This is a genomic window from Sinimarinibacterium arenosum (genome assembly GCF_005047655.1).
GTDB lineage: Bacteria > Pseudomonadota > Gammaproteobacteria > Nevskiales > Nevskiaceae > Solimonas.
Genome location: NZ_SUKF01000005.1, coordinates 345,291 through 401,904 on the forward strand (window position 1 = coordinate 345,291; position 56,614 = coordinate 401,904).

48 protein-coding genes (1 of these 48 running past the window's edge) are annotated in these 56,614 nt (G+C 64.1%); 17 read left to right on the forward strand and 31 right to left on the reverse strand.

What is annotated here, in order from left to right; all coding sequences use genetic code 11:
• From metH to E4T66_RS12585, 3 genes are all read left to right on the forward strand, one after another.
• Positions 1–3,304: the 3' portion of a methionine synthase gene (metH, locus tag E4T66_RS12575; RefSeq protein ID WP_136849392.1), read on the forward strand. 494 nt of this gene lie to the left of the window's left edge; 3,304 of the gene's 3,798 nt are visible here — the last part of the coding sequence; the start codon falls outside the window, past its left edge; its stop codon occupies positions 3,302–3,304.
• Between the two features lie 135 nt (positions 3,305–3,439).
• Positions 3,440–5,404, forward strand: coding sequence for an alpha/beta hydrolase family protein (locus E4T66_RS12580; protein ID WP_136849393.1), 1,965 nt, complete (start codon positions 3,440–3,442; stop codon positions 5,402–5,404).
• A 98-nt stretch (positions 5,405–5,502) separates the two neighbouring features.
• Entirely contained in the window at positions 5,503–6,450 is a 948-nt protein-coding gene (locus E4T66_RS12585; RefSeq protein WP_136849394.1) for a hypothetical protein, read from the forward strand.
• Between the two features lie 11 nt (positions 6,451–6,461).
• On the opposite strand, the gene E4T66_RS12590 is transcribed toward E4T66_RS12585, so the two are convergent.
• Together E4T66_RS12590 and E4T66_RS12595 are read right to left on the reverse strand one after the other, a co-directional pair.
• The gene (locus tag E4T66_RS12590) at positions 6,462–7,289 is read right to left on the reverse strand and encodes a class I SAM-dependent methyltransferase (protein WP_136849395.1); all 828 of its coding nucleotides are present in this window, start codon (positions 7,287–7,289) and stop codon (positions 6,462–6,464) included.
• Between the two features lie 73 nt (positions 7,290–7,362).
• Positions 7,363–7,845, reverse strand: coding sequence for an FKBP-type peptidyl-prolyl cis-trans isomerase (locus E4T66_RS12595; protein ID WP_136849396.1), 483 nt, complete (start codon positions 7,843–7,845; stop codon positions 7,363–7,365).
• A gap of 391 nt (positions 7,846–8,236) precedes the next feature.
• Here E4T66_RS12595 and E4T66_RS12600 point away from each other — a divergent pair, with 391 nt between their 5' ends.
• The 8 genes from E4T66_RS12600 (at position 8,237) to E4T66_RS12635 (ending at position 20,040) form a co-directional block, all read left to right on the forward strand.
• Positions 8,237–9,340, forward strand: coding sequence for an efflux RND transporter periplasmic adaptor subunit (locus E4T66_RS12600; protein WP_169577604.1), 1,104 nt, complete (start codon positions 8,237–8,239; stop codon positions 9,338–9,340).
• Positions 9,341–9,439: 99 nt separating this feature from the next.
• Entirely contained in the window at positions 9,440–12,691 is a 3,252-nt protein-coding gene (locus tag E4T66_RS12605) for an efflux RND transporter permease subunit (protein ID WP_136849398.1), read from the forward strand.
• On the forward strand, positions 12,691–15,801 hold the full coding sequence (locus E4T66_RS12610; protein ID WP_136849399.1) for an efflux RND transporter permease subunit: 3,111 nt from the start codon (positions 12,691–12,693) through the stop codon (positions 15,799–15,801). The genes E4T66_RS12605 and E4T66_RS12610 overlap by 1 nt, the downstream gene beginning before the upstream one ends.
• Complete coding sequence (locus E4T66_RS12615) at positions 15,801–16,133, forward strand: hypothetical protein (RefSeq protein ID WP_136849400.1); 333 nt, start codon at positions 15,801–15,803, stop codon at positions 16,131–16,133. The genes E4T66_RS12610 and E4T66_RS12615 overlap by 1 nt, the downstream gene beginning before the upstream one ends.
• A 42-nt stretch (positions 16,134–16,175) precedes the next feature.
• Positions 16,176–17,645, forward strand: a complete 1,470-nt coding sequence (locus E4T66_RS12620; protein WP_136849401.1) for a M20 family peptidase — start codon at positions 16,176–16,178, stop codon at positions 17,643–17,645.
• The gene (locus E4T66_RS12625) at positions 17,642–17,914 is read left to right on the forward strand and encodes a DUF167 domain-containing protein (protein WP_136849402.1); all 273 of its coding nucleotides are present in this window, start codon (positions 17,642–17,644) and stop codon (positions 17,912–17,914) included. The genes E4T66_RS12620 and E4T66_RS12625 overlap by 4 nt, the downstream gene beginning before the upstream one ends.
• A 45-nt stretch (positions 17,915–17,959) precedes the next feature.
• Positions 17,960–19,558 carry a POT-type proton-dependent oligopeptide transporter gene (locus tag E4T66_RS12630; RefSeq protein ID WP_136849403.1) on the forward strand — a complete coding sequence of 533 codons (1,599 nt, stop codon included), beginning with the start codon at positions 17,960–17,962 and terminating at the stop codon, positions 19,556–19,558.
• A 23-nt stretch (positions 19,559–19,581) separates the two neighbouring features.
• A complete protein-coding gene (locus tag E4T66_RS12635; protein WP_136849404.1) occupies positions 19,582–20,040 on the forward strand; it encodes a DUF2834 domain-containing protein in 459 nt (152 codons plus the stop codon).
• Here E4T66_RS12635 and E4T66_RS12640 read toward each other — a convergent pair.
• Positions 20,037–20,939, reverse strand: coding sequence for an FAD:protein FMN transferase (locus E4T66_RS12640; protein WP_136849405.1), 903 nt, complete (start codon positions 20,937–20,939; stop codon positions 20,037–20,039). The genes E4T66_RS12635 and E4T66_RS12640 overlap by 4 nt on opposite strands.
• A gap of 112 nt (positions 20,940–21,051) precedes the next feature.
• Between E4T66_RS12640 and E4T66_RS12645 the strand changes: the two genes are divergently transcribed.
• The 4 genes from E4T66_RS12645 to E4T66_RS12660 all read left to right on the forward strand — a co-directional run bounded on the left by E4T66_RS12645 (position 21,052) and on the right by E4T66_RS12660 (position 24,507).
• A complete protein-coding gene (locus E4T66_RS12645) occupies positions 21,052–21,948 on the forward strand; it encodes a DNA ligase (RefSeq protein ID WP_248679667.1) in 897 nt (298 codons plus the stop codon).
• Positions 21,949–22,034: 86 nt separating this feature from the next.
• A complete protein-coding gene (gene ttcA / locus E4T66_RS12650; RefSeq protein WP_136849406.1) occupies positions 22,035–22,883 on the forward strand; it encodes a tRNA 2-thiocytidine(32) synthetase TtcA in 849 nt (282 codons plus the stop codon).
• Complete coding sequence (locus E4T66_RS12655; RefSeq protein ID WP_136849407.1) at positions 22,880–23,761, forward strand: TraB/GumN family protein; 882 nt, start codon at positions 22,880–22,882, stop codon at positions 23,759–23,761. Before ttcA ends, E4T66_RS12655 begins: the two co-directional genes overlap by 4 nt.
• The gene (locus tag E4T66_RS12660) at positions 23,758–24,507 is read left to right on the forward strand and encodes a glutathione S-transferase family protein (RefSeq protein WP_136849408.1); all 750 of its coding nucleotides are present in this window, start codon (positions 23,758–23,760) and stop codon (positions 24,505–24,507) included. The genes E4T66_RS12655 and E4T66_RS12660 overlap by 4 nt, the downstream gene beginning before the upstream one ends.
• Positions 24,508–24,525: 18 nt before the next feature.
• Here E4T66_RS12660 and E4T66_RS12665 read toward each other — a convergent pair whose 3' ends face one another.
• Positions 24,526–25,422 (reverse strand): glutathione S-transferase family protein, encoded by an 897-nt coding sequence (locus E4T66_RS12665; RefSeq protein WP_136849409.1) that lies wholly within the window; start codon positions 25,420–25,422, stop codon positions 24,526–24,528.
• 98 nt (positions 25,423–25,520) lie between these two features.
• Here E4T66_RS12665 and E4T66_RS12670 point away from each other — a divergent pair, with 98 nt between their 5' ends.
• Together E4T66_RS12670 and E4T66_RS12675 are read left to right on the forward strand one after the other, a co-directional pair.
• Positions 25,521–27,257, forward strand: a complete 1,737-nt coding sequence (locus tag E4T66_RS12670) for an autotransporter assembly complex protein TamA (protein ID WP_136849410.1) — start codon at positions 25,521–25,523, stop codon at positions 27,255–27,257.
• Positions 27,254–30,604 (forward strand): translocation/assembly module TamB domain-containing protein, encoded by a 3,351-nt coding sequence (locus E4T66_RS12675; RefSeq protein WP_136849411.1) that lies wholly within the window; start codon positions 27,254–27,256, stop codon positions 30,602–30,604. The genes E4T66_RS12670 and E4T66_RS12675 overlap by 4 nt, the downstream gene beginning before the upstream one ends.
• A gap of 27 nt (positions 30,605–30,631) precedes the next feature.
• Here E4T66_RS12675 and E4T66_RS12680 read toward each other — a convergent pair whose 3' ends face one another.
• The 27 genes from E4T66_RS12680 to E4T66_RS12810 form a co-directional block, all read right to left on the reverse strand.
• The gene (locus E4T66_RS12680; RefSeq protein ID WP_136849412.1) at positions 30,632–31,318 is read right to left on the reverse strand and encodes an alpha/beta hydrolase; all 687 of its coding nucleotides are present in this window, start codon (positions 31,316–31,318) and stop codon (positions 30,632–30,634) included.
• 97 nt (positions 31,319–31,415) lie between these two features.
• The gene (locus tag E4T66_RS12685; RefSeq protein ID WP_248679671.1) at positions 31,416–32,246 is read right to left on the reverse strand and encodes a HoxN/HupN/NixA family nickel/cobalt transporter; all 831 of its coding nucleotides are present in this window, start codon (positions 32,244–32,246) and stop codon (positions 31,416–31,418) included.
• Between the two features lie 119 nt (positions 32,247–32,365).
• Complete coding sequence (locus E4T66_RS12690) at positions 32,366–33,739, reverse strand: sensor histidine kinase (RefSeq protein WP_136849413.1); 1,374 nt, start codon at positions 33,737–33,739, stop codon at positions 32,366–32,368.
• A 9-nt stretch (positions 33,740–33,748) separates the two neighbouring features.
• Positions 33,749–35,185, reverse strand: coding sequence for a nickel-dependent hydrogenase large subunit (locus tag E4T66_RS12695; protein WP_136849414.1), 1,437 nt, complete (start codon positions 35,183–35,185; stop codon positions 33,749–33,751).
• 2 nt (positions 35,186–35,187) lie between these two features.
• Positions 35,188–36,183, reverse strand: coding sequence for an NADH-quinone oxidoreductase subunit B family protein (locus tag E4T66_RS12700; RefSeq protein ID WP_136849415.1), 996 nt, complete (start codon positions 36,181–36,183; stop codon positions 35,188–35,190).
• Entirely contained in the window at positions 36,180–37,625 is a 1,446-nt protein-coding gene (locus tag E4T66_RS12705) for a sigma-54-dependent transcriptional regulator (protein WP_136849416.1), read from the reverse strand. Before E4T66_RS12705 ends, E4T66_RS12700 begins: the two co-directional genes overlap by 4 nt.
• Positions 37,622–39,337 (reverse strand): hydrogenase maturation protein, encoded by a 1,716-nt coding sequence (locus E4T66_RS12710; protein WP_136849417.1) that lies wholly within the window; start codon positions 39,335–39,337, stop codon positions 37,622–37,624. Before E4T66_RS12710 ends, E4T66_RS12705 begins: the two co-directional genes overlap by 4 nt.
• Positions 39,337–40,428, reverse strand: coding sequence for a hydrogenase expression/formation protein HypE (gene hypE / locus E4T66_RS12715; protein ID WP_136849418.1), 1,092 nt, complete (start codon positions 40,426–40,428; stop codon positions 39,337–39,339). The genes E4T66_RS12710 and hypE overlap by 1 nt, the downstream gene beginning before the upstream one ends.
• Positions 40,425–41,555 carry a hydrogenase formation protein HypD gene (hypD, locus tag E4T66_RS12720; protein WP_136849419.1) on the reverse strand — a complete coding sequence of 377 codons (1,131 nt, stop codon included), beginning with the start codon at positions 41,553–41,555 and terminating at the stop codon, positions 40,425–40,427. The genes hypE and hypD overlap by 4 nt, the downstream gene beginning before the upstream one ends.
• Positions 41,552–41,785: a HypC/HybG/HupF family hydrogenase formation chaperone gene (locus E4T66_RS12725; protein ID WP_136849420.1), complete on the reverse strand. Its 234-nt coding sequence runs from the start codon at positions 41,783–41,785 to the stop codon at positions 41,552–41,554. The genes hypD and E4T66_RS12725 overlap by 4 nt, the downstream gene beginning before the upstream one ends.
• A 5-nt stretch (positions 41,786–41,790) precedes the next feature.
• A complete protein-coding gene (gene hypF / locus E4T66_RS12730; RefSeq protein ID WP_136849421.1) occupies positions 41,791–44,127 on the reverse strand; it encodes a carbamoyltransferase HypF in 2,337 nt (778 codons plus the stop codon).
• A gap of 26 nt (positions 44,128–44,153) precedes the next feature.
• Positions 44,154–45,116 (reverse strand): hydrogenase nickel incorporation protein HypB, encoded by a 963-nt coding sequence (gene hypB, locus E4T66_RS12735; RefSeq protein ID WP_136849422.1) that lies wholly within the window; start codon positions 45,114–45,116, stop codon positions 44,154–44,156.
• A gap of 50 nt (positions 45,117–45,166) precedes the next feature.
• Entirely contained in the window at positions 45,167–45,511 is a 345-nt protein-coding gene (gene hypA, locus E4T66_RS12740) for a hydrogenase maturation nickel metallochaperone HypA (protein ID WP_136849423.1), read from the reverse strand.
• Position 45,512: 1 nt separating this feature from the next.
• Entirely contained in the window at positions 45,513–46,037 is a 525-nt protein-coding gene (gene hybE / locus E4T66_RS12745) for a [NiFe]-hydrogenase assembly chaperone HybE (protein WP_169577605.1), read from the reverse strand.
• The gene (locus tag E4T66_RS12750) at positions 46,037–46,249 is read right to left on the reverse strand and encodes a rubredoxin (RefSeq protein ID WP_136849425.1); all 213 of its coding nucleotides are present in this window, start codon (positions 46,247–46,249) and stop codon (positions 46,037–46,039) included. Before E4T66_RS12750 ends, hybE begins: the two co-directional genes overlap by 1 nt.
• A gap of 118 nt (positions 46,250–46,367) precedes the next feature.
• A complete protein-coding gene (locus tag E4T66_RS12755) occupies positions 46,368–47,225 on the reverse strand; it encodes a hydrogenase expression/formation protein (RefSeq protein ID WP_169577606.1) in 858 nt (285 codons plus the stop codon).
• 13 nt (positions 47,226–47,238) lie between these two features.
• A complete protein-coding gene (locus E4T66_RS12760; RefSeq protein WP_169577607.1) occupies positions 47,239–47,757 on the reverse strand; it encodes a thioredoxin domain-containing protein in 519 nt (172 codons plus the stop codon).
• 36 nt (positions 47,758–47,793) lie between these two features.
• Positions 47,794–48,108, reverse strand: coding sequence for a HypC/HybG/HupF family hydrogenase formation chaperone (locus E4T66_RS12765; RefSeq protein ID WP_136849428.1), 315 nt, complete (start codon positions 48,106–48,108; stop codon positions 47,794–47,796).
• A gap of 4 nt (positions 48,109–48,112) precedes the next feature.
• Positions 48,113–48,715 carry a HyaD/HybD family hydrogenase maturation endopeptidase gene (locus E4T66_RS12770; RefSeq protein ID WP_136849429.1) on the reverse strand — a complete coding sequence of 201 codons (603 nt, stop codon included), beginning with the start codon at positions 48,713–48,715 and terminating at the stop codon, positions 48,113–48,115.
• Between the two features lie 156 nt (positions 48,716–48,871).
• Positions 48,872–49,159, reverse strand: a complete 288-nt coding sequence (locus tag E4T66_RS12775) for a HigA family addiction module antitoxin (RefSeq protein WP_211242895.1) — start codon at positions 49,157–49,159, stop codon at positions 48,872–48,874.
• An 84-nt stretch (positions 49,160–49,243) separates the two neighbouring features.
• Positions 49,244–49,918, reverse strand: a complete 675-nt coding sequence (gene cybH, locus E4T66_RS12780) for a Ni/Fe-hydrogenase, b-type cytochrome subunit (protein WP_211242905.1) — start codon at positions 49,916–49,918, stop codon at positions 49,244–49,246.
• 61 nt (positions 49,919–49,979) lie between these two features.
• Positions 49,980–51,767, reverse strand: a complete 1,788-nt coding sequence (locus E4T66_RS12785; protein WP_136849432.1) for a nickel-dependent hydrogenase large subunit — start codon at positions 51,765–51,767, stop codon at positions 49,980–49,982.
• Positions 51,768–51,769: 2 nt separating this feature from the next.
• Complete coding sequence (locus E4T66_RS12790; protein WP_136849451.1) at positions 51,770–52,855, reverse strand: hydrogenase small subunit; 1,086 nt, start codon at positions 52,853–52,855, stop codon at positions 51,770–51,772.
• Positions 52,856–53,052: 197 nt separating this feature from the next.
• Positions 53,053–53,904 (reverse strand): hypothetical protein, encoded by an 852-nt coding sequence (locus tag E4T66_RS12795; RefSeq protein WP_136849433.1) that lies wholly within the window; start codon positions 53,902–53,904, stop codon positions 53,053–53,055.
• Between the two features lie 322 nt (positions 53,905–54,226).
• Positions 54,227–55,651 (reverse strand): tetratricopeptide repeat protein, encoded by a 1,425-nt coding sequence (locus E4T66_RS12800; RefSeq protein WP_136849434.1) that lies wholly within the window; start codon positions 55,649–55,651, stop codon positions 54,227–54,229.
• A gap of 4 nt (positions 55,652–55,655) precedes the next feature.
• On the reverse strand, positions 55,656–56,312 hold the full coding sequence (locus E4T66_RS12805; RefSeq protein ID WP_211242897.1) for an energy transducer TonB: 657 nt from the start codon (positions 56,310–56,312) through the stop codon (positions 55,656–55,658).
• A gap of 2 nt (positions 56,313–56,314) precedes the next feature.
• On the reverse strand, positions 56,315–56,614 hold a 300-nt coding region (locus tag E4T66_RS12810), incomplete at its 5' end, for an ExbD/TolR family protein (RefSeq protein ID WP_136849435.1).

Here is a 56,614-nt window from a genome sequence, read left to right on the forward strand (position 1 = left end):
CGTCGAGCAGACCAACGGCCTGCTCGATGGCGGCGCCGACCTGCTGCTGATCGAAACCATCTTTGACACGCTCAACGCCAAGGCCGCAATTTTTGCCTGCGAAACCGTGTTCGAGCAGCGCGGACAACGCTGGCCGCTGATCCTGTCCGGCACGATCACCGACGCTTCCGGGCGCACGCTTTCAGGCCAGGTCACCGAAGCGTTCTGGAACTCGATCCGTCACGCGCAACCACTGGCGGTGGGACTGAACTGCGCGCTCGGCGGCAAAGACATGCGGCCCTACATTGCCGAGCTATCACGCATCGCCGACTGCTTCATCTCGTGTTACCCCAATGCCGGCCTGCCGAATGCTTTCGGCGAATACGACGAACGCCCACAGGACACCGGGGCAATCCTGCGGGAGTTCGCCGCATCGGGCCTGGTCAATATCGTTGGCGGCTGCTGCGGCACTACACCGCCTCACATTGCCGCGATTGCCGGAGCCGTGGCCGATCAGGCGCCGCGTACGCCGCCGCAGCTGGCACCGGTCTGCCGCCTGTCCGGGCTGGAACCGCTGAACCTGACGCCGGAGTTGAACTTCGTCAACGTCGGCGAGCGCACCAACGTCACCGGCTCGGCAAAGTTCCGCAATCTGATCAAGGACGGCGACTACGCCTCGGCACTCGCCATCGCGCGACAGCAGGTCGATTCCGGCGCGCAAATCATCGACGTCAACATGGACGAGGGCATGCTCGACGGCGTCGCCGCGATGACGCGCTTCCTCAACCTCATCGCGTCCGAGCCCGATATCAGCCGCGTACCACTGATGATCGACTCTTCAAAATGGGAAGTGATCGAAGCCGGCCTGAAGTGCGTGCAGGGCAAGCCGGTGGTGAATTCGATTTCGATGAAGGAAGGCATCGACAAGTTCGTCGAGCAGGCCCGGCTGTGCCGCCAGTACGGCGCCGCGGTCGTCGTCATGGCCTTCGACGAAGACGGCCAGGCCGACAACCTGCAGCGACGCAAGGACATCTGTGGACGCGCCTACAGAATCCTGACCGAGGACGTCGGCTTTCCGGCCGAAGACATCATCTTCGACCCGAACATCTTCGCCGTCGCCACCGGCATCGCCGAACACAACAACTATGGCGTGGACTTCATCGAGGCCACGCGCTGGATCAAGCAGAACCTTCCGGGCGCCAAAGTCTCCGGGGGCGTATCCAACGTCAGCTTCTCGTTCCGCGGCAACAACGCCGTGCGCGAGGCGATCCACTCGGTGTTTCTGTATCACGCGATCAAGGCCGGCATGGACATGGGCATCGTCAACGCCGGCGCGCTGGTGGTCTACGACGAACTCGATCCGGAACTGCGCGAACGTATTGAAGACGTGATTCTGAATCGCCGCGAAGACGGCACCGAGCGCCTGCTCGAAATCGCCGAGCGCTTCCGCGGCGACGGCCAGAAGCAAGCGGTCGAGGACGAAGCCTGGCGCGGGCTGCCGGTGCGCGAGCGCATCAAGCACGCACTGGTCAAAGGCCTCGACGCGCATGTCGAGGCGGACACCGAGGAGCTGCGCGCCGAGCTTTCAGCTGAAGGCAAGCGCCCGATTGAAGTCATCGAAGGTCCGCTGATGGACGGCATGAACGTCGTCGGCGACCTGTTCGGGGCCGGCAAGATGTTCCTGCCGCAGGTGGTCAAGTCCGCGCGCGTGATGAAGAAGGCCGTCGCCTACCTGATTCCGTTCATCGAGGCTGAGAAGAAGCCCGGTGACGTGCAGCAGGCCAAGGGCAAGATCGTCATGGCCACGGTCAAGGGCGACGTGCACGACATCGGCAAGAACATCGTCGGCGTCGTGCTCCAGTGCAACAACTACGATGTCGTCGACCTCGGCGTGATGGTGCCTGCGCAGAAGATCCTCGACACCGCCATCGCCGAGAAAGCCGACATCATCGGGCTGTCCGGCCTGATCACGCCGTCGCTGGACGAGATGGTGAATCTGGCCAAGGAAATGCAGCGCCAGGGATTCACGATTCCCCTGCTGATCGGCGGCGCAACGACTTCTCGCGCGCACACCGCGGTCAAGGTCGACCCGGCGTATGCGGGCCCGGTGGTCTGGGTCAAGGACGCCTCACGTTCGGTGCCGGTCGCCTCCGCGCTGCTGTCGGACGAACAACGCCCGAAGCTGATGGCCGATATCAAGGAAGAGTACGACGGCATTCGTGAGCGTCATGCGTCCAAGGATCGGCAGGAGAAATACCTGCCTATGGCCGCCGCGCGCGCCAACAAGACGCCGATCGACTGGAGCGGATACCGCCCTCCGCGCCCGCACATGCTGCTGCAGCAGACCCGGGATGTCTGCGAGGGTCCGAACTGCGACCATCAGCACCACCGGCAGGCGGTGCAGTATGTGCGCACATTCAAAGACTACCCACTGTCAGAACTGCGCGACTACATCGACTGGCAACCGTTCTTCATTGCGTGGGAGCTCAAGGGTCGTTATCCGGACCTGTTGAACAGTCCCACCACAGGCGAGGCCGCGCGCAAGCTGTTCGCTGACGCGCAGGCCATGCTGGATCGCATCATCGAGGAGAAGTGGCTCAGCGCCAATGGCGTGATCGGCCTGTTCCCCGCAGCGCAGGTCAACGATGACGACATCGAAATCTATGCCGACGAAACCCGCTCGCAGGTGCTGACACGCCTCCACGGCCTGCGGCAGCAAAGTGAGCACCGAGCCGGCGTGCCCAACCGCTGTTTGTCCGATTACATCGCCCCCAAGGGCAGCGGCGTTCCCGACTACATCGGCGCCTTTGCTGTGACCACCGGACTCGGTTGCGCCGAACGCGTCGCTGCTTTCAAGCAGGACAACGACGACTACAACGCGATCCTGCTGGAGTCACTCGCCGACCGCCTGGCCGAGGCCTTCGCCGAACGCCTGCACCAGCGGGTTCGCAAGGAATTCTGGGGCTATGCCCCGGACGAGCATCTCGACAATGACGCACTGATCGCCGAGCGCTATATCGCCGCTGGCGGCGGCATTCGTCCGGCCCCGGGCTATCCCGCCTGCCCCGAGCACAGCGAAAAAGCCACGCTGTGGCAGCTACTCGACGTTCAGAAAAATGCGGACATCCAGCTGACCGAGAGCTACGCGATGTGGCCCGGCGCCGCCGTCAGCGGCTGGTATTTCTCGCATCCGCAGTCACAGTATTTCGTCGTCGGCCGCATCAATCGCGAACAGGTTTCGGACTACGCCGAACGCAAGGGCTGGACCCAGGCAGAAGCCGAAAAATGGCTCGCCCCGAATCTGGGCTACGAACCCGAAGACTGAACCTCCTAATGCTTCCGGCACGCCGAAGGATGGAGTCCGCCGCTCGAGCGGCGAATCGTTGCGCTCGTAACTCGGGAGTTGGGCCCTGCGTGATCGGCTGGCACACTGCGGCTGTCTATCGCAATCAGCCTGCGCATGAAACTGGCCATCGCCTTCTGTGTAGCCGTCTGCCTCACCCCCTGTCTGGCCGCGCCGCCATCGGTGCGCGACTTTGCCCGTCACGCCGAGTTCGGCAAGGCCAAGCTCTCTCCTGACGGCACGCTGCTCGCTGCCACCGTGCCGCGCGGCGATGAAACCCATGTCGCGGTGATTCGCCTCGCCGACATGAAAATCATCGGCAGTCTGCGCGCGCCGGATCATGAGCATGCGGCCGATCTGTGGTGGGTCAGCGACGAACGTATCGTGATCGCCATTGGCTCCAGCGCCGGCCCGCTGGAACAACCGGGCCTGACCGGCGAACTGGTTGCCTCCAACGCTGACGGCTCAGCCAAACGTTATCTGTATGGCTATCGAGGACAATCGGCGACGGGCGCCGGCTCTGGTTCGATCGAGTACGGCTGGGGCTGGATGCTGCACCCTATGATCGATAACAAGGACGATATCTGGATCAAAACAGTCCGTTCAACCAACCCGTATCTGGGCGGCACACTGAGCTACGCCCACCGACTCAACGTCTACACCAGCCGCCGGGACAATGGCGTCGCCGCGCCACTTCCCGGATCGGCCGACTTTCTGGTCGACGACGCCGGCACCCTGAAATTCGCAGTGATCGGCGACGAGAAGACACTTTTTGACCGCACCTTCGCGTACGAGTCCGTGGAGCGCAAATGGCGGGAAATCGGCACCCCACGCAAGGGGCGTTCGCTGATCCCGATTGCAGCAGATTCCGTGACCGGCGCCGCCTACTTCAAGGCGCGTGATCGCAGCAACCGCTACTGCCTGGAGTCGATGAACTCGCAATCCGGAGAACTGTCCCCACTCTCCTGTGACAACGTCGCCGATCTCGACAGCGTTCTGCTTTCGGCCGATCGCAAGCAGCCCTTGGCGGCACGCTATGAACCCGGCAAGCCGGTAACTGACTGGATCAATCCTGAGCACGCCGACGCGGAACTGATCCGCGCGCTGGCGCAGAGCTTCCCTGACCAGGAGGTATCGCCAGTATCGTGGAGCCGCAACGCAGACCGGCTGTTGTTTCTGGTCGACAGCGACCGCAATCCGGGCGAGCTGTACCTCTACGACCGCAAGGTCAACAAGGCACAGTTCGTCTACGCATATCGAAGCTGGATCAATCCGTCGCAGATGGGCGAACGTCGACCCATTTCATTCAAGTCGCGGGACGGCGCCACAATCCACGGCTATCTGACGCTGCCGCCGGGGCGTACGGAAAAGCAGCTTCCGTTGGTGGTCAATCCGCACGGCGGACCTTTCGGCATTCGTGACGGATGGCAGTGGGAAAGTGACCCGCAATTCCTGGCCACTCAGGGCTATGCCGTGCTGCAGGTCAACTTTCGCGGATCGGCCGGCTACGGCAGCAAGCACTACGAAGATGGTCGCGGGCACTGGGGCACGACCATGATCGACGACATCACCGACGGCGTGCATTACCTGACCGAGTCCGGCGTAGTCGACGGGTCGCGTATCTGCATCTATGGCGGTAGCTACGGCGGTTACGCATCCCTGATGAGCGCGGTGCGCGAACCGGACCTCTACCGATGTGTCATCGGCTATGCCGGGGTTTACGATCTGCCAGCCCTAAAACGAAACTCGGATATTCGCCGATCGAAAATGGGGCGCAACTATATGAACCAGTACATCGGTGACGATCCCGATGAACTGGAGGCGCAATCTCCGATCAACCATCTGGAGGCGCTGAAGGCCCCGGTCTTCATCGTCCACGGTGAACTCGACGAGCGTGCACCATTCGATCAAGCCAAACTCCTGCGCAAGGCGATGGACAAGCGCAAGCTCCCGTACGAGTGGATGGTCAAATCCAACGAAGGACACGGCTTCTGGAACGAGGACCATCGCGAAGAGCTGTATACGAAGATGCTGGCCTTCCTGCGTGAACATATCGGCGCTGGCGCACCGATGTCCGATTGAATTGATGAGAACCGAAATAAAATCCTGCTATCCGTCGCAGGTTTCGCTACAGTTCGGAGCGCTGCGGATCCGCGGCAGGCTTCTGGAGAGTGTTTGAAATGGCGCAAGCGAAACGCGACTGGCTCGAGCCACCGGCGTGGTGGAAAAAATGGCGTCCACTGCGCTTGGTGCTGATGGGCACGCTGCTGATCTGCTTTGTCATCGTGATCCGCCCGCTGCTCGATCCGGACGCCCAGTACGTCCGCCAGGAGCGTGCGCCGAAACCAACCCCGGTTGCTGCTACTGACACGCACAATGAGCAGAAAGTGCCATCGGAAGCTACGGCGCCGCCCCCTGAACCAGTGGTGGCAGTGGCAGCCGAACACGAACCCGAGCCCACGGTGATGCCGACGCCCGCGAGCACAGCCCAGCCCACACCAGTGGCTGAGACCAAGGCAGCCCGCGCAGAAACGGAAACCGATTCCACCGAGTCACCCCCAGGGGTTCCGCTTCCGCCCGCGCAGCCGGCTTCTGCATCAGCCGCCGAGCCGACCCCGCCAGCGACGAAGTTCACTGCGCTGGCACCGCCGGTGGACCTTCTCTCACCCTTTCGCAGTTACATGCGCGTTGATGCGGTGATGAGCGATCTGCAACAGGGCGGTTATCTGCCGGCACTGGAATCGAGTCATCAACCGGTGAGCGATGACGTACCGCCTCACGATGTCGACATCATCACCGTGCGTGAATACAAGCATTGGGATCAGAGCGGCCGTCTGGAGATGACCTTCTTCAATGATCGCCTGTACCAGACCGAATTCGAACCCGAAGATGCCGCGTCATACCGGGCACAGCAGCGCAAGTACCTGCCCGAGTTGCCCCGTGAACGTTCAGGGCGCTCTGAAATGACTCGTGGACACCTGCGCATCGCCAGCAGTCTGGATCTGGCGGTCAGCGAGGTCGGGGCAAAACTGCGCAGTCGCGCGTTCCTGCTATGGCAGGACCTGCGGCTGGTACAGCAACGCGAGGAATGGGATCAGCGCTATGCGCTGGAAGCCGTCACCCGCTGAGCTTTCCCCCGCTACAGGGCCGGCTTGACGAACTTCAGGGTCATGCGATCGGACTCGCCAATCGCGGTGTACTTTTCGCGGTCCTTGTCGCCCAGGCGCAGACTCGGCGGCAAGGTCCAGACCCCTTCCGGATGGTTGGTGTCGTCCGCCGGGTTGGCATTGATCTCGCTGCTGTCGGCGCGCTTGAAGCCCGCGGCTTCCGCCAGCTGGATCACATACGCCTCGGTGACATAGCCGCTGCGCTTCATCGTGTCGAGATCCGTACCGGGCCGCGCCCGGTGCTCGACCACACCCAGCGTTCCGCCTGGCTTGAGTGCGTCATAAAACGCCTGGAACATGCGCGTGTCGTAGCCCGCCGCCAGCCAGTTATGCACATTGCGGAACGTCAGTACGAGATCGGCGGTGCCGGCGGGGGCAATCGCCCAGCGGTCCGGCTGTCCCGCAGCGGTGATCTCGACGCGGTCATAAATGCCGGGCAGCGCGGCAAACTTGTCCATCAAGCGCGCATGTGAGCGCTTGACGTAGTCCGAAGCCTTGTCGGTATCGACGACAAAATCGGCGACATACAGTTTTCCGGTCTGCCGCAAATACGGCGCCAGGATTTCGGTATACCACCCGCCGCCCGGCCAGACCTCGACCACCGTCATGTCGGGCCTGACGCCGAAGAAAGTCAGCGTCTCCGCCGGATGCCGCCAGACGTCGCGCGCGACATGCTTGGGATCGCGATGTTCTCCGGCCACCGCCAGCGTCAACGCGGTATCGGCTGGGGCCGACCAAACCGGAGCAGCCGCGGCCAGCCCAAGGGTTGCAACCAGAAGCAAACGAAACGGCAGGCGCATCGGCAGCTCCACTGTCAAATACCGGGGTCGACTTGCGACCCCGTCAGCAGTGCCGGGGTTCCCGGCACAGGCCTCAGTGGTGATGTCCACCCGGGCCGTGCACGTGACCGTGCTCCAGCTCTTCGGTGGTGGCTTCACGCACTTCGGTGATCTCGACGTCAAACGTCAGATGCTCGCCGGCCAGCGGGTGGTTGCCGTCAACCGTGACCAGCTCGTCCGTCACTGCGGTCACAACCACGCGCATCGGACCCTGGCTGCTCTGGGCATTGAACGCCATGCCCGGCTGGATTTCGTCGACGCCCTGAAATGCCTCGCGCGGCACTTCCTGGATCAGACGATCATCGCGCTCGCCATAGGCTTCTGCCGGCGCAACGCGGACATTCAGCTTGTCGCCCACAGCCTTACCGTCGAGCGCCTTTTCCAAGCCGCGGATGATGTTGCCCGCACCGAAAACGAATGCCAGCGGATCACCACCCTGCGAACTGTCGAGCACTTCGCCGCCGTCATTGGTGAGGGTGTAATGAATGTAGACCACGTGCCGATCGGCAACTTGCATGAGAAGCATCCTGATGGAAACAGCGTAAATTGAAGCCGCCGACCCGATTGACGTCGTCGGCGGCCGTTCATGCTAGCAGATGAGGTCAGACCCGCCCGATGCAACCTTTCGGCATGCAATCGCATCCAAATTCCAGTGTCGCCCAGGGGCGGGTCAGCTTATGTATCGCCAAATGAATTATTAGTCGATAAATAATAACGCTCCGAATGCTGATCGTATTCCGCCATAGAGTGGTTGAATCGACCAAAAATGCGCCGCCTCGGCTAACGCGGCCCATCCTTCGATTTGACTGACAGAATAAAGTTTATTTTTTTCAAAGCTTTACTCAATGATCAAAGGCTGGCACAAGTCTTGGTCTATTTGCACACAAATCAAGAATCGGGAGCGATGCATGAAGGCGCAAATCGCGTGGACGCTGGCAGCCATCAGTCTGGCCGGCGTCATATCGGGATGCAGTCAGGGCGAATCCAAGGACAAAGATGCCAAAGAAGAGGCATCGATCCCGGTCGAGATTGCGACGGCAACCCAGGGCGCCATCGAAGCCGCATATCGCGGCACGGCAACCCTGGAGGCGGAAGCCGAAGCGATCGTCAATTCAAAAACCAGCGGCGTGATCGAGTCGATCCAGGTCGAAGAGGGCCAGCGGGTCAGCGCCGGACAGGTGCTTGCGCGTCTGGAAACCGAGCGCCTGCGGCTTGAAGTCGCACGCTCCAAGGCAAGCCTTGACCAGCTGGAGCAGGACTTCAAGCGCAACGCCTCGGTGTACCAGCGCAATCTGGTGTCACGCGAAGCCTACGAACGCTCGAAGTTCGAGCTGGATGGCGCACGCGCCGCCTACGATCTGGCACGTCTGGCGCTGGATGAATCCGAGATCAAGTCGCCGTTTTCAGGCGTGGTGTCGCTGCGCTACATCAAGGTTGGCAACATGATTCAGGCCGGCAGCCCGGCATTTCGGGTGACCAAGATGGACAGCCTGCAGGCACAGATCTACGTACCCGAACGTGACATCTACAAACTCGCCGCTGGCCAGTCGACCACGCTGACCGTCGACGCTTGGCCACAGAAGACCTTCAAGGGCTCGATCCTGCGCGTCAATCCGGTGGTCGACGCCAGCACGGGCACGGTCAAGGTCACCGTGGCGATGGCACCCGAACAGCCCGAGCTCAAACCCGGCATGTTCGGCCGCGTCGAGATTCTGTACGACCGCCGTGAAAATGCCCTGCTGATTCCCAAGGACGCCGTGTTGACCGAGGACGCCCAGCAAAGCGTGTTCGTCGTAACCGAGGGGCGCGCCCACCGTCGCACCATCAAGGTCGGCTACAGCGATGCGGAGCACTACGAAGTCGTCGATGGACTCAAGGTGGGCGATCAGCTGGTGGTCACCGGACAGGCGAGCCTGAAGGACGACAGCAAGATTGAAATCGTCAACGCGCCCGAAGCGGTTCCGCCGGAGAAGGCGCCATCAGTGGCGGCAACCGCCGGCGACGCCGGCTAACGCCGTCCACGTAGCGCCTTCAGCCCGTTCACCGATCAGGCATCGCACAGGGGGAATGCCGCCATCCGCACGCAGTGACGCGCGGTGACGGCAGCGAATATGAAATTCATCGAATTCTGCACACGCCGTCCGGTTGCCATCAGCATGCTGACGTTTGCCGTGCTGCTGTTCGGCATGGTCGCGCAGTCGCGCCTGGAAGTGACCCTGCTGCCGGATCTGTCATATCCGACGCTGACCATCCGCACCGAGCTGCCCGGCGCGGCCCCGGAGGAAGTCGAGACGCTGCTGTCCAAGCCGCTCGAAGAAGCGGTCGGCGTGATCCGCAACGTGCGCCAGGTACGGTCCACATCGTTGGCCGAGCGCAGCGACGTCACCCTGGAGTTCAACTGGGGCACGCAGATGGACTTCGCGGTGCTCGACGTTCGCGAGAAGATCGACGCGCTGGATCTGCCGAAGGAAGCCGGCCGTCCGATCGTGCTGCGCTTCGATCCGACGCAGGATCCGATCATGCGCTATGCGCTGGCCTTGAAGCCGACCAAGGACGGCGCGCAGAGGCCGGCGGACGAAACCGCACTGAAACATCTGCGTCGCGTCGCCGAAGACGTGGTGCAGAAGCCGATGGAGGGCGTCGAAGGCGTCGCCGCGGTCAAGATCAGCGGCGGCCTCGAAGACGAAGTCCAGGTGCTGGTCGACGTCGGCAAGCTCGCACAGTTCAATCTGACGCTGGAGCAGGTCGCCAATCGCCTCAGCGCAGAGAACGCCAACATCTCCGGCGGCCGCGTCGAACAGGGTGCTGCGAGTTATCTGGTGCGCACGCTGAACCAGTTCAAGTCGCTGGATGAAATGCGGGACACGATTCTGCTGACCCGCAGCGATCGCTCGGTCTACCTGAAAGACGTCGCCGAAGTGCGTGCAGGCTTCAAGGAGCGCGAGGCGATCATCCGTATCGATGGCGCCGAAGCGGTCGAAATCTCCATGTACAAGGAAGGTGACGGCAATACCGTGTCGGTCGCCGAACGCATCCGCAGCCGCGTCGAGCAGCTGCAGAAACAGCTGCCGCCAGACATTGAATTGCGGCCTCTGTACGATCAGTCGGTCTTCATCAAGCAGGCGATCGACCAGGTCAAGAGCGCCGGACTGGAAGGTGGCCTGCTCGCAATCCTGGTGCTGTTCCTGTTCCTGCGCAACGCGTGGACCACCTCGATCGTTGCTATCGCGATTCCGATCTCCGTGATCGCCACCTTCAACGTGATGTACGCCAGCGGCATGTCGCTGAACATCATGTCCCTGGGCGGCATCGCCCTGGCAATCGGCATGCTGGTTGACGACGCCATCGTCGTGCTGGAAAACATCCACCGCCACCACGAACGCGGACTGGAACTGCACGAGGCCTCGGTGATCGGCGCGTCCGAAGTGGCCGGCGCGGTCACCGCTTCGACCCTGACAACTGTCGCGGTGTTCTTCCCGATGGTGTTCGTGCAAGGCATTGCCGGGCAGCTGTTCAGCGATCAGGCCTTGGTGGTCAGTGGCGCACTGGCGTTTTCGCTGATCGTGTCACTGACCCTGATTCCGACCATGGCATCGCGCGCAGCGCGTTCGAAGCCGGTCATTCCAGCGACACCGATCGTCGAGGGACGTGGACGCATCCGCACCGGCGTGTCGAAGCTTCGCTATGGGGCGCTGGAGGGATTTCCGGCCCTGCTGCTGTGGCCGTTCGTGCAAGTGTTCCGCCTGCTGGGCCTGATGCTCGGCCTGATCCTGCGCCCGATTGCAGCCGTATGGCAGCACCTGTTTGGCTGGCTGGAAATGCGTTACGTGCCCGTATTGCAATGGTCGCTGCAGCATCGTGTCGTCGTGCTCGGCGTCGCCGGCCTGCTGCTGGCGCTGACCCTGGCATTACTTCCCCGCATCGGCGTCGAGCTGATACCGCCGTTCAACCAGGGTGAATTCCGCGCAGAAATCCAGCTGCCGCCGGGAACCCCGCTGGATCGCACTGATGCGGTACTTCAGGGCGTGAATCGTTCGCTGGACAGCGTCGAGTCGATCAAACCGGTGATCAAGGCCGCGTACACCGTGGCCGGCACCGGCAACCGCCTGGACGCCAATCCCGAAACCGGCGGCGAAAACTCCGGCACCGTCAACATCGTGCTCGAGCCCTCAGCGTTCTCCCGCGAGGGCGAGGTGATCGACGCGCTGTCTCCGCGCATCGCCAAGGTGCCGGGAGCGAGTTTCAAATACACGCGCCCGACGCTGTTCACGCTGAAGACGCCGCTGGAAGTGGAACTTGCCGGCTACGATCTCGACGCCCTTCAGCGCTATTCCGAGGCACTGCGCAACCGCATGCTGGCATCCGACCGCTTCACCGAGGTCGATACCACGCTGATCCCCGGCCATCCGGAAATCCAGGTGCTGTTCGACCAGGAACGCGCAGCCAATCTCGGCCTCGATACTGCCGTGCTGGCCGACCGCGTCTCACGCGCGGTGCGCGGCAACATCGCCACGCGCTATCGCATCGGTGATCGCGAGATCGACGTGCTGGTTCGCGGCAGTGAAGACAGCCGTACCAGTCTGGATGCCGTGCGCAATCTGCTGGTGAACCCGGAAGCCGAACAGCCGGTGCGCCTGTCGTCGGTCGCCGAAGTGCGCCTGAAAAGCGGCCCCAGCGAAATCCGCCGCGTCGATCAGCAGCGCGTGATCATGGTGTCGGCCAATCTCGCATACGGCGATCTGGGTGACGGCGTCACAGAGCTGGAGCACATGATCGCGGACCTGCGCCTGCCAGAGACCATCAGCGCCGATGTCGCCGGTCAGAGCGAGGAGATGAACGTGTCGTTCCGCTCGCTGCAGATGGCATTGGCTCTGGCGGTGTTTCTGGTCTATCTGGTGATGGCCTCGCAGTTCGAATCGCTGGTGCATCCCTTCGTGATCCTGTTCACGATCCCGCTCGCCGCAATCGGTGCGATTCTGTCGCTGTACATCACCGGTTCGGTCATCAACGTTGTCGCGCTGATCGGCATGATCGTGCTGGCCGGGATCGTGGTGAAGAACGGCATCGTGCTGATCGATCTGGCAAATCGCCTGCGCCACGAAGGACACGACGCGCACACCGCGATCATCGAAGCCGGGCGCTCGCGCCTGCGGCCGATTCTGATGACCACCCTGACCACGGTGCTGGGCCTGCTGCCGATGGCAATCGGGGCCGGTGAAGGCGCTGAAGTGCGCCAGCCAATGGCGATCACGGTCATCGGCGGCCTGACCGTCTCGACCTTGCTCACGCTGGTGGTGATCCCGGTGATGTACACGCTGATGGAGCGTGGCAGCGCGCCGGAAAATCCGGAGAACCTCGCGTGATGAACCTGACACAGCTGTCACTGAAGCGGCCGGTCACGGTGGCGATGTTCTTCGTCTGCATGACGGTGATCGGCATGATCGCCGGACAACGGCTGCCGCTGGAGTTCCTGCCGGATATCGAGTTCCCCGGCCTGTTCGTCGAGGTGCCGTATCGCAACTCGACACCGGAGGAAGTCGAGCGCCGCATCACGCGACCGATCGAGGAAGCGTTGGCCACCCTGCCCGGCATCGAACGCATGCATTCGGAATCCACCGACAGCGGCGCCAACGTCTTTCTGCAGTTCGACTGGGGGCAGGACCTGGCAATCAAGGGCGTCGAGGCGCGCGACAAGATCGACTCGGTCCGCAACAGCCTGCCGCAGGAGCTGGAACGCATTCAGGTGCACAAGTTCGAGGCCGGCAGCATTCCGGTGCTGACCTTGCGCGTGTCGGCTGAACGCGACCTGTCGAATGCCTACGACATGCTCGAGCGCAATCTCAAGCGCCGGCTCGAACGCCTGCCCGGCATATCCAAGGTCGAGCTCTACGGGGTTGAGCCCAAGGAAGTCCGCATCGAACTGGCCGCCGACCGTGTCGCCGCACACGGCATTGATCTGCGCGAGCTGGGCAAAACCCTGCAAAAGGCCAATTTCGCGCTGACTGCCGGCGACTATGTCGAAGCCGGCAAGCGCTACTACGTCAAACCGGAAGGCCGTTTCGAGTCGCTGGACGCGATCCGCGCCGTCGTCATCGACCGTCGCGGCCTGCGCCTCGGTGACATCGCCGACGTCGAGTACACAGACCCGGTACGCACCTACGGCCGTCACCTCGATGGTCACTACGCAATCGGCCTGAATATCTTCAAGGAAACCGGCGCCAACATGGTTGAAGTCGCCGACCGTGCGATGGCCGAACTCGACGCCGTCCGCGCGCTGCCGGAGATGGCGGGAATTTCGCTGTACGTGATGGATAACACCGCCGACGCTGTGCGCAAGTCACTGGACGATCTGGTGCAGGCCGGCCTGATCGGCGCCCTGCTGTCGATCATCGTGCTGTACGCATTCCTGCGCGACTGGAAGATGACCGCGATCGTCACCAGTGCGGTGCCGCTGTCGCTGATGATCACCCTCGCAGCGATGTACTTCCTCGGCTTCTCGCTGAACATCCTGACCCTGATGGGTCTGATGCTGTCGGTCGGCATGCTGGTCGACAACTCCGTGGTGGTCACCGAGTCGATCTTTTCCGAACGCAGCCGCAATGCCGATCCAGTGTCGGCAACACTCAACGGCGTGCGCGGCGTCGCGCTGGCAGTCGCGCTCGGCACACTGACCACGGCCATCGTGTTCCTGCCCAACGTGTTCGGCGTGCAGAACGAGATCACGATTTATCTCTCGCACGTGGCGGTGACGATCTGCGTGTCGCTGGCGGCGTCGCTATTGATCGCGCTGACCTTGATCCCACAGCTGACCACGCGCTTTCGCAGCGAATCAAACAACAGCGGCGGGCGCTGGATCGAGCGTCTGGCTCACGCCTACGCACGCGTGCTCGGCTGGACTCTTCGACATCCGGCCTGGACGGGTCTGTTCATTGTGCTGACGCTGGCGAGCGTCGCAGTCCCGGCCGCGCTGGTGAAGCAGGACATGTTCCCCGAGGACTCCGGCAAGCGCCTGTTTCTGCGCTACAACGTCAACAGTGTCTACAGTCTGTCCAAAGTCGAAGAAGCGGTGAACACCGTTGAGGCCTATCTGTTCAAGAACAAGGAGCGCTTCGAGATCGAATCGGTCTATACCTATTTCGACCTGGGTCGCGCCGAGTCCAGCATCATCCTCAAAGACCCTGATCAACTGAGCCAGAAACCGAAGCAGATCCGCGACGAGATCCGCAAAGGACTGCCGAAGATTGCAATCGGCGATCCGAGCTTTGAAGAAAACCGGCAGGGCTCGGGAGAAAAACTCTCGGTACAGATTTTCGGCGAGTCCAGCGAATACCTGCGCGACGTCGCCCGCGAGGCCGAGCGCGTGATGCGCCAGATTCCGGGCCTCACCGACGTGCGCCTGAACACCACCGCCGAGGACTGGGAGGTCCGCGTCCGTGTCGATCGCGACAAGGCACGGCTGTACGAACTGTCGAGCCAGGACGTTGCCGAGGTGGTTGCCGGTGCAATGCGCGGCGTGCAGCTGCGTCCTTATCGCACACCGACCGGCGAAGTCGAGATGGTGCTGCAGTTCCGCCGTGAGGACCGCCTCAACCTCGACGCGCTGCGTGCACTGCCGGTGGTCACACCCAAGGGCGAGCGTGTGACCCTGTCAACCCTGGCCGAACTGTCGATCGGCGATGTGCCCGGCAAGATCGAGCGCGACGATCGCCACACCGCGCTGACCATCGACTTCGGCACAGCCGAAGGCACCACCGCGGAGGATGCGCGCAAGCATGTGCGCGAGACGCTAGACCAGATGCAGTTTCCGCCCGGGTATTCCTGGGGCTACGGTCGCGCCTTCGACGACGACCAGGAAAGCATGCAGACGATGGTGCAGAACATGTTGCTGGCGATCGCCTGCATCTACATCGTGATGGCTGCTCTGTTCGAATCGGTGCTGGCACCGACTGCGATCATCAGCAGCATCCTGTTTTCCTTCATCGGCGTGTTCTGGTTCTTCCTCGCCACCGGCACCGACTTCTCGTTCATGGCGATGATCGGCATGCTGGTGTTGATGGGCGTCGTGGTCAACAACGGCATCGTGCTGATCGACCACATCAACCAGCTGCGTGAACGCGGCATCGACCGCCGCGAAGCGGTGCTGCACGGCTCGCGCGACCGCCTGCGTCCGATCCTGATGACCGCCGCCACCACGGTGCTCGGCATGGTGCCGCTGGCGCTGAACGACACCACCCTGGGCGGCAACGGTCCGGCCTACTTCCCGATGGCGCGCGCGATCATCGGCGGCCTGGTGTTCGCAACCTTCATCTCGCTGCTGGTGCTGCCGACGATTTATCTGGCGTTGGAGGACATGGGTCACTGGGGGCGCCGCACGCTGCACCGCGCACGCCACTGGTGGCCGCGCCCGCCTGGCGCGGCAGCGGCGCGAACCCGCATGACTTCAACTCCACACGCCTCGACCGGAGACCTCTAATGGAAGCCGTCTACCAACCCCGCCGCGATGGCAGTGTCCTCCTGGGATGCATCGTCATGCTGCTGCTGAACCTGCTGCTGTTCTGGCTACCGGTCGTCGGCACCCTGACGGCCGGCGTGGTCGGCGGCTGGATCGCCGGCGGCGTTGGCAAAGCCTTGACCGCCGCGGCGCTGCCCGCGCTGCTGCTGGGCATTTCGATCTTCGCGCTGACCACGTTGTTCACCGGCATGCCGATGATTGCCATGGTCGCCGGCATGGGCGTCGCGATGCTGGCCATGATGCAGATCGGCACCTTGCTGATCGGCGCGATGATCGGCGGCCTGTTTGCCTGATCCGGAGCTGCAACAACGGTAACGAGCCGTTACGCTACGCCGATGAAAAAATGGATCATCGGCACAGTTCTCCTCTTGATTGTTCTGGCTGCAGTGATGGTGTTGCGCGCGACACGCCTGCAGTCTCCGCCACCGCTCGCTGCGGCAATCGAGCCCGTGCCGCTGGACGAGGATGAACTGGCGCAGCGTCTCGCGCAGGGTCTGCGGGTTGCGACCGTGTCCGACCCGGAAGGCGCCCCCGACGCCGGCCCGACCCTGCTGAGGTTCCATCAGCTGTTGCGCACGCTGTTCCCCAACGTGCACGCCAAGCTGCAGGTCGAGCAGGTCAACAACTACAGCCTGCTCTACACCTGGAAAGGAGCGGATCCGTCGTTGCCGCCGGTCTTGCTGGCGGCGCACATGGACGTGGTCCCGATCGAACCCGGCACCGAAACCCAATGGAGCCACCCGCCATTTGACGGCGTCATCGCTGACGGCTACATCTGGGGACGTGGCACGCTGGACGACAAGTCCTGCCTGATGGGCATCATGGAGGCCGTTGAAAAGCTGAGCTCGGAAGGCTTTGAGCCCCAGCGCACGATCTATCTGGCATTCGGCCATGACGAGGAAATCGGCGGCAAGAACGGTGCGACACAGATTGCGGCGACGCTGCAGAAGCGCGGCGTGCATCTGGAATTCACGCTCGACGAAGGCAGCGCGATCATGCAGGGCATCATTGCCGGCATCGAGCCGCCAGTCGCGGCGATCATGGCCGGCGAGAAGGGCTACATCACCTTCAAACTCGGCCTGAAGGGTCACGGCGGTCATTCGTCGATGCCGGGCAAGGACATGGTGGTCCCGCGGTTGGCGCGGGCGATCACGCGGCTCGACGCGCATCCGCTGCCGCCCCGCCTGACGCCTCCGGTGGCAACGATGCTCGAACGCCTCGCACCGGAGATGCCGTTTGCCGCACGCCTGATGATCGCCAACCGCGCGGTGTTCGAGCCACTGCTGCTACAGGTGCTTTCGGATACGCCAATCACCAGCGCGCTGATTCACACGACCCAGGCGATCACGGTGTTCCGCGGTGGCGTCAAGGACAATGTGTTGCCGTCTGAAGCCTACGCGCTGGTCAACTATCGCCTGCTGCCCGGCGACACCATCGAAAGGGTCCGCCAGCACATCGTTGAAGCGATCGACGACGATGCAGTGGAAGTCGCGCCGACCGCGGAGTTCGGCAATGAGGCGCCGCCGCTGTCGGACCCGAGCGCGCCACAGTTCGACGTCATCGCGCGCAGCGTCGCCCAGGTGTTTCCGCAGGCTCTGATCTCCAGCGGCATCATCATGGCCACCACCGACAATCGCCACTATGCGGCGCTTCGGGATCAGGCCTACTACTTCGCACCGTTCTTCTATCGGCCCGACGACCAGACGCGCATTCACGGCACCGATGAGCGCATCGGCGTCGCCGACTACGCCAACATGGTTCGTTTCTATCGCCAGGTCATCACCAACAGCAGCGCCGCTCGATGAGCGGACGCCTGACGTTGAAGGTCGCACCCAAGGCCGGGCGCAATGCGGTGACCGGCTGGCACGACGGACAGCTGAAAGTCTCGGTCACGGCGGCGCCCGACAAGGGCAAGGCGAACCAGGCCGTGGTCGAACTGATGGCCAAGATCCTGGACGTACCGAAGTCGACGATCAGCATCGTTCGCGGCCAGACCAGCACACAGAAAGTGATCGAAATCAACGGGCTCGACGACGGGGAAGTCCTCAGGCGGGCGCACGCGGCAACTTCGTAGACTGGTGGTTTGGGGTCCGGCCGGGCCCGCCATTCCGGGGAGAGTATGAACACCAACGCCAATCGCATGCCGGCAGGCATTCCGTACATCGTCATCAACGAGTTCGCGGAGCGCTTCTGCTATTACGGCATCAACGCGATCCTGACGGTGTACATGGTCAACTTCCTGCACTTCGGTGATGCGCAGGCGACCACCTGGCAATCCCTGTTCAAATCCGGCGCCTATTTCTTCCCGGTGCTTGGCGCAATCGTGTCGGATGTATTCCTCGGCAAGTTCCGCACGATCATGATCTTCTCCAGCGCCTACGTCGCCGGCTGTGCGTTTCTGGCGATCTCCGACAGCCCGATGTCGATGGCGCTCGGCCTGTTCCTGATCGCACTGGGCACCGGCGGCATCAAGCCCTGCGTCTCGACCAACGTCGGCGACCAGTTCACCGCCGCCAATTCGCATCTGATCGAGCGTGCGTTCTCGTGGTTCTACATCTCGATCAACGCCGGCTCGCTGATTTCGATCACGCTGTGCCCGATCCTGCTGCCGAAGTACGGCCCCAAGGTCGCCTTCGGCCTGCCCGGTGTGATGATGGCGACCGCGGTCGTGGTGTTCTGGCTGGGACGCAGCAAGTACGCGGTGGTGCCGCCCGCCGGCAAGGCCTGGCTGCGCGACGTATTCTCGCGCGAAGGCCTCGGCGTGATTGCGCGCCTGGCGCTGATCTACCTGTTCGTGGCGTTCTTCTGGTCGCTGTGGGAGCAGTCCAACGGCCAGACCTGGGTGCTGCAGGCGCAGTCGGACCTGATGGACAAGACCCTGATCCCGGGCGTCGTGATCCTGCCGGCGCAGATCCAGGTCGTGAACGCGCTGTTCATCCTGCTGCTGGTGCCGGTGTTCACCTACGGCATCTACCCGCTGATGGGCCGCTTCTTCACCGTCACGCCGCTGCGCAAGATGGGCATCGGCATGTTCCTGGTCGCCAGCTCCTTCGTACTGGTGGCGTGGATCGAGCAGCGCATCCAATCCGGCATCGTCACCTCGGTGTGGTGGCAGATCATGGCCTACGCGATCCTGACCGCGGCCGAGGTGCTGGTCTCGATCACCGCGCTGGAGTTCAGCTACAAGCAGGCGCCGCTGCGCATGAAGAGCTTCATCATGGCGCTGTTCCTGCTGTCGACCAGCGTCGGCAACCTGTTCACCGCCGCAGTCAACGACTTCATGGTCAAGCCCGTCACCGCGCTCGGCGCCGAGACCGGCGCGCAGACCTGGGTGCAGCTCGCCGATGCCAAGGCCTTCGAGATCGGCCAGAAGATCGACTTCGGCGGCAACAGCGGCGTCAACGTGATGCTCGACGATGGCGAAAGCCACCCGCTGTCCGGTACCTATCTGATCGGCGACATCGACGCCGGGGCCAGTCGCGTACGGCTGGTCGACGCGATCTCGCGCCAGCCGGTCGTCAGCAGCGGACAGTTCGACGCCGCCGAGGCTACCGTCTCAACCTACGCGCTGGTCGGCCCGATGTACTTCCTGTTCTTTGCCGCCGTCATGACGGTGGCATCGATCATCTTCGTCTTCGTAGCGATCTTCTATCGCGAGAAGACCTTCGTCCGCGCCGACGGCGAGACCGGGTCCGAACTCGCCGCCGAGGAACACTGAGACGGCATTCACCCGAGAACGCCATGGAAGATCTTTCGACCCAACCACCGGGACGCGGCGTCGAATGGCTGTATGCCGGACTCGCGCTGGTCGGATTGTTCGGCACCGGCGTACAGGTGCTGGGCTATTTCGACGCCGGTTTCATCGACGCCAACCTCGCGTTCTGGAAGGACACGGTCGCGACCCCGGCCAGCACCTTCATCGTCGTCGACATCCTGGTGCTGGCCGCAGCAGTGTTCGTCTGGATGTTCGGCGAATGCCGCCGGCTCGGACTGTCCGGCGCCTGGGCCTATTTTCTGGCCAGCGTCTTCATCGGCATCAGCTTCGCGTTCCCGCTGTTTCTGGCGCATCGCCAACGTACATTGCGCCTACGCAGCGAGCGCGGCGGCTTACCCGCGGGCGCTGACTGGATCGCATTGGCGCTGGCGGTGATCGCCGCACTGGTCGCCGCCGCCTACAGCCTCGGTCACCAGCCGGGCTAAGCGGTGTCATGACTGCGATCGATGCGTCCCTGCGCATCGATCGTCAGCCACGGCAGGCCCAATGCCTGTAGCCAGGTCCGCGCATCCGCGCCCTGCAGCAACGCGACCGTGGTCGCCGTGCCGGCGATCAGGCACTGCGGCGCGAGCACCGACACACTGCGGATGGGCGACACGACCGGCCAGCCGCTGCGCGGATCCAGCAGGTGTGAATAGCGGCGACCCTCGACGACCATGCAGCGCTCGTAATCGCCGCTGCTGGCGATCGCGCCCTGATGCAGATCGACACTGGCCGCAGCCTGCGTCGGCTGCTCCGGATCGCGTACTCCGACACGCCATGGACGGCCATCCGGCTGCGGCCCGATCACGCGAATGTCCCCGCCCAGATCCACCAGACCGTGTGCGATCCCGTGCTGACCGGCAACGGCCGCCGCACGATCGGCCGCGTACTCCTTGCCGAAGCCGCCGAAGTCGAGCTGCATGCCGGCCAGCGGCAAGCCGAGCCGCGGCCTGTGCCACTCCAGCTTGTGCCAGCCGATGCAATCCAGCAGTGCATCGATCTGCGCCTGCGACGGCAGCTCGCCACTGCGGAAGTCCCAGGCGCGGCGCAGCACACCCGAAGTGATATCGAACAGTCCGTCACTCTGCGCATGCGCTGTGGCGGCATAGTCGAGCAGAGCCGCTGTCTCATCGTCGACGTCGATCCCGTGCCCGCTGCCGGCGCTGGCATTGATCGTCGCCATCACACTGTCGTCGCGATAGCGCGAATATTTGTGCTCGATGCGCAGTACCTCGTCGCGCGCCGCCGCCGCCGCGGATGCGGCGACTTCGGTCCGCGGATGGAACACGCAGACCCGGCAGGGGCTGGCCATCGCGCGGAAGCTGATCTCGGACTTGTGCATCGCCGGAGTCTATCCGGGTGACCTAGGCGGGTCGACGCGCTACGCTCAGGCGCACAGCACATCGAGACGACGGCCATCGCTTCATGGACCGCCGTCCGCCCAGGAGGGAATCATGACGCTGACGGATCGACACCCGATGCGCACCTGCGCGCTGTCCGCACTGCTGAGTCTGCTGCTGGTCTCGTGTCCGGCAACAGCAGAAGAGGCGGCACGGACCACACCCCCGGCACTGATGCTGGCAAAGCGTTACGCCGGCGACATTGACCTTGGCGCGTACTGGGTCAGCGAGAAACTCGACGGCGTGCGCGGCTACTGGGACGGCACTGCGCTGTGGACGCGTGGCGGCAGCCGCGTGAGGACACCCGCATGGTTCACCGCTGGCTGGCCGACGCAGCCGCTGGACGGTGAACTATGGATCGGCCGCGGACGCTTCGCCGAACTCAGCGGCATCGTGCGCACACAGACGCCGGATGATGACGCATGGCGGCAGGTTCATTACATGGTCTTTGATCTGCCGCATGCGCCGGGAACCTTCGACCAGCGACTCCAGATCCTGAACCGCCTCATCGCCGACAACTCCAACGCGTGGCTGCGCGCAGTCGAGCAGTTCCGCATCGACACCCCCACGGCACTGGACGCACGTCTGCGCGCGGTGGTCGCTGCCGGCGGCGAGGGCCTGATGCTGCACCGGGGCGACTCGCGGTATCAGGCACGCCGCAGCGACGACCTGCTCAAGCTCAAACCCTTTGACGATGACGAAGCCCGCGTCGTCGGTTACCAGGCTGGCAACGGCAAATACGCGGGCCAGGTCGGCTCGCTGATTGTCGAGCGCGTCGACGGCCTGCGCTTTGAACTCGGCAGCGGCCTGTCCGATGCCGAGCGCGCGCAGCCGCCGCCGCTCGGCAGCTGGGTCACCTATCGCTACAACGGCCTGACCGTGAACGGTCTCCCGCGCTTTGCCCGTTACCTGCGCCTGCGCGAGGAACTGCCGCCGCCCGATCCGCCCTGAGGGAGCGCTTCGATCCAGGGGGCGCGGATTCGGGCAACCGCGCCAGCGTGCGACAATAGCGGCCCTTTTGCCCTGACCGTTGTCCGATGTCGGTAACCGCCGAAGACGTCCGCCGCGACGCCCACGAACACAACAAGCTCGCCAAGCGCCTGCGCCGTCAGGTCGGCCAGGCGATCATGGACTACAACATGATCGCCGACGGCGATCGCGTGATGGTGTGCCTGTCCGGCGGCAAGGACAGCTACACAATGCTGGACGTGCTGATGCAGCTGCAGGCCAAGGCGCCCGTGAAATTCGAGCTGCTCGCCGTCAATCTGGACCAGAAGCAGCCGGGGTTCCCGGAGCACATCCTGCCCGAGTACCTGCGGGGCTTGGGCGTGCCGTTCCACATCATCGAGCAGGACACCTATTCGGTGGTCAAGCGCGTGATCCCGGAAGGCAAGACGATGTGCTCGCTGTGCTCACGCATGCGCCGCGGCGCGCTCTACACCTACGCGCACGAGCACGGCTACAACAAGATCGCGCTCGGCCATCACAAGGACGACATCGTCGCCACCTTTTTCCTGAACCTGTTTCACGGCGGCAAGCTGTCGGCGATGCCGCCGAAACTGCAATCCGACGACGGCCGCAACGTCGTGATCCGCCCGCTGGCCTACTGCCGCGAACGTGACATCGCGCGCTATGCCGAGCTCAAGCAGTTCCCGATCATCCCGTGCAATCTGTGCGGCTCGCAGGAGCAGCTCCAGCGCAAGCAGGTGCGTCGGATGATGGACGCCTGGGAGAAGGAACATCCGGCTCGGATTGAACAGGTGTTCGCCGCGCTGACCAATGTCGCACCGTCGCAACTGGCCGACCCGAAGCTGTTCGATTTCGCCAGCCTCGGCGGCGACGTCCGCGGCGCGGGCGACTGGCTGATGCCGGAGCGCATGGATTGAGGCTGCGCATCGCGGCAATGCTGTGCCTGTGGCTGATAGGCGTCAACGCCGCGGCACAGTCGCCGGCACCGTTTCTGTGGAAGATTGACGGTCCCCAGGCCACGCACTATCTGCTTGGCTCGGTGCATCTGCTGCCACCGTCGATCTATCCGCTACCGTCCGCACTGGACCACGCCTATACCGCCAGCGATGTTGTCGTGCTGGAAACCGACATCGAGGCGATCGGCTCGGCCGATGTCGCACGGCGCACCTTACAGGCGGCGATCGATCCCACTGCCGGCGGCCTGCGGGCAGCGCTGGGTGCCAGAGCCTACGCGCAGCTGGGTCAGCTGATTGAAGCACGCGGCCTGCCGCCAACGCTGTGCGACCGCGTCAAGGCCTGGTTCTGCGCAATGACGCTGGAGGTCATGCTGTACCAGCAGAACGGCTTCAGCCCGGCGCTGGGCATCGACCAGCATTACGCTGATCGCGCGCGCAACGACGGCAAGCCACTGCGCTGGCTGGAGCCGCTGGAAGATCATCTGGCACTGCTGACGCAGATGCCCGATGCCGCCGGCACCGCATACCTGTTGGCGACGCTGGACAACGCCAATGAGGACGAAGCAGACCCGGCAACCTTGCTGCGCGCGTGGCAGAACTCCGACACTGCGTTCATGCGTGAACAGACCGAACAGATGCGACGCGAACATCCGCAGGCCTACGCGCGGTTGCTCGGTGATCGCAACCGCGCCTGGCTGCCGCAACTGATCACGCTGTTCGAGGCGTCGACCCCCGCGCTGGTGATCGTCGGGGCAGCGCACCTGAGCGGGGATGAGGGTCTGGTCGCGCAACTGACCCGGCGCGATTTTCGAATTCAATCGGTGATGCAATCTCCATGATCGAACTGTGGGCGTTCAATTTTTCGATGTATCCGGAAATCGTGCGCTGGGCACTGGAACACAAGGGCCTGGACTACAGCACGCACACGCTGCTGCCAGGACCGCACGTGATGCAGCTATTGCCGCGTTACGGCCAGCGCACGGTCCCGGTGATGAAGGACGGCGATCAGCTGTTCAAGCAGACGTTGCCGATGCTCGAGTACCTCGAGTCACAGTATCCACAGCACCCACTATTGCCGGAATCACCGCAGCAGCGTGAACAGGCCTGGGCCATAGCGCGGCGCTTCGCCGACAAGGACGGGCCGTGGGTCCGACTCGCCGCCTTTCACGATCTGCTGCCACACGCCAGCTACATGGCGCGCCTGTGGTCGCAACCCTTCCCGACCTGGGCTCGGGTCGCCTACGTCGCCAGTTTCCCTGTGCTGGTACGTCCGGCGATGCGCGCGACCATGGGCATCACGGCGGCGCGCGCGCAGCATGGCGTGGACATCACCCGCGCAGCGCTGGATTTCATCGCGGAGCAGACCCGCGATCGGGATTATCTGGTCGGCGAGCGCTTCAGCATCGCCGACCTGGTTGCCGCCAGCGTGCTGTTCCTGACCGACTTCGCCCCCGAATATCCGGTGACCCCGCCACAGCCGTATCCGGCCGGTCTGCGGCGCTGGCTCAAGCGCTGGGATTCACACCCCGGAACCGCCTGGGTACATCGGATGTATGGCTTGCACCGCAACCGCGCAGCGGTGTGATGTCTGCGCGGCTCCGCCTCAATCCGGCGGCAGGATGAACGAGCGGATCTTGGAGCGCCGTTCCTGCTCCTGATCGGCCGCCTTCGGCTTCGCTGAGGTCAACTCCGGCGTGGGCTCGATCTCGAATCCAGCGACATCGTCCACGCTGGGCTCAGTGGCTGGCGGCGGCGCTTCAATATCGGAGTCGACTGCAACGACCGTGTCTTCATCGTCGGTGAAATCGTCTTCGGTGATGTCGGGGACGGATGACGGACCAGGCACAGGCATCGGGGCCGGCTCAGGCACCGGAACCTCCATGGCGGCCGCTTCGATCCACTTTTCGACGGCCGGATGCGCTGCCATGGCCGCTGCGTAATCCTGCTCGGGGCCATCGAGTGGCACGGCATAGGCAATCATGCGCAGCGCCACCGGGGCATACATCGCATCGGCGATGCCGAAGCGGCCGAACAGCCATGGGCCGTCCTGTCCGTAACGTGTGCGCGCCTCGCGCCAGAGCGCACGAATGCGCTCGATGTCCGCCTGTACCGCGGCGGACAGGGGCACGGGTTCCGGATCGCGAGTCGCATCAAACGGCAGCGCCTGCCGCAGCGCGGCAAAGCCGGCGTGCATTTCGCAGGCCACCGAACGCGCATAGGCGCGCGCGGCCGGATCGCTCGGCCAGGCGCCAGGGAGTGCGAAGGTTTCGGCCAGGTACTCGCAGATCGCCAGGGAGTCCCAGACCCGCGTGCTGCCATGCTGCAGCAGCGGAACCTTGCCGCTGGGCGAGTGCTCCAAGATTCGAGCGCGCGTGTCGGCGCGATCCAGCGGAATCAGGACTTCATCAAAACGGATCGCGTGATGCCGCAGAAACAACCACGGACGCAAGGACCAGGAAGACAGATTCTTGCTGCCGATATATAAGATCAACGTGGACATAGGACACCGGATGTGTAGGGGGAACACGTCGGTTCCCGGATAATAACCCCAGTTACCCTCGTTCAGTCACCCGATTTGGCCTGTTCCCTCATTACTCCATGCGTCCACGCCTGCTTGCCGTCCTGCTGATTGCCATCGCCGGCGGACTACCGCTGAGTCCGGCACTGGCGCAGGTCGCGGTACGGATTGAGGGGCTGGACGGTGAGCTGCGCAGCAATGTCGAGCTGCGCCTGAGCATCCTGAGTCAGGCCAAGGCCAAGGATCTCGATCAGGGCCTGGTCGAATCGATGCACCGCGGCGCCCCGGACGACATCCGCGATGCGTTGCAACCCTACGGGTACTACAACCCGACAATCACGTCCGAGCTCAAGGGCGAGGCGCCGAACTGGACCGCGACCTACCAGATCGATCCCGGCCCGCGCACGACCCTGCGCAAGATCGACCTGGAAATCAGCGGCGACGGCGCCGATGCGCTCAGCGATGTCGGCCTGTCGATGCTCGACCGCCTGCGCGAAGGAACCCCGCTGCTGCACTCGGACTACCAGCGCGCAAAAGCGACACTGTCCAGCGCCGCCTACGCGCTTGGCTATCTCGACGCCCAGTACATCCAGGCCGAGCTGCGCATCTATGCCGACGACAACCGCGCCGACATTGTGCTGCATTTCGATACCGGGCCGGGCTACCGCTTCGGTGCGGTCACGGTCGATCAGGATGTCGTCAACGACACCGTCGTCACCCGCTATGTACCGATCCGGCAGGGTGACCGTTACGATCCGCAGAAGCTGATCGACGCGCAGTTCTACCTGGGCGATCTGGGCTACTTCGAGTCGATCAACGTGGTCGCGCAAAAGGACGCCGCAGTCGAGCACGAAGTGCCGATCGTGATCGAAACCACGCCGCGAAAACGCACGCGCTACAACGTCGGCGCCGGTTATGGCACCGACACCGGCGCGCGCCTGACCGCAGGCACGGAGGTGCGGCGGTTGAATCGCGAAGGCCACCGGCTGACGCTGGAAACACGGCTGTCCGAGGTCAAGAACACCGCCAATGGCGAATACCGCATTCCGCTCGGCAGCCGCCCCGGCGAAAGCATCGGCCTTTCCGGTGAACTCGCCAATGAGAATCTGGACTCCGGTTTCAGCCGCCGCTACGGCGTCGAACTGAGCCTCTCGCGCATTCCCGGCAAATGGAAGCGCCGCTACTACGTCGCCTATACCCACGAAGAGTCGGTACTCGGCGATACCGCGCAGACCTCCGACCTGCTGATGCCGGGCCTGTCGCTGAACCGCTCGGAAAGCGACAATCCGATCTACACCCGCCTCGGCTGGTCGGCATTTACCGATGTCCACGGGGCGAAGCGTGATGTCGTCGCCAATACCAGTTTCGTGCGCGGCCTGCTCATTCTGCGCGGCGCACTGCCATTGGGCGAAAAGGCACGGTTGCTCGGCCGCTACGAGTTTGGCGCCGCCTACGTCGAGGAATTCGGTGAACTGCCGGCATCGCAGCGCTTCTTCGCCGGCGGCGATCAGTCCGTGCGCGGCTACAAGTACCAGAGCCTGGGACCGCGCAACGCCGACGGCGAAGTCGTCGGCGGACGTTACCTGACCTCGTTCAGCATCGAAGTCGAACGGCGCCTGTGGGATCAATGGGGTGTCGCGACATTCTTCGATGCCGGCGGTGCTGACGACACCGTCGCGCCCGAGCTATACCGCGGCGTCGGCATCGGCGCACGCTATCGCGCACCGATCGGCTCAGTACAGGTCGACCTGGCCTATCCGCTGGACGATCCGAGCCCCGGCATCCGCATCCATCTCGGCGTGAGGGTCGGCCTGTGAGACACGCCCTCGGCCTGCTGCGCGCATTGCTGTGGATCGCCGGCGTGGTCTGCGGCGGCGCGGTGATCTATGGCCTTTTCACCACCTCCGGCAGCATCCTGGTCCTGCGCGAGGTGGAAGCGCGCGTGGGGCTGATTCATGTCGAAGGCTTCGGCGGTCGTCTGTGGGGGCCGCTGCGCCTGGACCACTTCCGCTATGAGGACGATACCGTCCGGGTCGAAGTCGACGACGCAGCCCTCGATTGGTCACCGCTACAGTTGCTGCGGATGCGCGTGCGGGTCCAATCGCTGGACGCGACCCGGGTGGTTGTCACGGTCAAACCATCCGACAACGAACCTGCACAGGATGCCGCACCGAATGACGGCGCGATCACCCGACTGCCCATTGCGCTCGATCTGGCCCGGATCAAAGCCGGTCAGGTGCGGATCGAGGTTGACGGCGTCGACCCGCTGGTCTTCGACACCGTGGCACTCGACGGACGCTGGTCCGGCGATCAGGTCCAGCTGCGGTCGCTGTCGGCGGTCACGCCCTGGGTCGGCGCGCTCGGGGTCAGTGCCGATGCAACCTTGCGCCCCGACGCGGTCGACTTCGAATCGCTGCAGATTTCGGGCTTCGCGGACGCCACGGCGCAGGGCCGCCTCGGCTACAACACGCCGTCGGATCTGAAGGCGCAATGGACCCAGCTGCATTGGCCGCCGCAGGATGCCGCGCTGGCACACAGCGACCACGGCAGCGCGCACTGGCAGGGCGTGTTCGACGACTGGCAGTACAGTCTGGATGCGACGCTCAACGTCGACGGCATCAAGGCTCAGGTATCAGCGCAGGGTCGGGGTTCGCTCAGCGCCGTTCATGCTGACACCCTGAAGATCGACAGCGATCGTGGCCAGATCCGGACGGTCGCCACATTGCAGTGGTCGCCGGCACTGCAACTCGATGGCGAAGGCGAGCTCAGTCACTTCAATCCGCAGGCCTGGGTCGCCGAACTGCCAGGCGACCTGAACACGCAGTTCACACTGCAGACCCGCCTCGTTGACGACAAACCGAGCATCGAAGCCCAGCTGAGCGGACGTGCGTCGACTCTGCGTGACTATCCGTTTTCGGTGTCCGGCAGCGTGCATTTTTCCAATGACGCGTTGACGCTGAAGGACGTCATCCTGCACAGCGCGGAGACCCGGCTGGACGCGGACGGGCAGATCTGGCCGCAACTGGCCCTGCAGACCCGACTCAACAGTCCCGATCTCGTCGCCCTGTGGCCACAACTCGGCGGCAGCGCCACGGCAGCACTGCAGCTGCGTGGCGATCCGCTGCGCCCGCGGATCGACGGCACGCTGGAGGCCGCAAAACTGCATTACGGCGACGTCCGCATCGGCCGCGTGCGTGCGCACGGAGATGTCGATCTGAACGCGGCGATGCAGCTGAACCTGCAGCTCGACACCGTCGAGGTCGGTCGCACGATCGATCGGCTGAGCCTGGACCTGAGCGGTCGCGCCGACCAGCACATGCTGACGCTGACGACACGCGGCGCCGACGGTCGCGCATCGCTGAACCTGAACGGCGGGCTCGACACCCGGACCTGGCACTGGGACGGCAATCTGTCCGCAGTGCAGATCGAACCGACCGGCCTCGCGGTCTGGAACCAGGAAGCCCCGTCGGCGCTGAGCGTGCAGGGCGCCGACGTCACGCTGGAACCAACCTGCCTGTTGTCGAAAATTGCCAGAGCCTGCTTTGGGCTGCGCCCCGAAGGCTCGGCTCGGCGCCTGGCATTCCGGCTCGAACACTTCGATCTGGCCACCCTGGATCCGCTGCTGCCGGCTGCGACCACCATCGATGGCAGCATCGACGGTCACGGCTATGCCGATCTCGGCAGCACCGGCTTGCACGACCTGCGCCTGAATCTGGACAGCAGTGCGGTCGAGCTGGCACAGAAAGGCCTGCCAACGCTGAAGATCCTGCCGGGCCACGCCGCGATCGAGGACCGCAACGGCGGTCTGCAGCTGAGCGCCCTGCTACCCCTGGAGCAGGGCGCACTGCAGCTCGAGGGTCAGCTCGGCACCGGCACGGCGCTGTTGCAGCGACCCCTGCGCGGCACACTGACAGTCGACGTACCGGAGCTGGGCTGGGTCGCGCTGTTGAACCGCGAGCTGGAGAACGTCAGCGGCGAACTGCACGGCCGCTTCGATCTGGGCGGCACGCTGCAGGCACCGAGCCTCGCCGGCACACTGGCGCTGCAGAACGGGGCGCTGCGCTTGCGTTCGCCGGGGATCAAGCTCGAACGCGTGCAGACCCAGCTCGCGGCGCTGCAGCGCGGCACTTTGTCCGTCAGCGGCGAAGCCTGGTCGGACAAAGGCCAGCTGCGCCTGAGTGGTCGCCTCGACCCGTGGGCGTCACCGCCAACGCTGGATCTGAACATCGACGGCGAGAACTTCCAGGCCGTGCGTACTCCCGAAGCCCGCGTCTGGGTGTCGCCGGCGGTCAAGGTGCATCTGGCGAAAAACGAGTTGCACGTCGACGGCAGTGTCGATGTGCCCGAGGCGACGATCACACCCAAGACGCTCGACAGCGGCACCGGCCCGGACGCCGATCAAGTCATCATTCGTGCGGACGACGATGCGCAGAATCGCAAACGCCTGAAGACCTTTGCCGATCTGCAACTACGGCTGGGCGACAAGGTGCGCTTCGACGGCTTCGGCCTGAAGACTCGTCTCGGAGGCGCCGTGCGCGTATTCGAGGCCCCCGGCGTACCGACCCGCGCCCACGGCGAGCTGCGCCTGATCGGCGGCCAGTACAAGGCCTACGGGCAGGACCTGAATCTGGAAACCGGCCGTCTGCTGTTCACCGGCGGCTCATTGACCGATCCGGCAGTGGAGCTGCGGGCGACGCGCTCGCCACGCGAGGACATCACCGTCGGCGTGCTGGTGCGCGGCACGCTCGACAAGCCTGAGTTCAGTCTGTTCTCGACCCCGGCGATGCCACAGGAGCGGCAGCTGTCGTGGCTGGTCCTGGGCCGCAGCCTGGACGAAAGCACCAGCGGCGAAGACAAGGCGCTGGTTGCCGGCGCGGCGCTGTCGCTGGGTCTCGCCGGCAGCGAGTGGCTGGCGCAGAAATTCACCGGTCGTTTCGGCATCGACGAGTTCTCACTCGGCGCCAAGCCGGGGCAATCGTCGGATCAGGCGCAGCTGACCATCGGCAAGTACCTGTCACCGAAGCTGTACATCGCCTACGGTGTCGGACTGTTCCAGCCGGGCCATACGTTCCGCCTGCAGTACGACATCGGCCACGGCTTCAAACTGGCGTCCGAAACCGGAGCGGAATCCGGCGGCGACATTCTCTACACGATCGAACGCTGAGCGCGGCGCGCAACGAACGCCGCCAGTTCACGCCGCCAGCGTGCGCAGCAGGAACGCGGCGATGTCGTCGATCTCGTCGGCACAGACTTCGTGCTGCATCGGGTAGGGCTGCCACTGCACCGCATAGCCCAGGCGCGCCAGTTCTACATGGGTGTTCTCGCCCCAGCGAAACGGCACGATCGGATCGAAATTGCCGTGCGCCAGCAGAATCGGAATGCTGCGATTGGCCGCACTCGCCTCGCCCGCCAGCAGCGTATGCATCGGCAGATAGGTCGACAAGGCGATCAGTCCCGCGAGCCGCTTTGGATAGCGCAGCGCGGTGTGCAAAGCAATGGCACCCCCCTGCGAAAAACCGGCAACGACAATGCGCTCGCTGGCGATGCCGGCGTCGCACTGCGCGTCGATCAGTGCTGAGACCCGAACGGCCGAAGCGCGGATGCCCACAGTGTCTTCCGGGCTGCCATCGGACAGGCCGTAGATGTCGTACCAGGCGCGCAGCGGATAGCCGCCATTGATCGTCACCGGTCGCTGCAGCGCGTGCGGAAACACGAAGCGCGCACGCAAGGTCGGCGGCAGGCGCAGCGCCTCGACCACGGGCACAAAGTCATGACCATCCGCGCCGAGGCCATGCAGCCAGATCACCGCCGCATCTGCCGCCCCCTCAGGTTCAAGACAGACGCCGTCACGATCGTTGATGAGATTCACTCGGTCCATTCCTGCTGCGACACCGCAATGAGGCCGCCGCAGGCAAGCGCTGCGCGCGCGATCATCCATCCGCGAGGCCGGGCATCCAGACGGATTTGCGCGCGCTTCAGCTGGTTCGATAGGCGCCTGCAGCGAGGCGGCGGGCCAGCCAGAAACTATACAGAATCAGCCCGACCACCGCGGCACCAAAGACCAGCTCCTTGCCTTCGCTCCACTGCCGGATCAGCGGCGACAGCTGCCGCAAGATGCCGAATGTCGCGACACACAGACACACCGAAGCCACCGCCAGTCCCATCACACGCGATGCGATCCGCGCCAGCTCATCGGCTCCGGAAATCAGACGCGAGATCCACAGACCATTGACGCCGTCGGTAATCAGCATGCCGAGCATGAACAGCATGCCGAGCAGCAGTGCCGGCTGCCAGCCGCCGAACTGCGATCCCGTCAGTGCAAACAGGGCGGCCTGACTCAGCGTATCGAACGACACGGCGAACAAGGCGCCGACCGCCATGATCAGCAGCGGATGACTGACCGTCGACAGGCGCTGGAATGCCGCGCCGAGCAGCTTTCCCTTGATGCCCACCGGCCGCACCACTTCGTCTGCGGCGGTGTGCAGCACTGCATGCAGGTTGACCAGACCGAGGGCGCCCAGCACGACGATCGAGACCCAGGCGCCCACCAGCTCCAGCCAGACCGGCACCTGCCAGTGCGTCGACAGCGCCGACACCGTCAGCGCGACCATCACCACCACCAGCCCGTGCCCCAGTGAAAACAGGCTGCCGCACAGACGGGCCAGCTGCGGTTGGGTGCGGGCGTTGTAGCGGGTCAGGCCGTCGATGGTTGCCAGATGATCGGCATCAAAGCCGTGCTTCATCCCCAGCAGCAGGACCACCGCGGCCAGTGTGGTGAAATCCTGCGGCAATTCGGCGATCGTCACAGTCGTAGTCTCCCCGATGACCGTTGCGCATCTTCCGCGCGAGTTTCATGCCAGGCTCGGCGCGCAAACGAAACAATCACTTGGCCGTGCCCCCGCATACGCTCATGGCAATGCCTCTTTCACTTGGACGGCGTCGCTGCAAGGGATTTGTCCAGTGCCAGCGGCAAGGTCACGATGAAATCCGCACCGCCATCGGCGTTGTTGGCCGCGCTCAGATGTCCCCCGTGTCGCTCGACCAGGCCATAGCTGATCGACAAGCCCAGGCCGGTCCCCTGTCCGACCGGTTTGGTCGTGTAGAACGGATCGAAGATATGTGGCAGCACGTCCGGATCGATCCCCACGCCGTTGTCCGAGCAGCACACCTGGACGCTGCTGCCGTCCTCGGCTCGCTGCACCCGCACCCGCAGCCGCGGTTCGGCCAGCATCGCGGTCGCGTCCTGCGCGTTCTGCACCAGATTCATCATCACCTGCTGCAACTGGGCAGCCGAACCGATGACCATCAGACCGCGCGGAATCTCGATGTCGATGCGGAACTTTGACGGACTCGCCGTACGCACCCATTGCACCGCACGCTCCACCACCTCGCCGAGATCGAACAGATCGTCCGCATCCCGATCCAGCGCAGAGAATCGCTTGAGGTTGTCGACAATGTCCCGCGTGCGTTCGGCGCCTTCCACGGTGCCGTCCATCAAGGGACCGAGATCGGCAATCAACGCATCGATCCGCAGCTGCTTGCGCAGCGCCGCACAATCATCCTTGGACAGCCCGGCGTGGACGGCGTTGACGTATTGATCCAGACGCGCGACATAGCGCTTCAGCGCATGCACGTTGCCAAGCACGAAACTGATCGGATTGTTGAGTTCGTGGGCGACCCCCGCGACCAGCCGTCCCAGCGAAGCCATCTTCTCGGCCTGCAGCAGTTGCTGCTGCGTGCGCTTGAGCTGCTCATGCGTCTGCCGCAGCTCGAGATAGGCGCGGCGCAACTCACCCACCGGACGCCCGGTGATGACACTGCCGACAATGCGTCCGGTCGCCGCCAATCGCGGCGTGAAGTTCAGCGATACCTCGATCGGTCCGGCACTTCCCAGCAGATTCAGTTCGCAATCGTGTACCGCGTCCTGGCGCACGATCATCTGCTGCGCTTTGTCGCGCGACGCCGCGTCGGCAAACAGATCGACGACCGCCTCGCCGCGCAGCGTTTCGAGGGGACGACCAATCAGTCGCGCCAGCGCCTGATTGACCTCCTCGATGGTACCGTCCAGGGCGGTGGCAATGACGATGTCGGACATCGAGCCCAGCACCGAGCGCGTGAACTGCTGCGCTTCCTCCAGCGCCTGGTTCTTGTCCTCCAGCGCCACCTCGTAACGCAGCAGCTCGGTGAACACTTCATCCATTTTCTGGATCACGCTGATCCAGGTCTGATCCCCGGCAATGCTGTCCGACGGGTCAGGCAACGCCGCGGTGAACTTCTTCCTGAACTGTTCCGGACTCATGCGTGTGACTCAATGCACCGTGCACACCATGCACGGATCGAACGAACGCACAATGTGCTGTATCGCCACCGGTGCGCGCCGGTCACCTGCCGCAACGCCGGCGAGCGCCTGCTCCAGAGCACCCGGAACACCGTCGGCGTCGCGCGGGGAAAAATTCCAGGTCGTCGGCGCAATGATCTGATAGCGACTGATGAGTCCCCTGCGCACACTCACCCAGTGACCGAGCGCACCACGCGCCGCCTCCACCAGCCCAACCCCGTCGCCATCCCTCGGGACCACGTACTCGGAGCAGAACGGCTGATCGGGCTGCAGCCGCATGGCCCAGCGCTCCATCTCCGGCAGCGTGCGAGCGATCTCCAGCAGCCGCGCCACCACTCGCGCGGCGACGCTGCCGCCTTCGCGCTTGATCATGTCGCGTGCGAGACCGTGGCCCGCCACAACCTGCCGCGCCAGCGCGCCAACTTCGACGACTTCGCGGTCCAGTCGCGGCGCCTTGCACCAGCTGTAGGCACCCGGCTTGTCCGGTTGCGGCACCGTCACCCCATCGCGCGGATGCTTCGAGTCTCCGCTCATCCAGGCGTGACTGTGATCTTCGGTGATGGCCTCAAGCCGCAGCGCCTGCGCCGCGCCATGCCAGACGCCGGCGGGATACAGCACCCCCTCCGGCAACGCGTACGCGCCGTAGCTCAGATATCGATCGGTGGCGCGTCCGAGCCGCCACAGATCCAGGTCGTTGGCGATACGGATGAATCGACCGAAGTCGCCGCGTGGCGCGGCGTCGGCCCACGTCTGCAACGCATCGACGCTGTCGAGCGCGGCCACCACCTCCAGCGCATCACCGAACAGACTCGATTCCAGGAATGTACGGAACTGCCGCAGGACGCCGTAGACGCGCAGACGCTCGGACACATCGATCGGTCGCGTCGAACCGCCCGGCTGCAACGCGCCGGTATGCGGCCAGCGCCCCGCAAGCAGGCCCATGGATTCCAGCAGGCGCGCGCGCGCGGGCAACGCATCGCGCCGCGCGCTGCCATCGATGGCCTTGAAGCGTGCGTGCGCGTCTTCGTACCAGGCGCGTCCGGCGTAGTCCGTGCGCGCAAAGTCCGGCATGAAGAACAGGAAGAAATGGCTCACATGGTCCGCGATGTTTTCGATCGCCAGTGTCAGCGCCGCACTGATGCGCCCGTTTTCGCATGGCGTCAGACCCGCCGCCTGTGCCAGCGCCGTACTGGCTGCCGCCGATTGCGCCACCGAACAGATGCCGCAGATCCGCGGAACAAAGTACAAGGCATCCAGTGGATGCTTGCCGATCAGGATCTGTTCGAAGCCGCGGAACATCGGCGAATTGACATAGGCCGCACTGACCCGCCCGTCGGCAAAATCCAGCGTCACCTCGAGATCGCCCTCGACGCGGTTGAACGGCCCGACCACGATGCGCTGGCTCATCGCTACTTCAATCCGCTCTTGTGATCCTCAGGGGGCACCTCCACCCGGAACGACACGGCGTTCTCACGCACGCGCCGCGGCGTCGCCGACTTCGACAAGGCGCCGAGTGCGACAAACCAGGCTTTGGGCATGTCGGCCGGCAGGCCGATCGGTATCCCCGCGATCTTGGGTGTCTGCGACAGCGGATGCCCCGGTTCTTCAAAGCCCGGCTCGGTGCAGGCGATGCACGGAAAGCCGCCGCGCAGACACGAACCCTGCCCGTTCCACAGCCGCGTGTTGCAGTCGGCATGCGCGCGCGTGCCCTTGCAACCCATGTGCTCCATCAGGCAGCCCTGATGCGATGGCTGCACCGCGCTGGCCTTGAATTCGTAGAACTCGTTGCGAGTGCATCCATGATGCACCAGGCGGTCGGCATACAGCCGCGGACGCCCGACCCCATCCAGATCCTGCGGGCCGAGCTGTCCCATCGCCAGACTCATCAAGGTGTCGACCACCCATCCCGGGTGCGTCGGACAACCGGCGATGTTGATCACCGGCATGCCGCCCCGCGAGATGAAGCCGGCATCCAGCAAGCCCCCACGCTGCCTCTCGTCGTACTGCAAACCGCAGGCATCGGTGAGATTGGAGCCCGCCGCGGTGATGCCGCCATAGGCCGCGCAGCTGCCGACAGCGACCACATACTTTGCGCGCTGCGCCAGATTGCGCACGATGTCGGTCAGCGGTCGCCCGCTGCCGGCCATGCGATGGTAGCCGCCGCTACCGTGCGGACCGCGCAGCATCGAGCCCTCGACACACAGCAGATCGAGTGCCTGCTCGCCGCGCTCGTAGGCTCCCAACAGCTCCAGCACTTCGTCTGCACTGGCCTCGGACAGACTCGGATGCCAGACGATTTCGATGCCGGCATCGGCGAGCTGGCCGAACAGATCCGGGGAGTCATGGCACAACAGGGACAGCGTGCAGCCGCCGCAGCCTCCGGACTGCAGCCACAGCAGCTTCATGCGTCTTTCTCCAGACCATAGCGCGACAGCTTGGCCCGCAGTCCCACACGCGACAGACCCAGCTCCAGCGCTGCACGCGTCTTGTTCCAGCGATTGCGTAGCAGCGACTCGTGCAGCACCCGCGCTTCCAGTCGTTCCATGCGCTCCTTGAGGGAGCCCTCGAGATCGGCCAGCAACGACAGCTCCTGCTCCTGCACCGCTCCGTCGGCCGCGCGCAGCACCCGCGGACTCAGCAGATCCGGCGTCAGCCGGCCGTCCGGCGTCAGCGCCACCATGCGCAGCACTTCGTTGAACAGCTCGCGCACGTTGCCCGGCCAGCGGTGACGCATCAGGCACGCCATGACTTCTCCGTTCACCGGCTCGACCGTGCGCCCCAGCATGCCCGATGCGCGCTCGACCAACCGCTCGACCAGCGGCGGAATGTCGTTCGGCCGCTCACGCAGCGGCGGCGTATACAGGCACACCGCAGCCAGACGGTAGTAGAGATCTTCGCGGAAGCGTCCGTCACGCACTTCCTGTTCGAGATCGTGATGGGTTGCCGCGATGACACGCACGTTGACGCTGAGGGTGCGACGACTGCCAACCGGACGAATCTCGCCTTCGGACAGTGCGCGCAGCAGCTTGACCTGGAATTGCGGCGAGGTGTCGCCGATCTCGTCGAGAAAGATGGTGCCGCCGTCGGCCTGCTGGAACAGTCCGATGTGGTCTTCGAAGGCCCCGGTGAACGAGCCGCGCTTGTGTCCGAACAGCTCGCTCTCCAGCAACTGATCCGGCATGGCCGCGCAGTTCTCGACCACGAAAGCCTTGTCGGCGCGCGCGCTGGCGTAGTGCAGCGCACGCGCCAGCACTTCCTTGCCGGTGCCGGACTCGCCGGTCAGCAGCACCGACACGTCATACGGGGCAACGCGCTGCAGAATCTCGATCACCGGATTCAGCGCACTGTCCTTGGCTCGCACGACGCGCTGGAAGTCGAAGGCCTCGCGCGCCACCGCGCGGCGTTCCTCGACACGTTTGCGCAACGGCTCCGCGGCAGCCCGCAGGTCCAGTGCCAGCCGGCGGTTTTCATTCTGCAGTGCGTACAACTGCGCGGCATTCTTCAGCGCCAGCACCAGCTGATCCGGCTGCCAGGGTTTGAGCAGATACAGGTAGATGCCGGCGTCGTTGATCGCTGCGATGATGTCCTGCGCGTCTGTATATCCGGAGATGATGATGCGGATCACCTCGGGATACTGCGAGCGCACCTGCTTCAGAAAATCGATGCCACAGGTGCCCGGCATGCGCTGGTCACACAGCACGATCTGGATGAACTCGCGCTCGAGTATCTTCTGCGCCTCATCGACATTGGACGCGCAAAACACCTCGAAGTCCTCATCCAGCGTTCGCCGCAATGCCTCCTGCGAGCGCAGCTCGTCATCCACCACCAGCACAGCCGGCATCGTCATGCTGCGCTCCGCGGCTGGCACGCCGGATCACGGTGCAGCGCCAGATGGCGCGGGGTCCACGATGCCGGCGTCTTGCGCACGAAATGCCAGCGTGCGACGTGATAGCTCGGATCGAAACCGTAGAAGTTGCGGTGCATCTGCGTCAGCTCTTCCGCGCGGTAAGCGGCCAGGGGCTTGTGTGCCTCGTCGACGCTGCGGCGCGCACGCTTGGCCTGCAGGCGTTCCGAAAGATCCGGGGATTGCGCCAGCGCAGTGGCATACCGTTCGACCTCGGTTCGGAAACCCGCAGTGTCGCCGGACACCACGCGGTCGATCAGCCCCTTGCTGCGCGCCTGTGCCGCGGTGATCGGCAGGCGCTGCTGCATCATGCTGGCACCATCAGGACCGAGCCGGCGCGGCAGCAGATAGGTCCAGTACTCGGAGCCGTAGAGATTGCCCATGTTCTTGTAGTGCGGGTTCAGGATCACGGAGGCACGCGCATGCAGCTCGTCAGCGGTCAGCGCCAGGAACACTCCGCCAGCACCGGCATTACCCTGTAAGGCAGCGACCACCCATTGATTCGGCGTGTCGATCAGCGCAGCGCAGACATCGTCCATCGCCTCGATATTGCGCATGGATTCGTCGGCCGGACTGTCGGAATTCTCGATCTGGCGCAGATCGATCCCGTTGGACCAGAAGTCCTCGCCGCCCAGCAGCACCAGCACCCGAGTCGGTCGCGCCTTGGCGGCTTCGATGGCGGCCTGCAGTCGCCGGCATTGCGCCGTTCCCATCGCGCCTGCATAGAAATCGAATGACAGCAGGCCCACCGTACCGTCAGCACTTTCGCGATAGCGCAACTCGGTACCGTCGCCCTGGTCCGAGGGCCACTGCGGCAGCGTGGCGCAGACCTCGCCCAGCGCCGAAGCCGCCGGCAGCTTGATCGCATCGTCCCGATCCAGGCGCTGCACCTGTCCGATCCACACCGCGCCGTCGCGCGCCGCCAGCAGCAGTGCATCGTCGCGGCGCGCCACCACACTGCCCGGCGCCGCGTCGACTGCACAGCTTTCGGGGCGCGCGTCATACAGCTTGCACGGCACGCCCATGAGGCTGGCTTGCAGTCCTGGTGCGCCGTCGGCTGCATGCAGCTTGCGCAGCAGCGATGCGCAGTCATCACGTTGCCAGTCAATCGCACGATCACTCTGGCGCATCAACGGTCGCTGGCGGCCGAGCGCGTCGCGCAGTTCGGATAGCGGCTGCGGTTGCCAGCGTCCGGCGGTGTAGTCGGGGAAGCGCTGCAACGCGTCGAGCACACAGGCCAAAGCCGCTTCAGTCACTTCATTGCGGTACAGACTGGACTTGCTGGCACCGCGCATCGCGAACTCACGTGAGGACCATACCGGCCCGGCGTCCATCTCCGCCGTCGCCTCCAGCAGCGTCACGCCCCAGCGCGTCGCGCCTTCCTGAATCGCCCAGTCCAGCGCCGAAGGGCCGCGGTCACCGACAATGCCGGGATGCACGATCAGGCATAGCAGCCGCGACCAGATCGACTGCGGAATCGCGCGCTTCAGATAGGGTGCAATGATCAGCTCGGGCTGCCACAGCGCAACGGCCTCCTCGGCCACCGCATCACCGATGTCGTACTCCAGCGACAGCTGATGCCCGCGCTCCGACAATTCGCACCACAGGCGCTGGGCCAGACTGTTGAAGCTGTGCGTCAGGAACAGAATCCGCATCAGCAGATCCTCGGCAGCTGTTCGCCCGACAGCCAGTCGACATTGCGCCGTCCGCCGAAGCGCGTATGCATCTGCACAAAGTGCTGTGCGTCCTCGACCACCTCACCGATCACTGTGGCTTCGGCACCCAGCGGGTGTGCGCGCATTGCCTGCAGCAGGCGCGCCGCATCGGCGCTGGCGCAGACCGCCAGCAGCTTGCCTTCGTTGGCCACATAGAGCGGGTCCAGGCCCAGGAACTCGCAGGCCGCGGCAACCTGAGGCTTCACACTGAGTGCCGACTCCTGCAGCTGGATGCCGACATCCGACTGCAGCGCGATCTCGTTCAAGGTGCTCGCGAGTCCACCGCGCGTGGGATCACGCAGCAGTCGAAGGCCACGGTCCGGATCGCCACACTCGGCACTGGACGGCACCGCTTCCAGCATCGCCGCGACCAGTTCGTGCAGTGCGGCCGAATCCGATTCGATCTCGCTGTCGAAAGCCAGCGACTCGCGCTTGGACATGATCGCCATGCCGTGGTCGCCAATGCTGCCGGACAGCAGAATGCTGTCGCCCGGCCGCGCGTAGGCGCCCGACAGACTGCGTGTCGCCGGCAATGCCCCGAACCCGGTCGTATTCACAAACACGCCATCACCATTGCCCTGCTCGACCACCTTGGTGTCCCCGGTCACGATGCACACTCCGGCAGCACGTGCGGCGGCCCCCATCGAGGCCACGATGCGCGCCAGATCGGCCAGCGCAAAGCCTTCTTCGAGAATGAAGCCCACCGACAGATACAGCGGCCGTGCCCCCATCATCGCGACATCGTTGACGGTGCCATGCACCGCCAGACTGCCGATATCCCCGCCCGGAAAAAACAGCGGCGACACCACGTGACTGTCGGTGGCGATCACCATGCGTTCACCCGCGGCCAGCGGCGGCAGCACAGCGCCATCGTCGCCGCGGCCGATGTCATCGCTCGTCCCTGCGGACGAGAACGCCGGCGCAAACAGCTCGTCGATCAACTGCTGCATCGCGCGCCCGCCGGCTCCGTGCGACAGATCGACGCAGCCGTGCTTCAGATCGAGCGGACGGACATAGGCACGCCGACTCATGCGACACGCTCGCGAAAGCGGCCGTAGGTGTAGTGCGCGGCGCAGCCGCCCTCGCTGGACACCATGCACGAACCCATCGGATTGTCCGGCGTGCATACCGTCGCGAACAGTTTGCAGTCGGTCGGCTTCTTGACCCCGCGCAGGATCGCGCCGCACTCGCAGGCCTTGTGGTCGGCCACGCCCTGGTAGTTCAGGGCGTAGCGGCGCTCGGCGTCCCACTCGGCGTAGGCGCTGCGGATCTTCAGTGCCGAGTACGGCACCATGCCCAGACCACGCCACTCGAAACTCTTGCGCAACTCGAACACTTCGCTGACGTGCTGCTGTGCTTTCAGATTGCCGTCGCGGTTCACCGCACGGGTGAATTCGTTCTCGACCTCGCAACGACCTTCGTTGACCTGCCGCACCAGCATCAGAATCGCCTGCATCACATCCAGCGGTTCGAAGCCGGCGATCACCACCGGCTTGCGGTATTCCTCCGCAAAGAACTCGTAGGGCCGGCTGCCGATGACGGTCGACACATGCGCCGGGCCGATGAACCCGTCGATGGGAACCGTTCCGAGCTGACGTACCTCCTGCGACTCGAGAATCGTGCCGATCGCCGACGGCGTCAGCACATGGCAGCACAGCACCAAGAAATTGCGCAGCCCGAGCTGGCGTGCCTGCCGCAGCACCAGCGCGGTCGGCGGCGTCGTGGTCTCGAAGCCGATCGCGAAAAACACCACCTCGCGGGTCGGCTCGTCGCGCGCCAGTGCCAGCGCGTCCGCCGCCGAGTAGACCATACGGATATCGCCACCGCGGGCCTTGGCCTTGAGCAGCGACATGCCGGCCGAAGCCGGAACCCGCAGTGTGTCGCCGTAGGCGCACAGCGTGACCTTGTGCTCCAGAGCCAAGCGGATCGCCTGATCGATACGGCCGATCGGCAGCACGCACACCGGACAGCCGGGGCCGTGAATCATGCGCACCTGTGGCGGCAGCAGATCACTGACCCCGTAGCGCGAGATCGCATGCGTGTGCCCGCCGCAGAACTCCATGAAGGCGTACCGCCGCTGCGGATCGGCTTCGGCGGCAATTGCCGCGGCCAGTTGCGTCGCCACGCTACCGTCGCGGTATTCGTCGACGTATTTCATGCCGCCGCTCCGCCGGGCAGCTCGACCGATGCAAACAGGGCCAGCGTGCGTTCGGCCTCCACCGGATCGAGCCGCGACAGCGCATACCCGACGTGCACGATCACGTAGTCACCGATCACGACGCCGTCGACCAGTTCCAGGGAAATCTGTTTGCGCACACCGCCAAGGTCGACCACGCCCTGGGCGTCATCAAGCAGTTCAACGATGCGGGCAGGGATGGCCAGACACATGGGATTCAGTCCTTGAATGTGGCGCGCTGCGCGACCCACGCCTGCCCCAGCGACAGCCCCCCGTCGTTGGGCGGCACACGCTGCGCTTGCAACAGATGCAGACCGGCTGCGGCCAGACGCTGATGCAGCCTTGCACTCAGACGCAGATTGAGAAAACAACCTCCGGCGCCGGCCACGCGGTCGATGCCGTGCTGCCGTGCCGCCCGCACCAGCCAGTCGGCCAGGGCATCCGCCAGCGCGGCGTGGAATCGCGCAGCGCCTCGTGCTGGATCTTTTTCTTCGACCAGCTCGGCCAGCAGCGGCAACAGATCAAGCGTGCCGTCGTCACCGCGCCGCGCCTGCGGCAACGGCGTTCGCAACGCATCAGCCGGCGCCTGTGCGGCGAGCGCTTCGAGCATCATCGCGGCCTGCCCTTCGTAGTTCGCCTGGAGACACAGCCCCAGTAATCCGGCTGCGGCGTCGAAGATGCGCCCCAGACTCGAACTGCGCGGCGCGTGAATATCACGCGCCAGCATCTGCGTCAGCGTTGCCGCGGCCGGCTGTCCGGAAAATCGGTGAACAATCAGTGCGCCGAGACCGAGCTCGTGGAGCGCGCTGGCCGCCATGCGCCACGGCTCTCGCGCAGCGCGGTCACCGCCCGGCAACGCCAGCGCTCGAAGATGTCCCAGCCGCTGCATCCGTGCGCCGTCCACCCGGATCAGCTCACCGCCCCAGGCACTGCCGTCGTTGCCCAAACCGACGCCGTCCAGTGCCAGCCCCAGTACCGGCGCATCGATCCGATGCTCCGCCAGCACGGCGGCAATGTGCGCATGGTGATGCTGGACCGCGATGGCGGGAACGCCCAGGGTCTGCGCCATCCGTACCGCAAGTTGCGAGGAGTAGAAGTCCGGATGCAGATCGTGCGCAATCGCTGCCGGCTGCACGGCCAGCGTCGCACACAGATGCGTTACCGTCTCATCCAGAAAGCGGCAGGTCGCGGCGTTGTCGAGGTCGCCGATGTGCTGCGACACGAAGGCCTCTGCGCCGCGGGTGACACAGACCGTGTTCTTGTACCAGGCCCCGTAGGCCAGCACCGGGGGCGTTGATCGCGTCAGTGCGATTGCCAGCGGCGTGTACCCGCGCGCACGGCGCAGAAAGCGGGGGCCGTCGATGGTGGCGCGCAGCACCGAATCGTCGCAGCGCACCACGATGTCGCGGTCGTGCAGCAACCAGCCATCGGCGATGTCATCCAGCCTCGCACGCGCCTCGTCGTTGTCGCGCACCAGCGGTTCGCCACCGGGGTTGGCGCTGGTCATCACCAGCAGCAAGTCCTGCGGTCGCGCGAGCCAGCCGGTGCCGGCAGGGCGTCCGGCTGCTTCGTGGAACAACAGGTACTGCAGCGGTGTGTACGGCAGCATCACGCCAATCTGCGCCAGACCCGGCGCCACATCGGGCAGCTGCAGGTCGGTCGCTGCAATCTTGTCCAGCAACACAATCGGTCGCTCCGGACTTTGCATCAGCGCCTGCTGCGCGACATCGACATCGGCAAACGGGCGCAGCGACTCGACATTCGCCGCCATCAGCGCAAACGGCTTGGCGTCGCGCTGCTTGCGTCGGCGCAGACGCGCCACGGCGTCGGCGTTACGGGCGTCGCAGACCAGATGAAAGCCGCCGAGTCCCTTGACCGCGAGAATCTGTCCGGCCCGCAGGCTGTGCAATGCCTCGGCGATGGCGTCATCGGCGTCGAACCGCACTGCATCGCGCTCGAACCAGACGCGCGGACCGCAATCGGCACACGCGGTCGGCTCGGCGTGAAAGCGGCGGTCGCCGACATCGGCGTATTCCACCGCGCACGGCGGGCACAGCGTGAAGCGCGCCATCGACGTCTGCGCGCGGTCATAGGGCAATGCGCGCGTGATCGTGTAGCGCGGACCGCAGTGGGTGCAGTTGATGAAGGGATAGCGATAGCGGCGGTCCTGCGGATCAAACAACTCCTGCAGGCACGCCGGGCACACGCCGCTGTCGGGTCCGATCGCCGTGGCAACCACCCCGGCCTGACTCTCGACAATCGCAAAACCATGGCCACCGCGCACACGGACACGCCGCGAGCGGATGGTGTCGATCCGCGCACGCGGCGGTGCCTCATGTCGCAGCGCGGCGCGAAAGCCCTGGATTGCGGCGGGCGCACCTTCCACCTCGATGCTGACGCCGGCGCCGTCATTGCGCACAAAGCCGGCCAGACCGCCACGTTGGGCCAGCGCGTATACGAAGGGACGAAAGCCGACGCCCTGAACGATGCCGCGCACCCAGAAGCGCTGCCGGGTGACGGCAGGCACTGCGGCAACGTTCGGCAGCGTGGTCATGTCCAAGGGTCCGGGCTCGCGCGGACTCAGCCCTGTGCTGCCACCGCGGGTTCACGCCCGGCGCTGAATGTCGTGGAGCCGTGGTCGGCCTGCGCACGCTGGCGACACGACGCGGCAGCACCCTGACGCAGCCACGCCAGCCACTCATCAAAACCTGCACCGGTCGTCGCCGAAACCTGGATCACCTGCAGGCGCGGATTGACCTGCAGGGCCGCCGCCAGCGCACGCTCGACATCAAAACTCAGATAGGGCAACAGGTCGATCTTGTTCAGCAGCATCAGATCGGCGGCGCGGAACATGTCGGGGTACTTCAGCGGCTTGTCTTCGCCCTCGGTCACCGACAGGATCGCAACCTTGTGCGCCTCACCCAGATCGAACGACGCCGGACACACCAGATTGCCGACGTTCTCGATCAACAGCAGCGAATCGTCTGGCGGATTCAGTCGCTCGATCGCATCGCCGACCATCTGTGCATCGAGATGGCAACCCTTGCCGGTGTTGATCTGGATCGCGCGCGCACCGGTGGCGCGGATACGCTCGGCGTCGTTGGTCGTCTGCTGATCGCCCTCGATCACGGTGGTGGTCAGCGAACCGCCCAGCGCCTCGATCGTGCGCACCAGCAGGGTGGTCTTGCCCGATCCCGGACTCGAGACCAGATTGATCGCGAAGATGCCGCGCTGCTGCAGCTGTCCGCGATTGGTTTCCGCATAGCGGTCGTTCTTGGACAGGATGTCCTGTTCGATCTGCACCATGCGCGCCTGACTCAGGCCCGGCGCGTGTGCGTGTGCCGGCCCGTGCCCGAAGTGCAGGTCGCCGCTGCCGTCACGCCCCGCTATCTGCGCGTGGGAATGGTCATGGTCATGCGAATGATCGTGCGCATGCACGCTGCCGTCGGCATGCCGATGAACCGTGGGACGGAGATCGGCCTGACCGGCCGCAACCCCCTCGATCCGGATTTCACCGGAACCACATCCGCAGACGTTGCACATGATGAGTCTCGCTCCGTGATTTCTTCATGTCTGACCTTCGTACGGGTCAGTTACTGCTCAATTTGCATCTCTTTGACCCGCATTTCATTGCCCTGGATCAACTGGAGCTGCCCCGACCCGCACTGCGGGCATGGGTCGTATACCGCCTCCAGCGGCACCGCCTGCTCGCATTGCATGCAGTACGCCTGCCCCGGCAACTCGACCCATTCCAGCCGCGCACCTTCGGCGACCGAGCCGCGAGTCACCGCCTCGAAACAGAAGCTCAAGGCCTCCGGCACCACGGTGGACAGCTTGCCGATCTCCAGCACGACCAGACTCACGCGCCGCGCACCCTCACGCTTCGCGGTGTCCTCGACGATCTGCAGCACCCCTTCGGCCAGCGACATCTCGTGCATCTCATGGGTCCGCCGTTGACGCGGCAGACAATCGACCATGCAGCAGCTCGCGGCGGGACACCGGCCCGGTTGCAACGTCGCTCTCCAGATCCGGCGGCTGGAACAGTGCCAGCATCACCGCCTGTGCGGTTTCGACAGCCGCGTCCTGCGTCGGAAATTCCAGCGCGGGAGAGAACAGCGAACAGGTCTGATACGGCCCGATTGCGTCATCTTCGAGTCCGTAGAACGCATAGCTTGCCGATGGCAGCGTCCAGTGTTGTTGCTCATCGCTGCCCAGCCGACGGAAGCCGTCGTCGCTCTGCACCGCATCCGCACCGACCGTATCGGCGCCGGGTAACAGCAGCAAATTGATCGACCACGGCGTGATCAGCACGCCGATGCGGACCGAGCCCCAGTCGCGCAGACCCACCAGCTGCACGGACAAGGCCGCATTCGACAGCGGGAAATCGCGCATCCGCGTCTGCGCAATGCGGACAAACGCCGACTCGACCCGCTCGCGGACCTGAGCCAACGTCGTCGACGCCATCATGCCGCCTCGTCCAGCATCATGAATTTGTGCTGCGGGGCGTCGCAATTGGGGCAGGTCCAGTAGTCCGGCAGCTCGGTAAATGGCGTGCCCGGCGGTATCTGCCAGACCGGGTCGCCCTCGGCCGGATCATAGACGTGCCAGCAGACGCCGCATTCAAAGCGCGCCTGCGGCGGCGCCTCCCGGGTTCGATCGCTGATGTTCTGATCCATGTCCGTCACCTGGTCCTGGGGCCGCCGCAGCAAGGGCTGCTTGCGGTGCCGGCCCGATGGAAAGGATGGCGTGCCGATCGTCGCACACCGCAGCGCACAGCCAAAGCCTGCATCCGCATCAGTGGGCCGAAAGCACACCGATCAGATCATGCATGCGCTCCAGAGAATCGCGCCAATCCTCTTCTGCCGCCAGCGCCACTTCCGGGATGTCCACGACTTCCAGCGTATTGAGAATCAGCTTGTCCATGCCGTTGAAGTACTGCACCCACCACGTGTCCCGCAGCGCGGTGGACGTGATGCGGCACTTGCCGTAGCCGCGTGACAGCAGCTTTGCCGTACCGGCACCGAGCGACGCGCCGAGAAACTGCAGATCCGGCGGTGTCAGCGGCAGCAGCGTCAGGTTGATCACATGCGCCGGAGCACCGTCGGCGGACGCCGCACTGGCCGACTTCAGCTCGGACAGCACCGCAGGGGAATTCATCGCGCCCTCCGGCAGCGCCGTCTCGGGCAATTCCCCGGTTGTGCCCGCGCGCGCCATGCGGATCACCCGCGGCGGGATCGCACAGGCCTCGATCGCATCCTCGATGCGGGTGCCATCGGCGTCCTGGCGCAGCACCCGCCACACCCCGGCAAAAGCGGTTTCCTGAATGCGGGTTTCGCCATCGTCATCCTGCAGCAGCACCGAGACTTCGCCCTCGCCGAAGGCATCGGACAGGGCGTCCAGCGTCTCCAGCTCCAGCCCCAGCAGATCCAGCCGTACCGCTTGCGTACGCGAGTAGCCGTGCCGACGCATGCGCTCCAGCAGCTCACCCAATTGCGCGCAGACAGCCTTGGACAAAACGGCATCAGACTCGATGTCGAGTTGCGGCACGCGGTAGACGTTCATGTCGGTCGGCATCTCCAGACACTCCGGACCGGCCTCGACTGTTTGCGAGCCGGGGCCCAGCGTGACCACCGGAATCGGGAATTCCTTCATGACGTGTGTCCCCTCAATGACAGGCAGTGGAACCTGCAGTGACCACAGCGATACCGACCGTGGGCGCGCGGCTGACCGGCTTCTGGCTGGCGTCGACCAGCGTCTGGCGATAGACATCCCAATCGCACAATCCCTCAAGTGCGTCGACGTAGGTCTGCGCGTCACCGCCGCGCTGGAACACCAGTGCGGGATACCGTCGCACGCCATAACGCACCGCCAGCTTGGCCGAAGCCACCGGATCGGCAACGCCGACCTGCAGTGGCGTCGGGCTGCACTTGAGCAGCTCCGGCAGGATCACCAGCAGATCCCATGATTCCGGATTGTTGCGCGGATCGGCCGTCAGCAGCAGCACGCTGTTGCCTTCGGCGTTGTCGAATTCGGCAACATTGCCGGGATCGACACGGATGAAACCGCGTTCAGCCACCAGCTGTTCGATCCGCTGCAACAACGGCATCGTCGATTCGGCCGGCTGCAGAACCTGCTGGAACATCTGCAGTTCAGGGGGCGTGTCTGAGACGGGGTCATCGTTCATGTTCATTTCCTCCATGTCGTCTGCGCTGCAGTGGCATCAGCGCTGCGGGCGCAGATGCGGCGGCAGTTGGGGCTCGCGGCCGATCAGGTCGGCAAACGCGGCATCAACGCTGGCTCCGGCTGACGGATCGCCGGCCAGCACGGCATCCAGCGCCTGCAGCGCGTCACCGATACTCTGTGCACGCTCTGCATCAAGAATTTCGCGCGCGGCCCCCAGAAACGTCAGCAGCCAGTCTCCGCGACTCACCGGACCAACCAGCATCACGTCGACCCAGGCATGACCGTCGCGGCCCGCGCACCAGGCGCGCAGTCCCTCGACCTTTTCAACCTGCATGGGAATGCCGATGCACATCGTCTTACTGTGGCCGGAAGCGCATATCGCCGTGACGCCAGGCCTCGGACTCGTCAGGCCGGCCGGACTCGTAGCGGTCGAGCGCGAGGGCATGATCGGAGCGGCCTTCGGCCGCGTTCATACGCGGGCGCCCCTGCACACCCCAGACAGCCAGGCGCTGCAAGGCCAGCTCCAGCGCCGGCGCGATCTGTGCGCGGACCGGTTCACGCAGACTGCCGCCGTAGTCGTCTAGTTCGACCGGCTGCACACCAACCAGGGCCAGCTCTGGACAACGCCCCAACAACTCGGCACACGCCAGAACCTCCTGAAAGCCGGTCTGATGCAGGCTCATCTTCTTTGCGCCCATGAAGCGTGGAACCTCGGCACCTTCGATCAGCTGCAAGGTGCCCGGCGGCAGTCCCCAGTCGATCGCATCGAACACCAGCATCTTCCGGGCCTGCTCCACATAGGGCAGCAGATAGAGCCCCTGAGTACCGCCGTCGAGCAGGCAAACGTCGTCGTCGAAACTCCAACCCGCGTCCAGCGCCTCGACACAGCGCACACCAAAGCCTTCATCGGCCCACAGCAGATTGCCGATGCCCAGAATCAAGATGGAGTGCGACACGATTCCCCCCAGGACTCGTTGTAACGCTTACCGTTACTCAAGCAGCGTGCCAGTTCAGTGCCGATTTAATTTCTTATGTTTATCAGCAGCTTGTGAATTCCGCCGGTAAACATCTGGCGCCGGATGACAAGACGCTTACCACCCTGCAAGCAAGTCCGGTCAGCGACTTTCCGCACCGGCGTAGCTACGCCAGGCCTGATGGATGTCCCAGGCCGCCTGCAGGCGCAGCCAGAATTCAGTCTCGGTTCCGAAGTACAGCGCCAGCCGCAGTGCGGTGTCGGCACTGATCGCGCGGCGCCCGTTGACGATCTCGTTGAGACGGCGGCGCGATATGCCGAGATCACGCGCCAGCGCGTCCTGACTCACCCGCGCGGGCCGTAGAAACCGGGTCAACAGAAAACGCCCCGGATGCATCGTGCGCCGCGGCAGCCGCAGTACACGTTGCATTCGGGGCGCAAGGCGCTCTTGCTGCAAGCCTTCGATCATGGAGGCCGTTGCCGGCTCAATGGCACGCTGAGCCGACCGTCAACGCTAGTCCTTGAACATGCGCCAGCCGGAGATCATCGTGGAAACGATCGACTGCCGGCTGACGATATCCTCGCGGACCGCAGCGTAGATGTGCACGATCACAAACGTCACCAGGACCCACATGCCCAGGTGATGCAGCGAATGCACTTGCTGGCTGCTGCCGATCAGCGGGATCACCCAACCGAAAAAGCGATCGGCCCACGAACCCGCCTGCGCGCCCTCACCGTATAGCGCGAAACCGGTACAGATCATGAAGAAGGTCCCGAGCGTAAACAGGAAGAACATGGCCAGTTGCGCCAGCGGGTTGTGTCCGATGTATTTCTTCGGCGCCTTCTCGATGAACAGATACCAGCGCAGCTCGAACAGTACCTCGGACCACCATTTCTTCGACCAGAACGGCAGGATGAATAATTGATGCGAGTGACTGTTGCCAACGAAGGCCCAGTAGATGCGAACGGCCCAACCGATGGCCATGACGTACCCAGCGGTGAAGTGAGCGAAACGGATGTAGCCCATCAGGAAGTTGTTGCTGGCCTCCCCCGGCACGCTCGGCAACGGGTACGCGATCAACAGTCCGGTCGCGACCAGCACGGTGATCGACAATGCATTGATCCAGTGCCACAGCCGCAAGGGTGCTTCATAGACATAGACGGCCTTGATCAGCTGGGCCCGGCCCATGTACTGCTGGTTGGTTTCTTCGGTGAACACGTGCGCTCTCCCGATATCGGTAACGCCGCCTTCAGCGGACCTGTACCTTGGACATCTCGACACCGTCAGCCGACATCACATGCGTCGAGCACGCCAGGCAGGGATCGAACGAATGCAGCGTGCGCAGGATCTCCAGCGGCTCGTCCGCCTTGACCAGCGGCGTATTCATCAGACTGGCCTCGAATGCGCCAATCTGACCCTTGTGATCGCGCGGCGAACCGTTCCAGGTCGTCGGCACAACCGCCTGATAATTGTCGATCTTGCCGTCCTTGATCTTGATCCAGTGGGCGAGCGCGCCCCGTGGCGCTTCAGTGAAGCCGGCACCCTGACATTCCTTGGGCCAGCGTGACGGCTCCCACTTGTCGACATTGGCGGTCGCGGTGTCGCCGGCTTTGCAGTTTGCGATCAGCTTGTCGTAGAAGTGCTTGAGCTTGTCCGCGGCCCACTGCGCCTCGAGGCCGCGTGCAGCGGTGCGACCCAGCGTCGAAAACAACGCCGGCAGCGGCAGCCCAAGGTCGGTCAGCACCTTTTCGACCGGCTCCTTGAACTCCGGCTTGTTCTGCGCGTAACCGATGATGTAGCGCGCCAGCGGACCGACCTCCATCGCATTGCCACGCCAGCGCGGCGCCTTGATCCACGAGTACTTTCCTTCCTCGTCGATCGCCTCGATGTTGGTCTTGGTGCCCTTGGTCTTGGCGCCCAGCGTGAAGTTCGGCTGGGTCACCCCGTCGAAGGGATGCAGCCCCTTGGTTTCGTCGGCATAGCTGTACCAGCTGTGCGTGACGAATTCCTGGATCTGCTCCGGATCCTTCAGATCGACTTCGTGAACTTTCGACAAATCGCCATTGATGATCGCCCCGCGCGGCAGCAGCAGATTGGCTGCGGAATGATCGTTGGCGTTTTCGGGAATGTCGCCATAGGACATCACTGCCTGCGACGACAGTCCGCCGCCGTAGGTCCAGTCCTTATAGAAGCTGGCGATCGCCAGCAGGTCCGGCAGATACACCTTGTTGATGAACTCGATCGAGTCATTGATGATCTTGCCGACCATGTTCAGGCGCTCGATGTTGATCGCGCCGACCGCGCCGACATCGTCGAGGTTGATCGCGCACGGCACGCCGCCGACCAGCCAGTTCGGATGCGGATTCTTGCCGCCGAAGATCGTGTGGATCTTGACGATCTCCTTCTGGAAATCCAGCGCTTCCAGATAGTGGGTCACTGCCATCAGATTGGCTTCCGGCGGAAGCTTGTACGCCGGACTGCCCCAGTAGCCGTTCATGAACGGCCCAAGCTGTCCCGACTCGACAAACTTCTTCAGGCGATTCTGCACGTCGCGGAAATAGCCCGGTGACGAATTCGGCCAGGAGCTGATGCTCTGCGCCAGCGCCGAAGTGGCCTTGGGGTCAGCTGACAGCGCCGACACCACATCCACCCAGTCCAGCGCATGCAGGTGATAGAAGTGGACCAGATGGTCATGCACCTGCAAGGTCAGCTGCATGATGTTGCGGATGCTGTTGGCGTTCTCCGGAATCTGGATGCCCAGGGCATCCTCGACCGCGCGCACCGAAGTCAACGCATGCGTGCCGGTGCAAACGCCGCAGATGCGCTCGGTGAAGGCCCAGGCATCGCGCGGGTCGCGCCCCTTCAGAATCACTTCGAGACCACGCCACATGGTGCCGGTCGACACCGCATTGCGGATGATGTTGTTCTCGTCAAGATTGACCTCGACGCGCATATGGCCTTCGATGCGGGTGACCGGATCGACGACGACGCGCTTTCCGGAGTTGTCGAGATTGAAGCCTTGGGTTTCATAAGCCATGGTTAGCCCTCCCCATGCTGATTCTTCGCGTCGGGCTGATGCCGGGCACGCTTGAGTGCCGTCACCGCCGCGTGCGCCGCAACCGCCGCGCCGGCAACTCCGGCGACCGTGCCGCCGACCTTGTCGGCATTGGATTCGATACCGAACTGCTTGATGTCGGTGACGCGGTCGTAGAACGAACCCTTGTCCCAGAACCCATCTTCGGAGCAACCGATGCAGCCATGGCCGGACTGGATCGGAAACGACACACCTTCGTTCCAGCGCACCGTCGAGCAAGCGTTGTAGGTGGTCGGCCCCTTGCAGCCCATCTTGTAGAGGCAGTAGCCGCGACGTGCGCCCTCGTCATCCCATTCTTCGACAAACTGGCCCGCATCGAAGTGCGGACGGCGATAGCACTTGTCGTGAATGCGCTGTCCGTAGAACATCTTCGGACGCCCCTGACGATCAAGCTGTGGAATGCGATCGAACGTCAGCATGTAGGTGACAACGCCAGTCATCACTTCCGGAATCGGCGGGCACCCCGGCACCTTGACGATGGGCTTGTCGGTGATGACCTTGTGAATTGGCGTTGCCTGGGTGGGATTGGGCTTGGCCGCCTGCACACAGCCCCACGATGCGCAGGCGCCCCAGGCAATGACCGCCTTGGCGTCCTTGGCGACATATTTGAGCTTGTCGATGAACGGCTTGCCGCCGTGAATGCAGTACATGCCGTCTTCATTCAGCGGCGGATTACCCTCAACCGCGAGAATGTAGTTGCCCTTGTACTTGGTCATGATCTCTTCAAAGATCGCTTCAGCCTGATGCCCTGCGGCGGCCATCAAGGTGTCGTCATAGTCCAGCGACAACATCGACAGCACGACATCCTTGGCCAGCGGATGTGCGGAGCGTATGAACGACTCCGAACAGCAGGTGCACTCCAGACCGTGCAGCCACAGCACCGGTGTGCGCGGCTTGGTTTCCAGGGCGTTGGCAATCTTCGGCACCGCGGCGGTGCCGAGGCCGAGTGAAGTGGCCGTGAGACTGCAGAACTTCAGAAAGCTGCGCCGGGTTACACCCTGGCGCCGCAGGACGTCATAAAAGGTCTCAATCATTGTTGGCTCTCCTCCCCGACCGGACTGGCAGTACGGACATCGACTCTTTCCATCTACCGAACAAACTGCGTGCCAGTTGATCCCGTCAAAGAAAAGCCAAACAAAACATTGAGATATAAATTTCCGGCAACGCCGGAATCGTGGCGGGTGAAAAGCTGCTTACCGCCTTGGCGTCCGCGTTAGCGCTGCACTTATCAGTGGCTGCGGACGCTGACTCGCGCCGGCACGCAGGGATCCAGGGCCAGAACCAGCGCCTCGGCCCAGGTTTTCAGTGCCGACGCATCGATAAAGCGCCGACCTTCGAACGCGGAACTCAGGATGCCGCGCGGGTGAAAGTTCCATTCCGTCGGCGCCACGATCAGGTAGTCGGCGATGCGATCGCCATCGATGACGGCGCGATGCAGTAAAGGACCGCGGGCCGTCAGGACACGCGCGACCGCGACCCCGTCGTGTACGCTAACGACATCGACCTGATCGGGTGGCATTGCATCCTCGATCAGCGCCGACAGATCCTGCTCGAGCGCGGCCAGCCGCGCGACAACACGCGCCGTCACCGCGCTGCCGCTCTCGAGCAGCGTGCGAATCACCGGATCCTCACCCCGTTCTGCCAGGGCACCGCATTCGGCAGGCTGACCGCGAAAGACCGGCGCCTGCGCGAAGTTCGCATCCCATGGCGGCAGGGCCGACAGCCATGAGCGCAGCGGCATGGTCGGCAGCGGCGTGAGTGTCGCGGGCGCGTCGCCCCGATCGATCTGCATCAAGGCCGCAAGCCAACCGTCGAAGAACGCAGCGTCGCTCAGGGCATCGACAGACGCCAGCAGTGCATGCAGATCATGCCCGTGATTCTGTTGCCGCAACGCAGCGGCCAACCTGATCGCCGCAGCCTGCAACTCGTCAGCGTTGGACGCATTACGCAGCGGCGCCGCCAGTTCGGCAAACGCCTGTCGTCGCGGTGGGCCGCCCAGAGCCTGCGGCCAGTCGATCCAGATCCGCCACAGGTGCTCGAACACACGCTCGGCCAGCACGGCGTGGAGATCGATGGCCATGCTGTCAGTGCTGCGAACACGTGCGGCGTCCACCGCAAGTCCTGCGCACAATCCCTGGGCTCGACCACAAAGAGAAAACAGCAGGCCAACCAGGGGACCGATCTGATCGGGCGTGCGTCCGATCAATACACGGGACGCACGGGGGCGACTCGAACGAATCGACGCCGCCTGAACGGTGCTGCCGTCCCAGCTCACCTCGATATCGATTTGCCCAGGCTCAATCATTCATCCGCAAAGCGTCGGCTTGGTCAGAACCCGGACACTACTGCGATCGATGCCGGGCTGCCAACGGCAGCCTCGGAACGGAGGCGTGCTACTTGGCTCAGGCCACCGGCAGAACAGTGGGCGTCAGCTGCGCCGATCCACCCACCTCGGCATCACCGGCTTCAGGCTCTGCGGTCTGAGCCGGCGCGTCTGCGCTGTCATCCGCATCGTCAGCCTGCTTCTGCTTGGGCATGCCGGAGCCATTGAGCGCCTGCTTGCGCTGGATCTCTGCGCTGACGAAGGAGACCCAGGTATTGGCCTGCTCGGCGACGTCCGGATCGCTGGCCGCACTGATGAAGGTACTCCTGGCCTGAGCCAACTTGCCGGCGTTGTACTGCGCCGTACCCAGCTGCATGCGGATCGAGCCCTTGTCGTCGATGTCGTCGGCCTTGAGCGCGTGCTCGAAGGCTTCGGTGGCCTGGGCGTAATCGCCGGTCTCGTTGTAGGCCTGACCCAGATACACATAGTGCTTGGACTGCCCGCTGGTCTCGGCCAGTTTCTTCAGCACCGGGATCTGCTGGTCGTATTCCTTGGCCATGCTCAAGGCCTGCGCATACAGCTGCAGGTTCTCGACGTCCGGTTCGATGACCTTTTGCTTGAAGGCTTTGGTCAGCAGTTCCACCGCCGGGTACGGCGCTTCCTGCGCCAGATACAGCCGCGCCAGATTCAGCTGGTCCTGCGGCTTGCTGACCATGCCGCCCTGATACGCGGCGTGCAGCGTCGCCAGCTGCTGCTTCTGATCGCCCATCAGCCCGTACATGCCCGACAGCTGCAGCCAGTAGGTCTCCTTGGGGTAGTAGGCCACCAGCAGTTCCAGCACCTTGGCGGCTCTGGGATAGTTGCCCAGCTCGTAGTAGGCGGCTCGCAGCAGCGCCAGCCAGTTCTCCTTGGGCTGGACCTGGCGTTCCTTGGCCTTCTTCAGACCCGCCAGCACCGCTTTTTCAGTCTTTGAGTAGTCGCCGGTCTGGTAGTACGCCTGCGCCAGCAGCATGTACGCGTCCGGCTGCGGGTCCTGCGCCTGCTTGAACCACTCACCCAGGATCTGGATCGCAGTCTTGTAGTCTTCAGTCACGAAGTGCAGCTGCGCCAGTGCAAACAAGGTCGTGCTGCGCATCGCTTCCGGCAGGTTCTCCTGCTTGAGCACCTGTTTGTAGGACTCGATCGCCTTGGGCGTGTTGTCCATGGCGTAGTACACCGCCGCCATGAAGTTCCAGTACGTCGCCTTCTCGTAGTCGTTGAACTTGGCATACCCCGACTGCATGCCCTGCATCAGGTCCAGCGCCTGCTGATACTGCTTGGCATCAAACGCCTGCTGCGCTGCTTCCAGCTGCTTGTAGACCTTCTGGCTCAGCGTCTGCGTCAGCTTGGTCGGCGGCTTGACCGGCTTTTCCTTGTCTTCGGCATGAGCGTTCAGGGACAGGCAGCCCAGGACGAGGACGGCCAGGGTCTTGAAGAGAACCGATCGGAGCGGTGATCGATGCATCACATCACTTCTCCAGCTTGAACGTGATCAGGTGCTGCACATGCGGCACCTCGACCGGTTTGCCGTTGTCGACCCGCGGCTTGTACTTGAACTTCAGCACCGCCTTCTGCGCGGCGCTGTCGAACATGCCCTGCGGTTCGGCTTCCAGCACGACCGGGTCCTTCACCGCCCCGGTTTCGGTCACGGTGAACTCCAGCAGCACCCAGCCTTCGATGCCGCGGCTGGCGGCTCTGGAGGGATAGATCGGTGCGACCTTGACGATCGGCAGGTATTCGCCGTCACTGGCCGACAGTCCAAAACCGGACTTCACTGCCACATCATTGCCAACGTTCATCGGGCCGATGTTGATCGCCCCCGCATCCGGGTTGGCGGCATCCTGCTGCTCCGGTGCCACTTCCGGCGGCGGTGCTTCCGGCTTGTCCGGCTTCTCCGGCTTGGGCTTGTCGATGTCCAGGTTCTGGTCCTTCTTGACCCGCACGAAGTCGACGATGCGTCCGCCCGGCGCCTTGGTCATCGCCTCGCGCCCCGAAGCCACCAGCTCGGCCATCAGCCAGAACAGCAGAAACGCGACGATCGCAGCGACGATTGCGCCCAGCACCATCCGCACCAGACCCTGACCCGGCGGTTTATGTCCCAGACTGGCGATTGCACTCGCTGACATGGTTACGGCTCGTTCGCGGCGATCGAGACGTTGAACACGCCGGCCTGGCGCGCCGCGTCCATCACCGCCACCAGCTTCTCGTTGGTCGACTGCTTGTCGGCCTGGATCACCACCGAGCCCTGCGGGTTCTCGGCGTGCAGCCGTTCGATGTTCGCGCGGATGTTGCGTACGTCGACTCTGCGTCGGTCGATCCAGATCTGCCCGTCCGCGGCGATCGCGATCAGGATGTTGGCCTGGTCCTGCTTGGTCGCCGTCGTGGCTTCCGGCCGGTTCACTTCGATGCCGGCTTCCTTGATGAAGCT

Excerpts from the sequence above, each read along its gene's own strand:
- E4T66_RS12695 (WP_136849414.1), bottom strand. The coding sequence starts at position 35,185 with ATGAGCCAGCGCATCGTGGTCGGGCCGTTCAACCGCGTCGAGGGCGAT.
- E4T66_RS12805 (WP_211242897.1), bottom strand. The coding sequence starts at position 56,312 with ATGTCAGCGAGTGCAATCGCCAGTCTGGGACATAAACCGCCGGGTCAG.
- hypA (WP_136849423.1), bottom strand. The coding sequence starts at position 45,511 with ATGCACGAGATGTCGCTGGCCGAAGGGGTGCTGCAGATCGTCGAGGAC.
- E4T66_RS12765 (WP_136849428.1), bottom strand. The coding sequence starts at position 48,108 with ATGTGCATCGGCATTCCCATGCAGGTTGAAAAGGTCGAGGGACTGCGC.
- E4T66_RS12665 (WP_136849409.1), bottom strand. The coding sequence starts at position 25,422 with ATGTCCACGTTGATCTTATATATCGGCAGCAAGAATCTGTCTTCCTGG.
- E4T66_RS12635 (WP_136849404.1), top strand. The coding sequence starts at position 19,582 with ATGGAAGATCTTTCGACCCAACCACCGGGACGCGGCGTCGAATGGCTG.
- hypE (WP_136849418.1), bottom strand. The coding sequence starts at position 40,428 with ATGAGTCGGCGTGCCTATGTCCGTCCGCTCGATCTGAAGCACGGCTGC.
- E4T66_RS12750 (WP_136849425.1), bottom strand. The coding sequence starts at position 46,249 with ATGGATCAGAACATCAGCGATCGAACCCGGGAGGCGCCGCCGCAGGCG.
- E4T66_RS12660 (WP_136849408.1), top strand. The coding sequence starts at position 23,758 with ATGATCGAACTGTGGGCGTTCAATTTTTCGATGTATCCGGAAATCGTG.
- E4T66_RS12580 (WP_136849393.1), top strand. The coding sequence starts at position 3,440 with ATGAAACTGGCCATCGCCTTCTGTGTAGCCGTCTGCCTCACCCCCTGT.
- E4T66_RS12590 (WP_136849395.1), bottom strand. The coding sequence starts at position 7,289 with ATGCGCCTGCCGTTTCGTTTGCTTCTGGTTGCAACCCTTGGGCTGGCC.
- E4T66_RS12620 (WP_136849401.1), top strand. The coding sequence starts at position 16,176 with ATGAAAAAATGGATCATCGGCACAGTTCTCCTCTTGATTGTTCTGGCT.
- E4T66_RS12800 (WP_136849434.1), bottom strand. The coding sequence starts at position 55,651 with ATGCATCGATCACCGCTCCGATCGGTTCTCTTCAAGACCCTGGCCGTC.
- cybH (WP_211242905.1), bottom strand. The coding sequence starts at position 49,918 with ATGGGCCGGGCCCAGCTGATCAAGGCCGTCTATGTCTATGAAGCACCC.
- E4T66_RS12700 (WP_136849415.1), bottom strand. The coding sequence starts at position 36,183 with ATGAAGCTGCTGTGGCTGCAGTCCGGAGGCTGCGGCGGCTGCACGCTG.
- hybE (WP_169577605.1), bottom strand. The coding sequence starts at position 46,037 with ATGGCGTCGACGACGTTGGCTCAGGTCCGCGAGCGGGTCGAGTCGGCG.
- E4T66_RS12640 (WP_136849405.1), bottom strand. The coding sequence starts at position 20,939 with ATGCACAAGTCCGAGATCAGCTTCCGCGCGATGGCCAGCCCCTGCCGG.
- hypF (WP_136849421.1), bottom strand. The coding sequence starts at position 44,127 with ATGACCACGCTGCCGAACGTTGCCGCAGTGCCTGCCGTCACCCGGCAG.
- E4T66_RS12585 (WP_136849394.1), top strand. The coding sequence starts at position 5,503 with ATGGCGCAAGCGAAACGCGACTGGCTCGAGCCACCGGCGTGGTGGAAA.
- E4T66_RS12710 (WP_136849417.1), bottom strand. The coding sequence starts at position 39,337 with ATGCGGATTCTGTTCCTGACGCACAGCTTCAACAGTCTGGCCCAGCGC.
- E4T66_RS12795 (WP_136849433.1), bottom strand. The coding sequence starts at position 53,904 with ATGGCCATCGATCTCCACGCCGTGCTGGCCGAGCGTGTGTTCGAGCAC.
- E4T66_RS12670 (WP_136849410.1), top strand. The coding sequence starts at position 25,521 with ATGCGTCCACGCCTGCTTGCCGTCCTGCTGATTGCCATCGCCGGCGGA.
- E4T66_RS12625 (WP_136849402.1), top strand. The coding sequence starts at position 17,642 with ATGAGCGGACGCCTGACGTTGAAGGTCGCACCCAAGGCCGGGCGCAAT.
- E4T66_RS12615 (WP_136849400.1), top strand. The coding sequence starts at position 15,801 with ATGGAAGCCGTCTACCAACCCCGCCGCGATGGCAGTGTCCTCCTGGGA.
- E4T66_RS12680 (WP_136849412.1), bottom strand. The coding sequence starts at position 31,318 with ATGGACCGAGTGAATCTCATCAACGATCGTGACGGCGTCTGTCTTGAA.
- E4T66_RS12610 (WP_136849399.1), top strand. The coding sequence starts at position 12,691 with ATGAACCTGACACAGCTGTCACTGAAGCGGCCGGTCACGGTGGCGATG.
- hypB (WP_136849422.1), bottom strand. The coding sequence starts at position 45,116 with ATGTGCAACGTCTGCGGATGTGGTTCCGGTGAAATCCGGATCGAGGGG.
- E4T66_RS12725 (WP_136849420.1), bottom strand. The coding sequence starts at position 41,785 with ATGTGTCTGGCCATCCCTGCCCGCATCGTTGAACTGCTTGATGACGCC.
- E4T66_RS12755 (WP_169577606.1), bottom strand. The coding sequence starts at position 47,225 with ATGAAGGAATTCCCGATTCCGGTGGTCACGCTGGGCCCCGGCTCGCAA.
- E4T66_RS12690 (WP_136849413.1), bottom strand. The coding sequence starts at position 33,739 with ATGAGTCCGGAACAGTTCAGGAAGAAGTTCACCGCGGCGTTGCCTGAC.
- E4T66_RS12595 (WP_136849396.1), bottom strand. The coding sequence starts at position 7,845 with ATGCAAGTTGCCGATCGGCACGTGGTCTACATTCATTACACCCTCACC.
- E4T66_RS12775 (WP_211242895.1), bottom strand. The coding sequence starts at position 49,159 with ATGCAACGTGTACTGCGGCTGCCGCGGCGCACGATGCATCCGGGGCGT.
- E4T66_RS12705 (WP_136849416.1), bottom strand. The coding sequence starts at position 37,625 with ATGACGATGCCGGCTGTGCTGGTGGTGGATGACGAGCTGCGCTCGCAG.
- ttcA (WP_136849406.1), top strand. The coding sequence starts at position 22,035 with ATGTCGGTAACCGCCGAAGACGTCCGCCGCGACGCCCACGAACACAAC.
- E4T66_RS12630 (WP_136849403.1), top strand. The coding sequence starts at position 17,960 with ATGAACACCAACGCCAATCGCATGCCGGCAGGCATTCCGTACATCGTC.
- E4T66_RS12645 (WP_248679667.1), top strand. The coding sequence starts at position 21,052 with ATGACGCTGACGGATCGACACCCGATGCGCACCTGCGCGCTGTCCGCA.
- hypD (WP_136849419.1), bottom strand. The coding sequence starts at position 41,555 with ATGAAATACGTCGACGAATACCGCGACGGTAGCGTGGCGACGCAACTG.
- E4T66_RS12785 (WP_136849432.1), bottom strand. The coding sequence starts at position 51,767 with ATGGCTTATGAAACCCAAGGCTTCAATCTCGACAACTCCGGAAAGCGC.
- E4T66_RS12605 (WP_136849398.1), top strand. The coding sequence starts at position 9,440 with ATGAAATTCATCGAATTCTGCACACGCCGTCCGGTTGCCATCAGCATG.
- E4T66_RS12760 (WP_169577607.1), bottom strand. The coding sequence starts at position 47,757 with ATGAACGATGACCCCGTCTCAGACACGCCCCCTGAACTGCAGATGTTC.
- E4T66_RS12600 (WP_169577604.1), top strand. The coding sequence starts at position 8,237 with ATGAAGGCGCAAATCGCGTGGACGCTGGCAGCCATCAGTCTGGCCGGC.